Here is a 57,671-nt window from a genome sequence, read left to right as displayed (position 1 = left end):
CAGCGGTCGAACGTGCCGAGATCCTTGGCGCGAATCAGCTCGCTCTCGGGCTCCTTGGCAGCCATGGCTTAAACCATCTCCTCGCCACCCTTGCCGCCGAGCACGATCTCTCCGGCTTCGGCCATGCGCCGGGCGATGGTGAGAATTTCCTTCTGCGCCCCTTCGACGTCGCTGACGCGCACCGGCCCCTTGGCCTCCAGGTCGTCGCGCAGCAGCTCGGCTGCACGTTTGGACATGTTCTTGAAAACCTTGTCCTTGATTGCCTCGTCGGCGCCCTTGAGCGCCAGCACCAGGACCTCGGAGGAGACTTCGCGCATCAGTGCCTGGATGCCACGGTCGTCGACATCGGCCAGGTTGTCGAAGACGAACATGAGGTCTTCGATCTGCGTCGACAGGTCTTCGTCCACCTCGCGGATGGAGTCCATCAGCTGACCTTCCACCGAGCTGTCGAGGAAGTTCATGATGTCCGCCGCACGCTTGACGCCGCCCATGGTGGCGCGTGTGGTGTTGGCACTGCCGGAGAACTGCTTCTCGAGGATCTGATTGAGTTCCTTGAGCGCGGACGGCTGCACGGTATTGAGCGAGGACACGCGCAGGATGATGTCCAGGCGTACCTTGTGGTCGAAATGGCTGAGCACTTCGCCGGCCTGGTCCGGGTCGAGATAGGCGACGACGATGGCCTGGATCTGCGGGTGCTCGTAGCGGATCACGTCGGCGACGGCGCGCGGCTCCATCCACTTCAGGCTGTCCAGGCCACTGGTACTGCCGCCGAGCAGGATGCGGTCGATCAGATTGCCGGCCTTGTCCTCACCCAGCGCCGAGGTGAGCATCTTGCGGATGTAGGCGTCGGAGCCCACACCGAGGCTGGTCTGGTCGCCGACTATGTCGACGAACTCGGCCATCACCTGCTCGACCTGCTCGCGATGGATATTGCGCATGCCGGCCATGGCCACACCGACGCGCTGCACTTCCTTCGGCCCGAGGTGACGCAACACCTGTGCGGCATCGGTCTCACCCAGCGAAAGCAGCAGAATCGCAGCCTTGTCGACCTTGTTCAGCTTGGTAGCGGTACGATTCTCACTCATCGGCGTTGATCCACTCTTTCACGACCTGGGCGACGCGGCCAGGATCTTCCGCCACCAGACTCTTGATAGCGTTCAGCTGTGCATCATACCCCTCGCTGGGGCTCGGCAACATGATGCTCTGCGGCCCACCGAGGCTGACGCGGTCGTCGGACAGCTCGCCGTCCAGGCCCGCCATTTCGCCAAGCTCCACATCGCCGGAACCGGCCAGATCCTTGCCCCTGCCGCCGCCGGTAATGTTGTTGAGCACCGGGCGCAGCACACCGAACACCAGCACCAGGATGAACAGCACGCCGAGCACCTGCTTGACGATGTCCCAGAACCAGGGCTGGGTGTAGAACGGAATATCGGGGATTTCCTCGCCCAGCGAGGCAGTGAAGGCCGTGTTGATGACACTGACGCTGTCGCCGCGGCTGGCATCGAAGCCCACCGAATCCTGGACCAGACGGGTGAAGCGCGCCAGATCATCGGCCGTCCACGGCACTCGGCTGCTCTCGCCAGTGGCCGGATCGACACGTACCTGGTCATCCACCACCACCGCTACCGACAGGCGACGCAGGCGCCCCTGCTGCTGACGGGTGTAGCTGATGGAGCGGTCCAGTTCGAAGTTGCGGGTGGACTGCTCACGCTTGTCTGCCGGGTACGGTGCCAGCATCGGCTGGCCGGTTACCGGGTCCATGATCTGCTGGCCATTGGCATCGACCAGCGGCTGACCCGCGGCGACCGGGCCGGCCGGGGCAGCAGCGCCAGCAGCCTGCTCCGGAGCGGCAGCCGGCCCCGGTGGCTGATTGGACAACGCACCCGGCACGCCCTGCGGCGGCAGGCTGCTCTGGCGTTGTTCGTTGACCTGTTGCTCGCTGCGCAGCGCGGGTTGGTCTGGATTGAACATTTCGGAGGTGGATTCAACCGAGCTGAAATCCACGTCAGCCGATACTTCCGCCTTGTAGCGACCCGTGCCCAGCACCGGCTGCAGAATGTTGTGCACGCGTTGAGTGAACAGCGTTTCCATGCGGCGGGTGTAGTCGAACTGCTTGCCAGCCATGCTCAGTTCGGACAGTTCCTGCTGATCGGAGAGCAGATTGCCCTTCTGGTCGACCACCGTGACCTGGCCCTTGTCCAGCTCGGGCACGCTGGTTGCCACCAGGTTGACGATCGCCATGACCTGGCTGGGCTCCAGCCCACGTCCCGGGTACAGCTCGACCAACACAGAGGCGGACGGTTTGCGCTCATCGCGCACGAAAACGGACGCCTTGGGCATGGCCAGGTGCACCCGCGCCGCCTTGACGTTGTTGAGGCTGGCAACCGTACGCGCCAGCTCGCCTTCGAGGCCACGGCGATAACGGGTCGCCTCCATGAACTGGCTGGTACCCAGACCCTGCTCACGGTCAAGGATTTCGAAGCCGACGCTGTTATCGGTCGGCGCCACGCCAGCGGCAGCGAGGCGCATGCGCGCACGCGCCAGATCGTCAGCCTTGACCAGCAGCGCGCCGGAGTTGGGTTCGATGGTGTAATCGATGCCGGAGGTGGTCAGGGTATCGACCACCTGGGACGCATCCATACCATTGAGGCTGCCGTACAGCGGACGATAGTCCGGTTGCTGCGACCAGAGCACCACGGCAAAACCGATCGCCACGCTGGCAGCCAGACCGACCAACAGGCCGAGCTGACGCAGCACCGACATCTCCGCGAGGTTTTCCAGGAAGCTGAGGCCGAACAACGGCTTCTTGGGCTCACCGGCGTCGGCCTTGGCCGGTACGTTTGCTACTGCTGCTTCAGCCATGAATCAATCCTCAGACCGGCATCTGCATGATGTCTTGATACGCCTGGACCAGCTTGTTACGCACCTGGGTCATGGCCTGGAAGGATACGCTGGCTTTCTGCGAGGCGATCATCACGTCGGTCAGGTCGACCCCGCTCTGCCCCATCTCGAAAGCGGTCGCCAGTTTGTTGGAAGCCTGCTGGGTCTCGTTGACCTTGTTAACCGCCTGGCCGAGCATCTCCGAGAAACTCGGCGCCCCTTGCACTGGCTCGCTCGCAGCAGGTTTCTGACGCGCCATGGCCTCAGCCTGCATGGAACGCATTTCCAGCATCAAGCGATTGAATTCGACACCTTGGCTCATGACTTCCTCCACTGCCCGCTTTTTGACACTAGCGGCGCTATGCAGGGGTATTTGCAACAAGGGTGCCAAAATGAACGGAAATTCGGAGAGCGGTACGACCGAGAAGCCGGTCGCGATGATCAGTGCGCACAGTGTTCAGCCGGCGCCTAATGTAGGGTGCGCCGTGCGCACCGCGAAGCTGACGACACACATGAACCGCCATGGAGCGCTGCACCTGACCGGCTACGATGCTACCGACGATAAGTCTCAGCTGGCGTACAGATACGCCTCGACATCCATCCCGGCATCACGCATCTGCGCCAGCTTGTAGCGCAGCGTACGCGGGCTGATGCCCAGGCGCTCGGCGGCCTCCTTGCGACGACCACGCTCGGCACGCAGGGTATCGATGATGACCTGGAACTCGCGACGGCGAAGATCCTCGCCCAGCGCGCCGGCATCGACCGCACCCGGCGACTCGACCGGTTGCGCCATTGGCGGCGCAACGCTCGGCACCACGGCCAGGCGCGGCGCCGCAGCCTGCACCGATTGGCCGATGGGCGCATGCAGGCACAGGTCCTGCGCCTGAATCACCCCGCCCTGCTGCAGGATCAATGCGCGCTGAATGGCGTTGTCCAACTCGCGCACATTGCCCGGCCACTGATGCTGCACCAGGCTTCGCGCAGCCGACTCGGACAGCCTCACGTGCGACTGATTCATTTTTTTGACGTGCTTGGCCAGCAGTCGTTCGGCCAGCGGCAGAATATCGGCAGGCCGCTCACGCAGCGGTCGCCAGGCCAGGGGGAAGACCGACAGACGATAATAGAGATCCTCACGGAAGCGCCCCGCCGCCACCTCACTGGCCAGATCACGGTTACTGGTGGCCAGCACACGAATATCCAGGTTGATCGGTTTGCGCGCCCCGACCCGCTCCACCTCACGCTCCTGCAGCACACGCAGCAACTTGGCCTGTAGCCCCAGCGGCATTTCGGAAATTTCGTCGAGCAAGATGGTGCCGCCGTCGGCCAGCTCGAACTTGCCCGGCTGAGCGTTGACCGCACCGGTGAATGCGCCCTTCTCATGCCCGAACAAGGTGGCCTCGAGCATGTTGTCGGGAATCGCCGCACAGTTGATGGCGATGAAAGGCCCGGATGCGCGCGGCGACTGCTGATGGATATAACGCGCCAGCACCTCCTTGCCGGTACCGGACTCGCCGGTGATCATCACCGTCGAATCACTCTGCGCCACGCGCGACGCCAGCTCCAGCAGCTGCACGCTGGCCGGCTCGAGCGCCACCGGACCGTCACGATCTCCCGCCGTCAATTTTCCGAGTGCATGCCTGGCCACCAGCTCCAGCAACGTGCGCGGCTCGAACGGTTTGACCAGATAATCAGCGGCGCCCTGGCGAATGGCATCCACCGCCCGCTCCACCGCGCCGAAGGCGGTCATCAGCAATACCGGCAGTTGCGGATAGCGGCCACGAATCTGCGCCAGCAGTTGATGGCCATCCATGCCCGGCATGTTGACGTCACTGACCACCAGCCCGAACGGTTCTTCGGTCAACGCGACCAACGCCGCCTCGGCACAATCGACCGCCCGATAATCATGCCCGCCCAGGCACAGGGTATCGGCCAGGGCTTCGCGCAGCGCGCGGTCGTCTTCAACCAGCAGGACTTTGGTAGCCATGGGTTACTCCTGATTCGAGTGAGGCGCTGCACCTTGCAGCGGTAAGGAAACGATGGCGCAGGTACCACGACCCGCACGCGATTGCAGCAGCAGCTGGCCCTGATGAGCACGCGCCACCGCCTTGACCACCGCCAGCCCGAGGCCGGTCCCGGTGGTCTTGGTGGTAAAGAAGGGTTCGCCAAGGCGCGCCAGGGTTTCCCGGCTCATCCCTGGCCCGTTGTCACTGACACAGAGGCGCAACTGATCACCACGGCGATAGAGATGAATCTTCAGGCGCGCATCGCGCCCGGCAGCCTGAATGGCGTTGTCGATCAGGTTGAGCACGGTACCGACCAGCGTGTCGCGATTGCACAACAGCTCGCCCTCGCGCACATCGCACTGCCAGCGCACGGCCATATCGCCCACATGCGCATCGGCAGCCGCACGCAGCGCATCGAACAGGACCGGCGGCGACAGGCGATCGGGCAGCGGCAGCTCGCCACGGGCGAAGATCAGCATGTCGCGCACCTGGTTTTCCAACTCGTGCAGCCGCTCCTTCAAGCGCCCGGCGAAGCGCTGCTGCTGTTCGGCCGGCAGTACCTGCTCGTTCAGGTGGCTTGCATAAAGCAGCGCAGCGGAGAGTGGCGTACGAATCTGATGGGCGAGAGAGGCGACCATGCGCCCCAGCGCCGATAGACGCTCATGGCGAGAAAGCTGATCCTGCAGGCGACGGGTTTCAGTGAGGTCGGTCAGCAGCACAAGCTGCCCCGGCTCCCCGTGCAGAGAACGCGTGGCGATGGATAGCCGGCGGCCGTCGCGCATGGAGATTTCATGACCATCGTCTTCGCGCGGCGCGAAGTTGCGAGCGATCACCTGGCGCCAGAGCATACCCACCAGTGGCTGCCCGAGCAGTGCACGCGCGACGGGGTTGGCCTCACGCACGACACCCTGACCGTCGATGACGATCACACCGCCAGGCAGCAGATCCAGCAGGCTTTGCAGGCGATGAGCCAGACGCTCCTTCTCCGCCAGTTCCTGCATGCGCTGAGCACTGACCAGCGCCAGTTGCCCCTTCAGCTCATTGACCCGCGCCTCGAGCAGGCTGTAGGACTCGCTGAGCTGATTGGACATCTGATTGAACAGGGCAAAGGCCTGCTCCAGTCCTGCGCGGCTGGCGTGTTCGAGCGGCGCAGGTACGCCTGGCTCGGCTGACTCGGTAGGACGAAGGTTGGCTTCCATCTGCTTCTCTCGTACGACGCACCGTCAGAAGACGGTCAGATACAAGAGCTATAGCAATCCCCGTGCCTACTTTTTTATCCTTATTTATCAATCACTTGAAAAAACAAAGCCGGAGCTTGCGTCAAAGCTCCGGCTTTTGGGTCAGCAATCACTCGCAGGGTGCGCCATGCGCACCAGCTCTACAGGATCATGACCTGCAGAGCTGCGCGGCCGCTCCCAGCCAGGTCAATCCTCGTCCTGGCCGTCCTCTTCGCGACGGCTCATGCCGTACTTGCGCATCTTCTCGACCAGGGTGGTACGACGAATACGCAGGCGCTCGGCCGCACGTGCCACCACGCCACCGGCATCATCCAGCGCCTGCTGAATCAACCCCTGCTCCAGATTGCCGAGGTAGTCTTTCAGGTCCAGCCCCTCCGGCGGCAGCATGGCGGGTGTGTCGAGGCCCGGCAGACCGGCCATGATTGCGGCGCGCTCTTCCATTTCATCGCGCAAGCTGGCCGCAAGCTGCTCATCCTCGTCATCGACATGACGGAACTTCTTCGGCAACTCGCCCACCCCGATCACCCCATAGGGATGCATGATCGCCATGCGCTCTACCAGGTTGGCCAGCTCGCGCACGTTGCCTGCCCAGTCATGGCGACACAACGACATGATGGCGGCCGAATTGAAGCGAATGGAGCCACGCTTCTCGTGCTCCATGCGCGAAATCAGCTCGTTCATCAGCAGCGGGATATCTTCGATACGCTCGCGCAGCGGCGCCATCTCGATGGGGAAGACATTGAGGCGGTAATACAGGTCCTCACGGAAACTGCCGTCCTCGATCATCCTCTCCAGATTCTTGTGCGTGGCAGCAATGATGCGCACATCGGCCGTCTGCGTCTTGTTGCTGCCCACACGCTCGAAGGTGCGTTCCTGCAGGACGCGCAGCAACTTGACCTGCATCGGCAGCGGCATGTCACCGATCTCGTCGAGAAACAGCGTGCCGCCGTTGGCCAGCTCGAAGCGCCCTGCCCGACTGGTGATGGCCCCGGTGAAGGCGCCCTTCTCATGACCGAACAGCTCACTTTCCAACAATTCGGCCGGAATCGCGCCACAGTTGACCGGCACGAACGGCGCCTCGCGACGCTTGGAGTGGTAGTGCAGATTGCGCGCCACCACTTCCTTGCCGGTCCCGGACTCGCCGAGGATCAGCACGCTGGCCTCAGTGTCGGCGACCTGCTGCATCATCTGCCGCACCTGCTGAATGGCGCGGCTGGTCCCGACCAGGCTGCGGAACAGGTTGGGCTCGCGCTGCCGACCACGATCACGGGCCTGATCGTACATCTCGCGATAGACCTGGGCACGGTGCAGCGAATCGAGCAGCTTGTTGTAGCTGAGCGGAGTCTCCAGGCTGGCCAGCACACGCCTGCGCAAATCCTCCGGCCATTCGACGACGCTGGAGTCGCCAACCGTCAATAGCGGCAGGAACTCATCCCAGCCGGCAATCTGCTTGGTCAGCTCGAGTGCGCCCCCCTTGGTCTCGACATCACCCAGCAAGACGCTGAGCACTTCGCGACTGGACGCGAGCTCGGCCACGGCATTGCGCCAATCCTGACTGGTACAGGCCAGATGCTCTTCCCCGAGAAAACTCAGAATGATCGCCAACTCGTGGCGGCGCGCAGCATTGTCATCGATCAACAGGATTTTGGTTTCACGCCACATCTTGTGCTTGTCTGACCCGAGAAGTGAGGGGAGTTGCGCGCCAGATCTTCGGCACACACCGGCAATTAGCCACTAGTAAAGTCAAAAAATTGAAGCCAGTCAATTTTATGGCGTAATTTTTTCGCCCGCCAATGGAATTAGCTAAGCAGCTGTTTGCAGAGTCGGGTAGTAGCAGCCGATAAAAAAGCAGGAAAAACGAAACAGGAGGGAGGGGACAACCGAGCCGAACCTGCGGGTTAAACTCGGTAAACACCGGGTTATCAGCCGAAAAGCTGATAAACCTTGGCCCCCTGGTGGGATTGATTGAGCTGCACCAATTCGCCAGCCAGACGCTGCTGCTCGGTCTGACAAACGGTCACCAGCTCACGATACAGCGACAGCAGATTTTCCAGGCCACTGCGCAGCTCTTCTTCGTCATCACTGTCGACCATGGCCGCATCGACTACCATGCGGCATTGCAGATCGAGCTCGCCAATCGCGGCCCAGTCCTGTTTGGCCAGAGCATCGCGCAGGGCCGAACCGGTCGCTTGCAAACGCTGGACGGATGAACTCATTCGCTTCTCCTCCGATGCTCGCTCACTACTGAGCGATGGCATCCCAACCCTGTTTGACGTTACGCAGCAGCACTGAAACCTCTTCGAGAAGCTCCGGCTCGTTGCTCACATTGGCCTCGGTCAAACGGGCGATCATGTATTCGTACAGGCTATCGAGGTTACCGGCCAGCTCGCCACCTTGCTGGTGGTCGAGACTCTCGCGCAGTCCCGCGACGATGGCAATACTCTTGCCGATCAATTCACCTTTCAGCGCTGTCTGACCACGCTCCATGGCACCACGTGCCTGAGCGATGCGAGACAGACCACCTTCCATCAACATCTGGATCAGTCGATGAGGGCTGGCCTCTGCGGCCTGCGCTTGGTTGTTGACGGTCTGATACTGCTTGAGGGCCGCCATTGCGTTCATAATCGCTCTCGCTCTACCGATGGGCTGATACCTCAGGTATCGGCCCTGCGACTCAAAGCTTTAACGCTTTTGTCGCTGAAACGGCCCAGCCAAAACGAAAAAGAAACGATCGGTCAGCCAGCAGGCGCCGGCTCGACCTCCGGACCAATGGCATCCCAGGCACTTTTGATATCACCCAGCAGCACCTGAACCTCTTCCAGGGTGCGCGGCGTATCGTCCAGCGCGACACCCGCCAGGCGACGCGTCATATAGTCGTACAGTGCATCCAAGTTCTCGGCGATTTCACCCCCCAGTTCCTTGTCCAGCGCTGCCTGCAGCACGCCCAGAATGGTGATGGTGCTGCCTACTGCCATCCCGCGAATTTCGGTATCGCCCTCGGCCTGGGCCTGCTTGGCGAGCATCACGCGCTGCAATGCGCCTTCGAGCAACAGCTGTACCGTGCGATAGGGCGAGACCTCCTGGCTGGTCTTGACCTGTTTGTAGGCGTCTATCGGGTTCTTGCTCATTGCTTAATCCTTTTTCACGAAACCAGGGAGGTTGGCGAGCATGCCGCTCAGACTCTCACTGGTACGGGTGAGCTGCCCGACCAAGGAGTCCATGGCGTTGTACTGGGCATAGAGACGGGTTTGCAGGCTTTCGACACGCTTGTTCAGGCTTTCGCGCTGAGAGTCAACGCTCTTCAGGGTATCGCGCAAGGCACTGTCACGCTGCTTCAATACACCATCGGTCGCCACATAGTTGGATACGAAACCAGACAGACGCCCCATCAGGCCGTCACTGCCAGTGAGGTAAGCCCCCACCTGATCGAAATTGGTGTCGAGCGCCTTGGTCAGCGTGTCGTCATCGAGAGACAACTTGCCGTCCTTGTCGGTAGTGATACCCAAGTCGGCCAGGGCACGCACACCGGCGTCCCCGCCACCGGTCATGCTGACGATCTCATTGCGCAGGCCCGCCAAGATGCTGCGCACCGTGGAATCGCCAACCAGAGGGCCAGCCACAGGCTTGGAGCCTTCCACTTCGACGACCGCCGTGAGCTGCGCCGAGGACGTGATCAAGGCGTTGTAGGCATCGACGAACTTCTGCAGATTACTCTTGACGCTCGACTTGTCGACACCAACGGTGAGGTTGATGGTCTTGCCATCCGTCAGGTCGGTAGCGCTCTGCGCTGCCACGAGATCAAGCGTAACGCCTTCGAGCGCGTCCTCGATCTTGTTGCTGTCACGCACCAGTTGCAGCCCGTCGATGGTGAGCTTGGCCGATTTGGCCTGGCTGATCACACCGCCCGCCCCACTGTCCGAGCTGGGCTTCAGGAAAGCACCCTCATTGTCGGGATCTGCGACAGGCGCGAACGCCTGAGTCGTCAGGGCGTTATTACCCGTAGTTTCGCCGTCTTCGGTAACTGCCACCTGGATGTCGTTACCTTCACCCGTCTTGGTGGAGTTCAGCACCAAGCGGGAACCGGAATCATCGGTAATGATGGTGGCGCTTATGCCGCTGTCTTTCCCGGCTTCGTTTATCGCGTCACGCATACCGGCAAGTGTGTTGTTGGCCGCGGTGACATCGACACTGATGTTGGTGCTTCCGACAGAAATCTCGAGCGTGCCGCTGTTGAACGTTGCCCCCGTACCACCTGATACGGACTGCAGGGCAACCTTGCTGCTAGCAGCCAGTTGCTGAACCTGAACACTGTAGGTGCCGGCAGGCGCCGTGGCCGTTGCCGCAGCCTTGAGTACGCTGCTGTTGGACGTGCTTGCTGTACGCGACTCGAACAAGGCAGGCTTGTTGAGCGCGTCGAGGGCTGTCTTGAAGGAGTTCATCGCCCCCGTGAGTGTGCCGATCGCAGAGATACGGGTAGTGGTCTGCTTCTCGAGATTGTCGAGCTGGTTGGTCTTCGGCGCTTTCTCGGCATTGACCAACGCAGTGACAATCTCGTTGATGTTGAGACCTGAACCGATTCCCGTGATACCTGCCATGATCCTGCACCTCGTCAAAAATCCGACTGCACCCTGTCAATTGAAGGGTATCAATCAAAACTCATGCCAAGACGTATCTTATGCCTCGGCCTGAAACAAAAGGCTGCGTACCTCTGACAGGTTCTCTGCCAACTTCAACGCTTCCTCTGACGGAATCTGTCGGATCACATCACCCGAGCCAGCATCCGTTACCTTGACAACCACACGCCCAGAGCCGTCATCGACTGCAAAGTTGATGCTGCGACGAACCGACTGCACGAATTCCTGAATGGTCGCTACCGCATCCTCGACCTGCTCACGACTCACTTCCTGAGCGGGTGTGAGCGCGCGCGCAACAGACTGCTTATCAGCAGACGAACCCGCTGCGACATTGGAAGGGTCTTGATTCTGCCGTGATTCAGCAACATTGGAGACGCCACCATCACGGACAACCGTGGAGTTGACCTGGGGCTTTATTGAGCTGACGTCCATAACTTACTCCTCAGAATGAGGTAACGGGGAGAAGAGCCAGGCCCTTCCCCCCGTAGTCTAGCGCCTTTGACCTTAGCCCAGCAGGCTGAGTACGGCCTGCGGCAACTGGTTGGCCTGAGCCAGGATCGCGGTGCCGGCCTGCTGCAGGATCTGGTTCTTGGTCAGCTGCGAGGTTTCGGCAGCGAAGTCAGTATCCTGAATCCGGCTACGAGCGGCCGAGGAGTTCTCACCGATGTTCTGCAGGTTCGAGATGGTGTTCTCGAAGCGGTTCTGCACGGCACCGAGCTGAGCACGCTGGCTGTCGATGTTGGAGATCGCACCGTTGATGATACCCAGAGCGTCCTGAGCGCCGGTAGCGGTGCTGATGTCGATTTCCTTGACCGAGTTCAGCGCACTGAAGGTGTCTGCACCAAGGCCGCCAGTCATACCCGTTACCTGGAAGGCATCAGCCGCTTCGAGCTGCACCTGGCCATCGACTCGGGCACCACCGCCTGCAGCGATAGTAGCCGCTGTACCGACATCGTTCTCGCCCTTGAAGTCACGTGCGGTCAGCTCGGCAGCCTGAGAGGACTCGGTGATCATGATCGCATCGCCACGATCGTTGACCAGTTCGATGGTCGAGCCCTTGGATACTGCCGAGATGCCCGTCTTGCCGGTTTCCTTGTTGATCGCGTCAGCCAGAGCCTGCAGGTCTGTCACGTCGTTCACTACCGCAGAAACGGTGGACTTGTCGGTTTCAACGGTCTTGCTGTTGGCACCGTAGAGCGAGAACGAGATGGTACCGCTGGTGGCGAAGCCACCCAGAGTTGCAACGGTACGGGCATTGGCAGTAACGCCAGTGGTATCGCTCTTGGCATTGATGGCACTGGCGACTTCACTGGCCGAGCCGCTGGCGGTCAGGGCAATAGCCTCTGCGCCGTCGGACAGCTTGGAAGTGATGCTGAAGCCAGTGGAGGTGTACGCACTACCGGAGGTGGCGCTGAACGCTGCACCACTGGCAATCGCAGAACCGGCGGCACCCGAAGTGGTGACACGGTTGATGCCGATACGGTCAGTGGCTGCCGAGCCGATGGAAACGCTGATGGTCTCGTAAGCGTTGGCGCCGACCTGGAAGCTTTGCGAACCAAAGCTGCCATCGAGGATTTTACGACCACCGAAGCTGGTGGTATCGGAAATACGGTTCAGCTCCTGTTGCAGCTGAGACACTTCGCCTTGCAGGGCGGCACGCTCGGTGGCGCCGTTGGAGCCGTTGGCAGCCTGCAGGGACAGGTCACGCATACGCTGCAGAATGCCGGTGGACTGCTGCAAGGCACCTTCAGCGGTCTGCGCCAGGGAGATACCGTCGTTGGCGTTACGGGTAGCCACACCCAGGCCATTGATCTGGCTGGTCAGGCGGTTGGAGATTTGCAGACCAGCAGCGTCGTCTTTGGCGCTGTTGATGCGGAAGCCGGTGGACAGGCGCTGGAGGGAAGTATCCAGACCTTTGGACGAGCTGTTCAGGTTACGTTGAGTGTTGAGGGACGCAACGTTGGTGTTGACTGTAAGGGCCATGGTATTGCCTCCAGATGACCTTAGAACCGTTTGTCTGAGCTTGCGAGCTCGGGCCTGCATGCTCAGACGCCCATAGAGTTCGCATTCGATCCTTGTATCGGCCCTCGAGCCTGGAGCTTTAGTGGCAATTTAAGCTTTTTTGCGGATTTTTTTTCTGCTTTACCGTCAATTGGTTAGCGTAATGCAACCGCCTGAGGCAGAGGTTTTGGCGGGATTCCGACGGGCAATTGGCCATTGCCCGTCGGCATTTCACTTCAATCCGGCAACCAGGCACGCCGCCAGAGCTCGAGATTCGCGCTCTCAAGCATCCAGTCGCGCATGACTGCAGCCTTCAACGCATCGCCCTGGCGAGCGGACGCATCAAGGTCGTTGACATGCATGCGGATGGCATCGACCCAATCCTTGAAGCGGTTTTTCACTCGCGTCACAGGCAGCTCGCCCTCGTAGCAACGCAGATCGCTACACACCACAGGGAAACCACAGGCGCCATATTCCAGAAGGCGCAGGTTACTCTTGCACTCGTTGAACAGGTTCTGCTCCACAGGCGCCAGAGCCAGGTCCAGGTCCAGGCTTGCCAAGGCTGCCGGGTAGGCGTTGATATCTACGCCGGCATGCACTTCCTGCACGTAGGGGCGGATGCGATCCGGGCACATCCCCATGAATACCCACTCGACCTCACCGGCCAACTCCTTGACCACATCGGCGATCAGCTCCAGATCCCCCGTATGACTGACCCCCCCTGCCCAACCGACGCGAGGCTTGCGCCCACGTCGACGCTGAGTGGTCAGGTTCTGCCACCACTCGCGCGGCAATCGGTTTTCGATCACCCGGATATCGGCGTGCAAGCCCGAGAAGGCATCAGCCAATGCCTCGGTGGACACCACGAAACGGTCAACGAACCCCAGACCCTTACGCAGCGATTTCAGCACATCTCTGGGCATATGCTCGCGGTGCAGGCTCTTCATCGGCAGATTCGGCAGGTAATCATCCAGCTCGTAGACCTTGAACGCTCGCGACAGCGTCTTGATCCTGCGCATGGCTTCCAGACGCTCGTCTCCCAGCTGGCGCTGAAGCACCAGTACATCAGGGTCGTAACGCGCAAGATCAGCCACCTGCAGGAGCCCATCGGAAAGCATGCCGTCGATCAGACCCGCATCGCGCATCGCCTCGAATGGCTTGATGACCCTGTAGTTGCCGCACCCCCAGGGGTCAGCCGGGTGAGCAAGCACGACGGGCAGTGGACGCCAGCTATCCAGCGGACGCCAGGTCAGCTGCGCGTCGGCTTCCAGAGCAAATCCGGCTCCGCTCAATGAAAGGTTGCGGTTGTAGGCAGGATCGGCGGCGATCAACGGCAACCATTTGGCATACATGGCATCCTGCTCGGCAACGAAGCGCTTGCGCTTGGCCTCCTGAGCGGCCGGATCGACCCTGGTCTGGCTGACGCTGCCCTCGTGCATCACGACGGCGTGCGGCGTCCATACCGTGAGGTAGCCGGCCTCACGCGTCTTCAGGCAAAGATCGACGTCGTTGTAGGACACCTTGAAGGCTTGCTCATCGAGCCCGCCCACTTCTTCGTAGAGGGACTTGCGGATCATCAGGCAGGCTGCCGTCACTGCGCTGTAGTTCTGATCAACCTGCAGCCGTTGCATATATCCCGGCGCATCCATGGCCTCGCCAATGAAGGGGTGATCTGCAGGTCCACGCAGGCCGAGAACAACCCCGGCATGCTGGATGCGGCCATCCGGATAGAGCAGCTTGGCACCGACCACACCGACTTCCGGACGCTGCGCGTGATTGAGCATGGCATCGAGCCAATCCTCACGCAGGATGGCCGTATCGTTGTTGAGCAGCACCAGGTACTCGCCGCGTGCGGCCTGGGCCGCCATATTGTTGATGGCCGAATAATTGAACGGATACGGGTAGCGCAAGACCCGCACCAACGACTCGCCCCAGCTTTCCACACCAGCCAGCCAGGCCTGCGCCTCGGACGTCTGGCTGTCGTTGTCGACTATCAGAACCTCATAGTTCGGGTAGCGCGTTTTCTCCAACAGGCTTTCCACGCAGCGCTGCAGAATCGGCAACTGATCCTTGGTGGGGATGATGATCGACACCAAGGGCTGCGCCGAGTGACCGTAATCGATGCGGTAGCGCCCCGGCATATGGGGTTTCAGCGAAGCCTGGTAGCCACGCAATGCCAAGTGACGCAACAGGGTGGCGCGTTCGCACTCATTGTCCTGCAGCCTGGGCGCCTCGGCCACGACCAGGGCCTCATCGATATGACCAAGACCGGCCATGCCGCCCTGCTCGATCAACCTCAGCAGCAAGTCGAACTCCACGGCCTGATCGAACATCGGATCAAAACCACCCGCAGCAATCAGAGCGTCGCGCCGAAAGAACCAGTGACGCGCCATTAGCGCTGGAAAACTGAGCAGCATGTCCAGATTGAAGTCTGGCCTGAAGCAGGCACCCAGCGTGCCATCCGACAATCGCTGGATCTCATCGCCGTACACCGCAAGGCAATCTGCGGGCGCGACACTCAACTCCAGTGCAGCCATGGGCAGGCCGCTGTCGGTAAGGGTTTCTCCAGCGCGGAGCAACATCAGCCAATCACAGGTATCGGCCTGGACCAGTTCGTTGAGAAGCCCGATGGCATTGCGGCCGGCTGTGTCGAAGAACTGCACCCCGAGCACATCATGCTGGACAGGCGCTCCTGCAGCGCTCAGAACGACAATCCTGGGCACCAACTGGGTAAAGACTGCACGGCTCAAACTGCCGAGGGTATTCGCCAGGCCATCGGCATCTTCGCTCGGATCAAGTACGTAGAACGTGAATGCTGGGGTTCTGTACTTGTTAAAACGCTCATTTATCAACTGCACCTGACTCGGCGTGAAAGCCCGCTGAGCCAGCCATTGCTCGATGACTTCCGTTCCTTTTCCTCGAGCAGGCCCCGGCCCCATGCCGGAGCTGGATCGCCTCGATCCGGGCAGGTCTACCCTCCCCGCAGCCGTCAACTGCTCGCTCCATCGTGTCAGTTCATCAGAGTCGGTCTGCTGGGCGAGCAGTCGAGTCAGTTCGCGATGGAAAGGGTACTGTTCGAATGCCGTACGTAGACTTGCTCGGAAGCCATCATCAAGAACCTCAAGCGAGCATGCTTTCGCCACAAGGCCGTCTTGCACGGCCAGCACATGCTTTAACTGACTGACCTGCAGCTTCCCCACCGGCTCAACGCGAATCAAAAGATCCACCGCCTCCAGCACATCAAAGAACGGCCGGTTGTAGAAAGGCAACTCCACAAACTGCTGGGGCTCGAATCGCCACAACGGGTGCTCGGAGAATGCAGGCCATTCGGAGTGGAATATTTCCTGAACGGTCAGGGAGTGCTGAGTAGAGAGACATGTGGCCAAGCGCTCGCACGCTGTCATGAAAAGCTCACTGGCCTGGCTATGAGAGAAGCCCATCTCCCCGAGCAATGTACATATGAAGCTGTGGAATTTTTGACGTTCCAAGCTCAGTACTGGTGACTCATGAGATAACGCCACCAACAAATCGGTGCCATGGTCCGAGACAGGATAATTTACTTCTCGAATAACGTAGGGTCTTTCCAATATCCGCGCCTTGGCGCGAGCCAGAAAGTAGAACGCGTGACCAAACTCCTGAAACTCCATCCCCGTATCACGGGGCATCTTCGAGTACCAATCCTTGACGATGTCTGTACGCAGAACGGCATACCAGGGCGGAATGTAGTTCGACATGAAGGTAGCAATTCGCTCGTCAAGGGATTCACTTGAGAAATCCTCGACAACCTTCTTGTCGCGCAGAAAATAATGAACCTTATCCTTCTCAGGTAGGTACATGAGGCAGTAGCCGTGGCAGATCCCATAGTCCGAGTTGGCCTGGAGGAATTCAATCGAGTCAGCGAGGGCATCGTGCAATACGAAATCATCGTCAGCCACAAAAACCATATAGGGCGTATCGACGAGTGAAACGCCTCGCTCGAGCTTCTCACGAAATCCCTGATATCCGTATTCGGGGCAATGGATGTAGAGAATATCCGGATTGGCGGAGCAACCTCCATCTATCGCATCGCTCGATGAATCCAAAACAATGACATTCGCCCCCAGTGCCTCGTAGTACCTGAGTGAGCGCCGGACAAAATCCGGACGGCCATGGGTGCACAGCAACAACGTCAAATCATTCTTCATCGATGTAAATCTCTTTTGCCCTTCGACCTGCAAGCAGTGGGCACGACAGCGCCTTCATGCGCAGAACCTGGAGGCTCGTTTATTCGTGTGCACATCGCTCACTGCAGTACGTGAAGACGTTCTTGCACCAGCATGCACGTCATAGCCGGAAGAAGTCCGCGAGGATGTCATGCTTGGGCGGCTTGGTTACCACAGTCCCGCCTGGTCCCTGATAAACACAGCAGGCGCCTGGCGTATCGGTGTTGAGGACAGTGACTCCTTGCGAAACGAAGCTGCGGTCACCCAGGCGAGAACGCCCGATCACCGCACTGTTTGGATACAGGATTACACCTTCGCCCAGTACAGGGGCCACCCCATGGTTTTTACCGACGGTCGAGTTCTGATACAGCACCAGGAACTCGCCATAGATCGCTTTGGCCAGAACGATGCCTACCGAGTGACCAATGAAGAACACCTTGGGCATCTCGATTTCATAGAACAGATCAATACCATTCAATGTCTTGTTGAGATAGAAGAGCTTGGCACAGACGCGCGGATCGCCGCCTGCCCGCCAGAGTGTATTGGCCAGGTAGTATAGAAAGAGGGTGTATTGTGTGGAGTGCAGATAATCGAAGCGACCTTTTTCCCACATCTTCACGCCATCGATACAGTGGCCGACGCGCGCCAGGCCTTCATCCAGGCAGCGCTCTATTTCGCCTCTGCAACTCACACCATCCGGGAAAAACGTATCCAGTTGCCGGCACAGGTAGTCCAGCAGCGCCTCGCGACTCGTCCCCTTAAGCTCCATGATTCGACCCTTTCAGTCGTTCCAGCATTGCTGGCAAGTGGTCGAGTAGCTGTCGCGGCCGGAAGCCGAATGCCTGGCTAGCTTTTCCATTGGAAACCCGGGGCATGTGCTGAGTGTCCGTGCGACTGCATGTCACTCGTGCACCCGTAATTCTCCTCAGCTCCATCATCAATTGCTCATTGCTGGTATTACCACCGGCGCATACGTTGTAAATACCATTGCCTGCGCCGACCAGCATGTCCTGCAACAATGCTGTCACATCGTCGATATGCACGTAGTCGCGGGCGTAAGCGGCAGAGCTGTCGAGCGTAAATGTTTCGCCACTCAATGCCCGCGGCAAAACCTGCGCGAGAAACCCTCCCTCCCTGAGTGTGTCGCTGTAGACACAGGAAAGCCTGGCAACACATGCCCGGTCACCGGAGTGATTCAGGCAGAGGTTCTCACCCAGCGATTTCGACAGGTCATAGAGGCTTCTCGGGTTTGCTGTATCAAGCTGCAACACGGTGGACTCGTTTACACAGTCGTCGGGTAACGCATCGTACAGCCGCGTGGAAGACAAATAGACCAGACGCTCGAAGCGACCGGCGCGCAAAACCCTGGCCAGCAACGCACTGTGTGCCTCCACGGTATCGAAGGGGCGATCATAAAAATCGTTGGTCAGACCTACGCAGTAGAAAACATGCCCCAGGTTCTCATCCAACCAGCTCTGATCTTCACGAGCAGGCGCATGAACCCTGTGGCCTTGGTCGCTCAGCCTGGCCAGAAGATGCGAACCGACGAAACCATGTGCCCCCAGAACAGTGAAAAGCATGCGCTGTCCCCATCAATTCAGCGGATGGTGCAAAGCCGGATCTCGGTGCCATAACAGCTTCGGGCTGACCCCTTCGCAATACGCGACATCCAGCCCCTCGAGGGTTCTGGGGTCCTTGATAGCCAGCATGTTGAAACCGTGCGGCGGTCCCTCCAGATAAACCTTGTCGACGGCAATCAGCTCAATCGGCCTTCCGGACATATCCACGTTGGAGTTGAAATCACGCACCGCAAACAGGCGATATCCGTGTCCGGCAAGCAAGCGTGAAATTGGCGCATTCTCGAGCCCGGCGGACCAATCGACATAGTGCCTGTGTACTTCGAAAACGATGTCAGGCGCTTCACCGGCGGGACGAGCAAGCTGCTCAACCGCGCCCTCCAGCACTCTGCTCTCCGCCCCTTCGATATCCAGCATGATCAGACCGAGCCGCTTGATGTTCTGTCGAGTGCAGTATTCGTCCACGGTAATGGTGGCGAAGCTATCCTCACTGTCGCTGCCAGCAGGCTCGGCGTGGGCAAAAGAATCGTTACCGACCAGGCGCAGCTGCTCGCTGCTGTCGGACCACAAGCCCAGCTCCCATGCATGAATGTTCTGCAAGCCATTGAGTCGAGCATTGTGGCGCAGCATCTCTAGTTGCGCCTTGTTTGGCTCAAAAGCATGGCAGTGTCCGCCGCTGTCGCGCATGGCTCGAGCCATGAGCACAGCCTGATCCCCGAAATAAGCACCGCCCACCAGTACATCCTGGCAGCGTGAAGCAAAATGAACCAACAGTCTGGTGGTTTGTGGCTCCCAGACGTGGTCTGGGTTGACCGGCGAACTGAGGACAAAATCACGAGCGATCTTGGTTCGGTAGAGAAAATCAAAGACCGCACCATCTGCCAGCACCTTGCGCACGACCTGACTTTCATCATGCAAGGCATCTACGAGGGGTCCCGTGATGTCATCACGAACGCTACCCGGATAGTCCGTTATGTCTTTTTCAATCGCCTTGCACAGCACCAGGAATTTCTCGCGCGCCGCATCGTTGCTGCCAATGGCTCGCAGCGCTGGCGCAACCTGCTCGATCTCGAATTTTTCATTGCTCATTGAGTTCTCCCACTGGCACTAGCGCTTGGCAAAAAACGAATAACCGGTACGGCAACCAGGAGACGCCCACCCCAACTTTGGACATAAGCCAATTCAGTGGCCAGTTCATCACTCAGGTTCCAGGGTAACAGCAGCACATAATCCGGCTTCTGCTCGGCGATTTGCGCAGGAGCAAGGATGGGTATGCGACTGCCAGGTAGAAACTTGCCCTGTTTGTGCGGATTTGCATCAGCCACCCACGCCAGTAGATCACTGCGTACACCCGCGTAATTGAGCAGCGTGTTCCCCTTGGCCGCAGCCCCGTAACCTACGACTTTTTTGCCGTCGGCCTTGGCCTGGAGCAGAAAGCGCAGCAGCTCATGCTTGATGCGCTCGGCAGCAGGTGAAAGAGTTGCGTAGTAATCGGCGGTTCTCAAACCAGATCGTTCTTCTCGCGCCAGCATCGCATCGACGGCAGGATCAACCGGGTGTCCTCCCTTGGCACGCTGCACAAACACTCGCAGCGAGCCTCCGTGGGTCGACAACTCCTCGACGCAGAAAACAGTCAGACCGTTACGCGCACAGAGCGCCTGCACTGCTATCAGTGACAGGTAGGAGTAATGCTCGTGATAGAGCGTGTCGAACTGATGCTCGGTCATCAATCGCAGTAGATGGGGAAACTCGAAAGTAGCGACGCCATTGGGCTTGAGCAGCGCAGCGAACCCCCTGAGAAAGTCGTTTATATCGGGCACATGAGCCAGCACATTGTTGGCCACCATCAGGTCGGCACTCCAGCCCTCATCCGCCAGTTGGCCTGCGACCATCTGACCGAAGAAAAGCTCGCGAATCTCGAGCCCTTTCTTGCGAGCGGCACATGCTGTACTTGCCGTGGGCTCTATACCCAGGCAGGGAATCCCGTGGCCGGCGAAATACTGCAGCAGGTAGCCGTCGTTCGCCGCCACTTCCACTACCTTGCTCCCGGCAGTCAGGCCGAAGCGCTCGATCATGCTGACTACATAGCGTTCGGCGTGGGCGAGCCAACTGCTGGAAAAGGAGCTGAAGTAGGCGTAGTCCGCATCGAATAGGCTATCGGCCGCACGGTAGTCCTCAACCTGCACCAGCCAGCAGGATTCGCATACCCGGACTCGCAGAGGGACCCACTGCTCCGATTGATCGAGCTGTGCAGCACTGATGTAAGCGTTCGAAGGCGGTGCCGTCCCCAGATCGATCATCGTCAGGTGTACCGGCATACCGCAACCACGGCAATTCACAGGCGCACTCCCTGAAAATGCTCATCCAGAACGGGGTGGGAGGCATCACGGACCGATACGTTTCTCAACGGCAACGGCCATTCCACACGCAGACGCGGGTCGCTGACGGATAGCCCACCTTCATGGCCAGGTTCGTAGTCGGCACTATGCAGATAAAGTAGCTCGACATCATCTGTGAGTGCCTGGAAACCATGAGCGAACCCCGGCGGCAGCAAAAGGCTGCGGCCATCACCGGCCTCCAGTCGCTCGGCATGCCATTGCAGGAAGGTCGGCGAGCCCTGACGAACGTCCACCGCCACGTCCCACACCTGGCCACGCAGACAGCTGATCAGCTTGCACTCGGCATGTGGTGGGTACTGGAAGTGCAGGCCGCGCACCGTACCGCGCTCGCGGGTCAGAGACCGATTGATCTGACGCACATGGAAGGGCTGACCGAACGCCTGCAGACTCCCTTCGCAATACAAGCGGGCGAAACGTCCGCGCTCGTCCTGATGCTCGCGGTGCTGCAGGGCAAACAGGCCGGGCAACGGCAGCTCGATCAACTGCAGCTCGCTCATGCCTGCTCCCAATAGTTGGCCAACTGCGCCAGGGTCACCGCGCGCATGTCTTCACCACGTTGCCAGGCCAGATGCCAATCGAGAGTCCGCTGCAGGCAATCGTTCAGGGACCAACGCGACTGCCAGCCGAGCAACTGCCGCGCACGACTGCTGTCCAGACGCAACAGCCCCGCCTCGTGCAGTTCGCCGAGTTCGACCCTGACACCGGGAGCCTGCGGCCAGCGCGCCGCCAGGCGTTGCACCACATCGCCAACGTTACAGGCGTCACTATCGGCGGGACCGAAGTTCCAGGGGCCGGACAAGGACGCACCCTGTTCATGAAGACCTTGTGCCAGCAGCAGATATCCGGCAAGCGGCTCCAGGGCATGCTGCCAGGGACGCACGGCCTGCGGATGACGCAGGGTCACGGGCTCACTGCGGGTCCAGGCGGCCAGCACGTCCGGCACCAAGCGGCCGGCAGAAAAATCACCGCCACCCAGCACATTGCCAGCTCGCGCGGTCGCCAGCGCGAAGCCGTGCTCGGCATACCGGGAGGCCGGAAAATATGACGCTGTAAAAGACTGCGCCAGCAATTCGCAGCACGCCTTGCTACTGCTGTAAGGATCGTGGCCACCAAGCGCCTCATTTTCGCGGTAGGGCCAGGCCCATTCTTTGTTGGCATAGACTTTGTCGGTAGTGACCGCCACGCAAGCTTTTACCCCGCCCGTCTGGCGAATGGCCTCCAGCAGGTGCAGAGTGCCCATCACGTTGCTGGAGTATGTGCCCAACGGGTCGTCGTACCCCTCACGCACCAGTGGTTGCGCCGCTAGATGCAAGACGATTTCCGGCCGCACCTCGGCCACCACCGCCGACAGGCTCGGCAGATCGCGCAGATCGCCGATGCGGCTATCAATGCCCTCACTCACTCGCGCCAGTTCGAACAGGCTTGGATCAGTCGAAGGGTCGAGGGCGAAGCCGGTAACCCGGGAGCCCCAGCGATGCAGCCACAGCGCCAACCAGCCGCCCTTGAAGCCGGTATGGCCAGTAATCAGGACGCGCTTGCCGCGCCAAAACTCTGGATTCAGCTCCACTGCTTCCAAGGTGCTTCTCCGCTCTGCCACAGCTGTTCCAGATAATTCTTGTCGCGCAGGGTATCCATAGGGTGCCAGAAGCCCCTATGTTCGAATGCCATGAGCTGGCCCTCGGCAGCAAGGCTGCTCAGCGGTTCAGCTTCCCAAGCCGTGTCGTCCGCAGCGATATAAGGCAGTACCTTGGGCGACAAGACGAAGAAACCGCCGTTGATCCAGCCACCATCACCCCGCGGCTTCTCGACGAAACCAGTTACCAGCCCCTCCTTCCGGTCCAGAGCGCCATAACGACCAGGCGGCTGTACGGCAGTGACAGTGGCCAGCTTGCCGTGCTCTTTGTGAAAGGAAACCAGAGCAGCAATATCAAGGTCGGAAACGCCATCGCCATAAGTGAAACAGAAAGCTTCGTCCTCCTTGAGGAACCGTTCGACCCTGCGCAAACGCCCGCCGGTCATCGTGTCTTCGCCAGTATCAACCAGTGTCACACGCCACGGCTCGCTGAAGTTCTGATGCACATCCATCTGGTTGTTGCGCATATCAAAGGTGACATCAGAGGTATGCAGAAAGTAGTTGGCGAAGAAATCCTTGATCGCATAGCCCTTGTAGCCCAGACAGATCACGAAGTCCTGGATACCGTGAGCCGAATACTGCTTCATGATATGCCAGAGTATTGGCTTGCCGCCGACTTCGATCATCGGCTTGGGTCTGAGATGTGACTCTTCACTGATGCGTGTGCCCAACCCACCGGCAAGAATGACCGCCTTCATAGCTACTCCCGTGCGCGGAACCCGATCAATTCGTCAATTGGTCGACATTTTGTTGTCCGATATACAGGTTTAGCAACAACCGGGCCAGTCCAATCGGGGGCGTCATATATCCAAGCGACAAGAGCTAGCGTGCCGGACCACGAGCGGTGACTACCGCGACTGAGACACACTGCAGCGCCCCCGTAAGCACCACGCTCATGAATGGCGACCCTGGAAGAAAAGAGAGGAAGCAAATTCAACGCAACTGGTTGAACAGATTCAACCCCGAGATCTTCACATAGCTCTGCTGCGCCGCCTCGAGAATGATGGTCTGGAACGACAGGCGCGACAACGCCTCGGCGTAATCGAGTTCACGCAGCTCGGCCTGTACCGACTTGTTCACCAGCGTCACGTCCTCATTGTCGATACCGGTGGTCTCGATCAGGTTGAGACGCGCGCCGATTTCGGTCTGTACTTCCAGCACGTTGCCCATACCGTTGTCGAGATTCTTCAGGGCGATGGCCACTTCATCGCGCACGCCCAGGTTGCCCGCCGGCGAGGTCGGCGATGACTCCAGTGCCTGGCGCAGGCGCGAGATGGTGTTGAGGATGCTGCGCTGTTCCTGAAACTGCGGCTTCACGCCAAATTCGTCGCCACCCGCGACAGCAGCAGGGCCGGAAAGGGTGAACTCGGCGCCATAGACGTTGAAGGTCGCGGGATACGGAGCGGTAACCGTTCCAGTAGTGAGCACCGGGCTGTTAGGCCCCACTGGCTGGGCATACACCTCATAGTTGGTGTCATCGGTAAAGCGCAGTACCACGCCAGAGGTCGGGAACTGGCTATCGAACACAGCCTGGTTGACGATGTTGCCCCCGGCCACCACGGCGGCAGAGCCATTGGTGGAGGCACGGGTCACGGCGAACTCGGTGGACGCGGACTGCAGGGTGAAACTGTGGGTGCCGATGCCTGGCGAGCCAGCAGTCGCGGGCGGCTGGATATCGGCCAGCAGGTTGTCCAGATCCAGGGCGTTGTCGCCCTCTTTCAGCACCACGTCGAGCTGAAAACGCATGCCACGGAAGTTGATGACGTTGCCGCCATTGACCAGCGGATCGACCTTGCCGCCTCCGGGGATCTCGGAAGTGACATCGGCACCGCTGGCGTCGTAGATGCGGAATTCAGTACCGCTGACGAAGGCCAGCGAATAGGGTTCGCCGCCGCGGAAATCGGAGTTGAACGCGCGGTTGTCCTCGACCAGCCCCGGCGAAATGAATACCCGCTGCTCATCGGTGGGCACGGCGGGAATGGTGGTTGCCGGCAAGGGCGGCGACGGCAGCGCCGGGTTATTGACTCCATTGCCATTGGCGACGCGGTTGGCGTTGGTGACGGCTTCGAACAAGCGCTTGCCGTTGTCGTTGATCGCCACATTGGTGGAACTGGCGACCTGCAGCGTCCGCTGCCCTTCGTCACCGAAGTAGGAATAGGTGCCGTCCGGGTTGCGCACGAAGGGTTCGGTCTTGCCCAGATTCCCCGCAAACAGGTACTCCCCCCGGGCGTTGCGGCTGTTCATCAGGTTGAGCAGCTCGGCCTCACGCTCGGAGAGTTCCTTGGCGATGGAGTTGCGGTCCTCCGCCGACAGCGAACCGCCACCGGCCCGCACCGCCAGCTCGCGCACACGCTGCAGCACGGTATTGACCGAGTTCAGTGTGGTCTCTTCCTGGGTCAGGCTGTTGTTCGCGGCAGTCAGGTTGTCGCTGTACTGCTTGAGCACTGCCTGTTGCTGCTCGAGTTGCAACAGGCGCACCGAGGCCACCGGATCATCCGCCGGGGTGAGGATGCGGTTGCCACTGCTGATCTGCTCCTGAGTGCGAATCAGATTCGAATAGTTGCGCCCCAGGCCGGAAACGCCGTTATTGAACGCCTGAATGGATGAGATGCGCATGACCATGGGGCTTGCCTCTTGCAACGCCTGTCATCAGTACAGGCCGCGCTTTCCCGAACTCGGGAAAGCGATTATCAGAATGAAGTGATCAGAGTATCGAACAGGTTACGCGCAACTTGAATGATCTGCGCGGATGCCTGGTAGTACTGCTCGAACTGGATCAATTTGGCCGCTTCCTCATCCAAGTTGACCCCGGAAACCGAGTCGCGATTATCGGAGGCTTGCTTGAGGATCGCCCCGGTCGCCTCGCCGTCCACACGCGCCTGGCTGGTCAGCGTACCGACCCGCTCTACCAGGTCACCATAGGAGTCGGAAAAGCTCGAGCCCGTGGTGTCAGGCGCAGCCGGGTTGACTCCGATCACGGCTTTTTTCTGCAAATCGACCAGGTTCAACGCATTACGGTTGTCCGACACGCCATTGGTGTTGAACGACACCGAGAAGTTGTCGCCAGCAGAGGGTCGCCCGCTGATGCTCACCTGATAGTCGAAAGCAGCCGGTACATCTGGCGGGTTGGCCGGCACGCTGATGGTCAGTGCGTTGTCCTGCCCTGGAACGATGCTACCCGTGTCGATCACGTTGCCGTTGATATCGACGACATCATAGCTCTGTGTCGCGCCCCCTGCGGCCCCCATCACGATCCGCAGCGGCGGCGCATTGCGCAGGCTGGTTTCCAGATCGGCCTGTGCGACCGGGTCATAGATGTCGATCTCGGTGAGCAGGGCCGGCTGGGTGATCTTGCCGGTGCCGATGTTGGCCGGGCTGGTTTCCGCTTTCAGCGGCGCGGCGAAGGCGAGTTCTTCGGCATTCTTCATGTCCGCGCGGATGTCACGGCCGGCGTTACGGGTCGGCATCACCTGAAAACGATCACCGGCAGCGAAGGTGCCACTGGCCACGCCAAGGGAGAAACCATCCACTTCGGGTGCCGGCACCGTGGTGATATCGAAGGTCGCAGGACTGGCCGGAAACTGCGTGCCATCGGAGAGGCGCCGAATCGTGTACTCGGTCGCGCTGGTGAACTGGACTTCGTAATCGCTGGTGGTCAGTTGCGTGGTGTCGGTGATCGTGACATTGAGGTTGGCGTTCGGGTCGCTGTTGCCGACGCGCGCCAGGCTGCGCTGGCCGAGCAACTGCGGGTCATTGATCGAGCGGAACAGGTCGTTGCCGAACTGACCATTGAGGTCCAGGCCCTGGCCCAGCTGCCGGTTGATCTGGTCGGTGATCGACAGGGCCAGACGGCCCACGGCGTTCAGCGAGGTGTCGAGCACGTCTTCGCGATAGCGCAGCAGGCCGCCCATCTCGCCACCGGTGATCAGGGAGGTGACGTTCTGCCGCGAGTTGCCGCTGACGAACTGGATTTCGCTGCGCAGCGGGTCGGACTGCCCCGGCACCACTTCGAGACGCGCCGCATCCTTGCCAACCACCAGGGGCTGGCCGGAGCCGATGAACAGGTTGTAGGTGTTGTCGTCCTGAGGAACAACCGTCACACCGACGAACTCGGAAAGTTTGCGCACGGCCTCCTCACGGGCGTCGAGCAGGTCGTTCGGCGCCTGTCCGTTGGAAGCTGCGATGGCAATCGCGTCGTTGTAGCCGGCAATCGAGGTCGCCAACTGGTTAACCTGATCGGTCACCGCCGACAGCTGTTTGTTGATGAATGCGTTCTGCTCGTTCAGACGGTCGTAGACGGTATTGAAACGCTTGGCCAGCCCCTCTGCCTCCGACAGCGCCAACTGCCGTGCAGGTACGTTGGCCGGGTCTTCGGCTGCGGTTTGCAGAGCAGAGAACAGTTTCTGCAGGGCTGGGGTGACACCGGTGGTGCTACCCGCGAGCAGGGAATCGAGCTGGTTGATCTGACTCAGGTAGGCCTTGGTATCACTGTTGAGCGCCGTACTGCTGCGTACCTGGGTAGTGAGGAACTCGTTGTAGATGCGACGAACATCAGTCAGGGTCGTACCCGAACCGATATAGCCGGCGCCACTGAACTGCGGCGTGCGCGTGGCCTGGATCGTGTCCTGCCGCGAGAAACCAGGCGTATTGACGTTCACGATGTTATGGCCGGTAACAGCCAGCGAAGTCTTGTTCGCCGCCAGCCCCGAGAGGCCTATGTTCAATAGGTCAGCCATGGTTCAACCTCAAGTCCTTGTGGTGGCGCTATCGGCAGCGGCGATTGCTTGGTAGGTCTGCATCTTGCGAGCGATCTGCGAGATCTTGCGCGCATAATTAGGATCGGTGGCGTAACCGGCCTGCTGCAGCTCCTTGACGAAACGCTCCGGGTTCTCGGTGACGTTCAGCGCTTTTTCGTAGCGACCGTTGTTCTGCAGAAAGCTGACGTAATCGTCGAAGCTCTGCGCATAGGAGTCATAGGCACGGAAGCTGGCTGCCTCCTTGACCGCCTTGCCACCCTTGTATTCCGTGGTCAGCACGCGGGCCGACTCGCCCTCCCAGCTGCCATGGGACTTGATACCGAACAGGTTGTGGCTGCTTTCGCCATCACGGGTGCGGATGATCGACTTGCCCCAACCGGTTTCCAGCGCAGCCTGGGCCACCAGGTAACGCGGGTCGACACCGATCTTCTCGGCAGCGGCCTCCGCCATCGGCAGCATGGTGGCGACGAATTCCTGGGGTGAGCTGAATGCGGCCTTGCCCGGCGCCAGCGGCGGCTGAGCAATACGACGGCCCGTCAATGCATCGCTATTGCCAAGGCTCAGGCCTCGATCCTTGGGCGCGGCGCTGGCCTGCGCCGGAATCCAGTCACTGCCGGCCAGGGTCTTGCCCTCGCCTTCTGCAGCCGATGGCACGATACCGGCCAACAGGCGATCTGCCAGTTTGCCCGGCACGGAGAGACGACGGCGATTGAGCATCGCCACATCATCACGAAAGCCTTCGCTAGTGGCGACCTGGTCAGCCTTCGACTCGCTCACGGCCGCGACCGGTTGCTCGATCTGCGCGAAGGGATTTGGCCGGCTCGATGGCTGCTTGATCTTCGACATCTGCCGCACCAGCACGTCAGCCAGGCCGATGCCACGCCCTTCCTTGGAGAGCGTCACCGCCAGTTGCTGGTCGTGCATGTCCTGATAGGTCTTGCTCTCGTTGCTGTTCATGAAGTTGCCCTCGCCGAACACGGCGTTGGCCGAACGCATGGCTTTGAGCATTTCGTTAAGGAACAGCGATTCGAACTCCTGCGCAACCTTGCGGATGTTCTGCTCGGTGTCACCGCCCACCTTGAACTGGTTGAGGCGGTTCAGGTCGGTGTAGGCACCGCTGTCGATCGGGCTTTTACCGCCTGCCAGCAGACCGGCTGAAAGTCGAGAGTCCATAGGTTGTGCCTCTTTAAATCACGATCAGGTCAGCCTGAAGGGCGCCGGCTTGCTTGAGCGCCTCCAGGATGGCCATGAGGTCGGACGGCGCTGCGCCTACCTGGTTAACTGCACGGACAATCTCGTCCAGGCTGGTACCAGGGCCGAACTTGAACATCGGTTTGGCCTCTTCCTCGGCGTCCACGCGAGAATTGGGCACCACTGCGGTCTGGCCGCCGGAGAATGCCTCGGGCTGGCTGACGATGGGGTCTTCGGTGATGGTCACGGTCAGGCTGCCGTGTGTGACTGCCGCCGGCTGTACCTTGACGTCCTGACCGATGACGATGGTGCCGGTACGCGAGTTGATGATGACCTTGGCCACCGCTTTACCTGCCTCGACCTGCAGGTTTTCGAGGATCGACAGATAGTCGACGCGCTGGTTCGGATCGAGCGGTGCGCTGACGCGAATCGAGCCGCCATCGATGGCCTGGGCGACACCAGGGCCAAGCAGGTCGTTGATCTGATCGACGATGTTCTTCGCCGTGGTGAAATCGGGGCGATTGAGGTTCAAGGTCAGGTAATTGCCCTGATCGAAACCACTCGGCACCGGACGCTCGACGGTCGCCCCACCGGGAATACGACCGGCAGACGGCACGTTGACGGTGATGCGCGAGCCATCGGCGCCGCTGGCGTCGAAACCACCGACCACCAGGTTGCCCTGGGCGATGGCGTAGACGTTACCGTCAATGCCCTTGAGCGGCGTCATCAGCAGGCTGCCACCGCGCAGACTCTTGGCGTTACCGATGGAGGAAATGGTGATATCAATGGTCTGTCCCGGCTTGGCGAACGCCGGCAGGTCGGCATGCACCGACACGGCTGCGACGTTCTTCAGCTGCACGTTGCCGCCTGGCGGCACCTTGATGCCGAACTGCGCCAACATGTTGTTGAAGGTCTGCACGGTAAAGGGGGTCTGCGTGGTCTGGTCGCCGCTGCCATTGAGGCCGACCACCAGGCCGTAGCCGATCAACTGGTTGCTGCGCACGCCCTGGATCGACGCCAGATCCTTCAAACGCTCGGCCTGGGTCGGCAAGCTCAACAACAGGCACGCCAGCATGGTTGCCAGCAGCAGCCAGTCGTTGGCACCACGGCGGCGATAGCCGCGATGAGCGACCGCGAACTGTCGACGGCACGCCCCGGCTTGTGTCGACTCACTGCCATGAGCTCGCCCCCCTCGCCGGGTAACCGAAGTCACTGCGAAAGCCTTGCGCGCCGAGCCGCCGGTCGTCACTCGCGCGTACCAATTGGACAGGTGCTCGAGTAACAGGGACGGAGAATGAGTCAGCCAGGTTTTCATCTACAGCACCCCGAGATCAGAACGGCCACAGCGGGCTCATGAAGAAACGACTCATCCAGCCGGGCTGACTGGCATCGGCGAAGGCGCCAGTCCCGGAATAGGTGATGCGCGCATCGGCAACCCGCGTGGAAGACACGGTGTTGTCAGTGGAGATGTCGTCGGCACGCACCAGGCCGGAGATACGCATGAGTTCGTCGCCGGTATTGAGCGTCATCCACTTCTCGCCACGTACGGCCAGAATGCCGTTGGGCAGCACTTCAGCGACGGTCACGGTGACCGAACCGGACAGGCTGTTGCTCTGCCCTGCCTGACCAGAGCCTGTGGCGTCACGCTGGGAATTCCAGCTCGAATCCAGGCTCAGATTGTTGTTGGTCATACCCAGGGCACTGAGGCTGCGCAGCGGGTTGTCCGGCGCAACGGTCATACCGAACAGGCTGGGCACGCCCATCGTGGCGCTGCTGTCCTTCTGGATATTGCTGTTGGCATTCTTGCTGGCCTGGGTACGCTCGTTCAGGGTGATGGTAATGATGTCACCCACGCGAAATGCCTTGCGGTCGTCATACAGGCCATTTTCGAAGCCGGCCTGATAGATCGAGCCATTGTTCTGCGCAGCCGGCAACGGCGTGCGCGGCAACACCGGCGCGTAATAGGGATCATCCGGCTTGGCTGTTGGCGCTACGCAGCCGCTGCCCAGCAGCAGGCCAGCCAACAGGGGTAAACAGAGAATTTGCCGGTTCATAACCACTACCTCGCGGCGTTCACAACAGTGTCAAGAAATCAGAGGTTCTGCGTCACGAAGGACAGCATCTGATCGGCGGTGGAAATCACCTTGGAGTTCATTTCGTAGGCGCGCTGGGTGGTGATCATGTTCACCATCTCCTCCACCACGCTGACGTTGGAGTTTTCCAGGGTGTTCTGCAGCGTGGTGCCCAGACCGTTGAGGCCGGGGTTGCCCACCTGCGGCGCGCCACTGGAACCGGTCTCCAGGAACAGGTTGTTACCGATGGCCTCCAGGCCAGCCGGGTTGACGAAGTCGGCCAGCTGGATATTGCCGATGATCTGCGGCTGCGGATTGCCGGTGGTGGTCACCGAGACAGTGCCGTCCTCGCCGACGGTGAAGGTGCGCACTTCGTTCGGCAGCACGATCGCCGGCTCCAGGGCAAACCCCTGGGACGTGACGATCTGTCCATCGGAGTTCAGGTGAAAGCTGCCATCACGGGTATAGGAAACGGTGCCGTCGGGCTGCAGGATCTGGAAGAAACCACGACCATTCACCGCCATATCCATCGGCTGCTCGGTGGTTTGCAGACTGCCGGCGGTGAAGATCTTCTGCGTACCCACCACCCGCACACCGGTGCCGAGCTGCAAACCTGAGGGCAACTCGCTGTCCTGGCTGGACTGGCCACCCGGCTGACGACGGATCTGATAGAGCAGATCCTCGAATTCCGCGCGATCACGCTTGAAACCAGTAGTCGCGACGTTGGCCAGGTTGTTGGAAATGGTGGTCAGGTTCATGTCCTGAGCGGACAAACCGGTCTTGCTGACCCACAGTGCCGGAAGCATATCGATTCTCCTCGGACGCCGGTTTTACGGCGCCGCGTGCTGGTAATTAGCTAATTTGCAAAACCCGCGCCATGGCCGACGAATTGTCCTCGGCGGTGCGCATCATCTTGACCGACAGCTCGAACTGACGGGACAGGGAGAGGATCGCGGTCATTTCTTCAACGGCATTGACGTTGCTCGCCTCGAGGAAACCCGATGTCACCTGAACGGTCGCATCGGCCTCTACCTCGGGCCGGCCCTTGACGCGGATCAGACCATCGGTGCCCTTCTCCATGCTTTTCGGATCAGGGTTGACCAGCTTGATGCGGTCGACCTCCGCCAATACGTTGGGATCTTCACCAAGCGCACGAATACTGATGGTGCCGTCCTGGCCAATCTCCACCTTCTGCTCTGGCGGCACGGCAATCGGCCCGGCATTGCCCATGACCGGCAAACCATTGCCGGTACGCAGCACGCCCAGAGCATCGATATTCAGGCTGGCAGTACGTACGTAGGCCTCGCTGCCATCGGGTGTCTGCACGGCGATCCAGCCTTTGCCACCAATGGCGACATCCAGGTCACGACCGGTTTCCTGCAGCGAGCCCGGGCGAAAATCCGTAGCCGGACGTTCGCTCATGGCAAATACACGCGCCGGGTGGGTTTCACCGAACAGCGGCATGGAGCGCGCCTGCTCGAAATCGCGACGAAACCCCGAGGTGGAAACGTTCGCCAGGTTGTTGGCGTGGGCGCGCAGGGCCAGTGTGTTGTTCTGCGCTCCGGTCATGGAGACGTACAGCATCTTGTCCATGGTAATTCTCCGAGTGGGCGACACGCCCTTGGCTCTTTGCATTGACTACAGCAAGTGCCGTGCCAGTCTCGAAAAACAAACACAAGATACTGATTTGAAAGGACTTTATAGGAAAGACAAGATCACAAGGAAATGCCGGCGGCGGGGTTTTGCCGGCTCTGCAACGGCAAAGCGGCAAGCCAGGCTTGCCGCTTTGCTTCAGCCCCGACTCATCAACGCAGGTTGATGATGGTCTGGGTGATGGCGCTTTCGGTTTCGATGGTCTTGGCGTTGGCCTGGTAGTTGCGCTGAGCCACGATCAGATTGACCAACTGATCCGACAGCTCGACGTTGGAGTCTTCCAGCGCACCCGCCTGCAGAGCACCCAGGGTACTGCTGCGCGGCGTGCCGATCACCGGCTCACCGGACTCGAACGACTGCGCCCAGGCCGTCTTGCCCACAGGGGTGAGCCCCTGGACGTTGGCGAAGTTCGCCAACAGCACCTGCCCTTGCACCTTGGACTGGCCGTTGGTGTAACGGGCGAAGATCACCCCGGTGTCATCGATCTCGATACCAGCCAATTGGCCGGTGGTGTAGCCGTCCTGACTGACGGCGTTGACGCCGAAGGAGGCGGCGTACTGGGTCGAGCCGCGCATGTCGAAGGTGAAAGCCTCACTGTCGGCACCGTTGGGCACCAGAGTTCCAGGATTACCCGGATCCTCTTCGGCAGGCACCCAATCGGTATCCGCCAGAGCGAAGATGCCATTGGGCGTCCCCCCCGGAATGGCCGGCGCATCAAGGGCCGGGTTGGCCGGCGTGCTGGCCAGCGGGGTGAATGCAGGTGTCGACAGCTGCCCGGCGGCATCGAAGTTCACCGCATAGCTGAATGGCTGGGCACTGGATGGGTCGCGCGGGTTGACCCCATCGATCAGCACGTGCATCACCCAGCCGTTGTTGGCCGGCGCTTCGTTCTTGACGAAGTACTGGCTCATCACGTGAGCATTGCCCTGCGAATCGTAGATATTGGTCGACGTGGACCAGTTGAAGGACTTCGAATCGCTCGGGTCGAAGGTCGGTGCCGCCATGGTTCCTGCGTTAGCGGGCCGCACGGCATTGGAGTTCAGGTTGAGGCGCTGGGTAACGCTGGTGGTCGCCCTGGGCTCCTGCTGACCGGCACTGATGCGCAGATCAGACTGCACCGGCAGGATATTGCCGCTGTCATCAGCCGCATAACCTTGCAGGCGGTAACCGAAGTTGTTGACCATATAACCATCGCGGTCCGTACCGAAGTAACCGGCGCGGGTATAGCCAATCTCACCGTTGTTGCTGGTCATGAAGAAGCCGTTGCCATTGATGGCCAGATCCAGAGCGTTGTTCGTGTAGTTGACGTTGCCCTGGTTGAACAGCTGCGACACGTCTGCCAGCAGTACACCACTGCCCTGCGCATTCTTGCCGGTACCCAGAACGGAAGCGGCATAGACATCGGCGAACTCGGCTCGCGACTGCTTGAAACCTGCCGTACCGGCGTTGGCGATGTTGTTGCCGGTGACGTTGAGGTCGCTGGTCGCGGCACGCAGGCCGCTGAGACCGATATTGAACGACATGGAAAACTCCTTTGCCGGAACTGCCGGCGGCAATAGTTATTGGCCGATGACCTGCACTTGAGAAAGCGGAACGCTGCCCAGGCCGGCGAGGTTGAGCATCAGCTCGCTGCCGCCCAGGGTGACGCTGTCGACGTTGGCCGGCAGCATGGTGTACAGCCCCTTGGTTTCACTGCCGTAGGTGGCCTGCGCCTCGAACTTGTACGTGCCCGGCGGCGCCACGTTGCCATCGGAATCCTTGCCGTCCCAGATGAAGCTGACGTTGCCGGCTTCCTGCTCGCCGAGATTGACGCGGGTAACCAACGCCCCGGAATTGTCATAGATGTTGACGTAGACGTTGCTGCTGCTCACCGGCAGAACCGTGCTGGCCTTGAAGCTCTCACTGGTATCGACCACGGCCTTCTCGCTCGGCACGATCACTTTGCGGCCGACCAGAGAAGACGCCTGCAACGCCTGCGAAGACTGAAAGCTGGAGAGCATCGAGCCCATGCTGGTGTTGAGCTTCTCGATGCCTTCGACCTGGCTGAATTGCGCCAACTGGGCGATGAACTCACCGTTACCCTGAGGCTCCAGCGGGTTCTGGTTGTTGAGTTGCGCCACCAGCAAGTTGAGGAACTCGTTCTTGCCCAGGTCATTGCTTTTCGGTGCATCCTGTTTGAGCTGGTACTGATCCAGTACCGAGCTCGTGCCGTTTACGGTGCTCATACCCTGATTTCCTCGTCTCGTCTTACTGACCCAGGGTCAGCACGCGCTGCAGCATCTGTTTGGCGGTATTCATCATTTCAACGTTGGTCTGGAAGGCACGACTGGCGGAAATCATGTCGGCCATTTCCTCGACCACGTTGACGTTCGGGTAGTAGACGTAACCATCGGCGTTGGCCATCGGATGATCAGGCTCATAGCGCGGCATCAGGCTGCCCTGATCCTCGATCACGCCCAGCACCTGCACACCGCGCCCGGCTTCATCCTGCTCGGCGAACAGCGAGCCACGGCCTCCGTCTTGCGCCTGCTGAAAGACGGTGGCGAACACCGGGTGGCGAGCGCGGTAGGTCTGATCCAGGCTCGAGGAAACGGTCTCGGCGTTGGCGATGTTGCTGGAAATGGTGTTCAGGCGAGTGCTCTGGGCGCTCATGCCGGTTCCGGCGATGTTGAAGACACTGGCAAGGGACATGGTCGCGCTCCTTATTCGCCGCGCAGGGCATTGGTCAGCCCTTTGAATTTGCTATTGAGAAAGGTGAAGCTGGCCTGGAATTGCACCGAGTTTTCGGCGTAGTTCGATTGCTCGATCTGCAGGTCGACGGTGTTCTGATCCAGCGACGCGTGGAACGGCGTGCGATAAGGCAACTCAGCCTCGCCACTTTTCACGCCATCGGCCGGGATGTGGCGACTGTCGGTGCGATTCAGGGACACGCCGCCACGCTGCATGCGGCTGTTCTGCTCGGCCAGCACACTGGCGAAGTCCAGATCACGGGCCTTGTAATTCGGCGTATCGGCGTTGGCGATGTTGTTCGCCAGCACCTCGGCACGCTGGGCGCGAAAGCCGAGTGCCTGCTCATGGATGCCGAGTGCTCTGCCGAAGTTGATGCTCATGCTCTGAACCTTTGCCGCAAGGGCCGTCTGATCACTGTTGCCAGAGATACAGCAAAGGCTGTGCCATATATTTAATTACTTATAAATCAATGATTTGAGATGAAATCGACTGGTCGAATGCGGCAAAGCGGCAAAGCATTACCGCCTCCAGGCAAGGAAGCGGCAAAGCTGACCGGGCAGATTGCCGCCGCCCCTCTTCACCATCACACCAAACCACTGGTGCGCACGGCGCACCCGACCGGGCCCAGGGTTTTCAGAGCCCGGAAACGCAAACGGGAGGCCAAAGGCCTCCCGCTGCTGATACCAAACATGCCTTGCGCCTATTTGGCCTTGTAGATGATCCCCGGACTGCACTGCACCATCTGGTACTTGTCCGGCAGGCCATTGAGTGCCTCGGAGGCGCCGAGAAACAGATAACCGCCCGGTTTCAAGGTGGCGTGGATGCGCGTGAGGATGTCCTTCTTCACGTCTGCCGAGAAGTAGATCAGCACGTTGCGGCAGAAGACGATGTCGAATTTGCCCAATGCCGCGTAGCTGTCCAGCAAATTCAATGGGCGGAACTCGACACGGCTCTTGATGGGAGCCTTGACCTGCCAACGCCCCGGTCCCTTGGGATCGAAATAGCGCTGCAAACGCTCCTGTGCAAGGCCTCGCCCCATGGCAAGGCTGTCGTACTCGCCGGATTTGCAATTGGCCAGCATCGACGGCGAAAGGTCGGTGGCAACGATCTGCACACCGGCCTTGAGCTGACCGAGGTTGGTGCGTTCGAACTCATCGATGGACATCGACAGCGAGTAAGGCTCCTGACCGGACGAGCAGGCCGCCGACCAGATGCGCAGGCGCTGGGCCGGATAAGCCTTGATCAACTCCGGCAGCACGCGGTTCTTGAGCACCTCGAAGGGATACGTGTCACGAAACCACAGGGTCTCGTTGGTGGTCATGGCATCTACGACCTGCTCGCGCAGCCCTCCGCGCGGCTGGCTTTGCATGCGCTGCACCAGTTCGCCCAGAGTCTTGATGCCGTTCTGTTCCATCAGCTTGTTCAGACGGCTGGAGACCAGGTACTGCTTGTTGCTGCCAAGCAGAATACCGCAGGCCTTTTCCAGGAAAGTCCGGAACTGCTCGAAATCCAAATTACCTGAAGACACTAGTGCCGCCTCTGCAACCATAACGTTCGCCGAAGGTCACCCTTCAGCCCCCATCCGATACACGAATGCGATCGACCACCCGCGCCGCCAGATCATCTGGCTTGAACTTGGCGAGGAAGTCGTCAGCGCCGACCTTCTTCACCATCGCCTGGTTGAACACACCGGAAAGCGAAGTATGCAGGAGGATATGCAGCTTCTGCATGCGCGGATCGCTGCGAATCTCCGTGGTCAGCGTATATCCGTCCATCTCGGGCATCTCGATGTCGGAAATCAGCATCAGCAGTTCCTTGTCGGGATTATGCCCCTCGTCCGCCATTTTCTTGAGGTAATTGAGCGCCTCACGACCATCGTTCAGAGCCGTAACCTCGACGCCAACGGTCTGCAGACAGCGCGAAACCTGTTTGCGTGCCACCGAGGAGTCATCGACGATCAGCACATGCTTGGTCACCGCCTGACTCTGCACCTGATCATCGATCACGCCAGCGGAGATCACCTCCGAGGTCGGCGCGACTTCGGCAAGAATCTTCTCGACATCGATGATCTCGACCAACTGCTTGTCGAGCCGGGTGACCGCTGTCAGGTAGTGATCGCGCCCGGTGCCCTTGGGTGGCGGATGGATCTCCTCCCAGTTCATGTTGACGATACGTTCGACCGAGCGCACCAGAAAACCCTGCACCTTGGTGTTGTACTCGGTGATGATCACGAAGCTGGTCTTCAGATCTTCCAGCGCGGCACTGCCGGTAGCGATGGAAAGGTCGAGAATCGGAATGGTGCCCCCACGAATGTTGGCCACCCCCCGCACCACCGGACTGGACTTGGGCATGATGGTGAGATTCGGGCACTGCAGCACCTCTTTCACCTTGAATACGTTGATACCGTAAAGCTGCGGGCCTTCCAGGCGAAACAGCAACAACTCCAAGCGGTTCTGCCCCACCAGCTGAGTACGCTGGTTAACCGAATCCATCAACCCGGCCATGCCCGGACTCCTTCTTGTCTAGTAACGCCGACCCCGTTGAGCCTAGCAGGCGGCACGGGGCTTGCTTTGCATTGCTTATGAAGCAGAGAACGTCATCATTCCGTCAGCTACTGGCAAAGTGCCTTTCCCCTTTGCCCGTTTTACTCGCTTTGCCGACACTCGGCTACAGCGCTACGGCGGCTGCCACCTTTACCAGCACTGAGCAACTTATCGGCGCCACCGAGGCCTTTCTTGAGCAGGCGACCACTGAATATCTACAGCGTAGCGAAATTCAGGGCCGCCATGAGATTCGCGTCAACCGTCTCGACCCGCGGCTACGTCTGCCGCTGTGCGATCAGCCGCTGAGCACCACGCTGGAGAGCCCGGCACAGCCCTTGGGCCGCGTCACCACGCGGGTGCGCTGCGACGGCAGCGCCCCGTGGACCGTATTCGTGCCGGCTGAAGTGCGTTTGTATCGCCCAATCGTCGTACTGACTCGCCCCCTCAAGCGCATGAGCGTGGTCAAGGCTGCGGATCTGAGCCTGGTCGAACGCGATGTCGGGCAATTGGGGCAGAACTTTCTCACCGAGCTGAACCAGGCGATCGGCAAGAAATTGACACGACAGCTCGGTAACGGCCAGGTTCTTCTTTCTACCTACCTGCAAGTCGCCGAGGTCATTCGTCGGGGCGATCAGGTGGTGATCAGCGCTCGCGGTACCACGGTCAACGTGCGCATGCCCGGCGAAGCCCTGACAGACGGTGCGCCAGGTGAGCAGATCAATGTACGCAACCTGCGCTCGCAGCGAGTCGTTCGCGCCCGCGTGGTCGGCCCTGGTCAGGTGGAAGTAGCCATGTAGGCATGTTTCTTGTAGCGCAAAAGCGTGGCGATTCCCTACACTGTTCAACGACGCGATGAAATTAATCCTAAAGTTTTCCCGGCTGCAGCCGAGAAGCATGGCAAGCGTCCACCATATCGTCCGAGGTTCTGCATCATGGTCATCGACTTCAACCGGCTGAACAATGCCAATACGCCCGCCAATGCGGGGCGTACCGGTGCGACTCAGGCTGGCAATCGCAATGAGTCGGCACAGCCGAACCAGGCGCCTGCCATCGGTAACGATGAACAAACCAACGCCAAGAGCGGCGAATCGGTGCAACTGAGCCGCGAGGCACAGCAGTTGCAAGCAATCGGCGAGAAGCTGCGTGATCAGCCCATCGTCAACAAGGAGCGTGTGGCCCAGCTGAAACAGGCCATCGCTGATGGCAGCTATCAGGTCGACAGCAAACGCGTCGCCCAGAAACTGCTCGACTTCGAATCCCAGCGCTAGTCTCAGGGCTGCGCTGGGGGTGTTGGACGCCCGACCCCCAAGAGCCCGCGATGAACGACACAGCCTTGCTTGACCTCTTCACCAACGATATCGGCACTGCAAAGCAATTGCTTGAGCTGATCGATAGCGAATTCCAGGCCCTTACCGAACGCGACCTGTCGCGCCTAGACAGCCTGCTCAGCGAAAAACAACCGCTGCTTGCCCTGCTTCAGCAGCATGGCAACGAACGCAGCCGTCTGCTGCAGAACGCCGGCCTGAGTGCTGATCGCGAGGGGCTCACCGCCCTGGCGAGCACGTCCTCCGCAGGCGATCAACTGCTGGCGCGCAGTGAAGAGTTGTCCGCTCTCCTGCAGCGCTGCCAGGAAGCCAATCTGCGCAATGGCCGTTTGATTCGCGCCAACCAGGCCTCGGTCGGCAGCATCCTCGGCATTTTGCGTGGCGCAGAGACTCCCGGCCTCTATGACAGCCGCGGCAGTGCCGCTAGAATCGCGCAGCACAGGCCGCTCAGCCAGGCCTGAGCCATCCCCCCAACAAAAAGCACAGGGACATGCAGGCACTCTGCCAGTATTCTAGTGCCGTTGTAGTCCATGACTCGGAGAGTTCCGAACTGTGTCCAGCGCGTTCAACGACGAGAGCGGTCCTCAACCGCCCAAGCTGCTCAAGACATCCGTCGAGATCATTGCCACCCTGCGTCAATTGCAACAGAACCATGATCCCCTGGTTATCCAGTTCAAGGACCGTGGCCAGCGTTTTCAAAGCTACCTCGTCGAAATCGATAAAGACCGTGCGCGTCTGGCGCTGGACGAGATCATCCCTACCGATGGCGAACGTTTTCTCAAGCAAGGCGAAACCTTCAACGTCGAGGCATTTCGCGACGGGGTGCGAGTAGCCTGGACCTGTGATCACGACGTGCAGCTTGGCGAACTCGAGGGAGCCCCCTGCTACTGGGCACCGCTGCCCAGCGAAGTGATCTATCACCAGCGCCGCAGCGCCTTCCGTGCACCACTGAAACAGAGCGATCTGGTCAAGGTCGTACTCAGCGGCGACAAGCTGCGCGAACCGCTGTCAGGTCATCTGCTGGACATCTCGGCCACCGGCTGCAAACTGCGTTTCGCCGGCAACCTCAGTCAGCAACTGAGCAATGGCCAGGTACACGAGCGACTCACTGCCTATCTGCCCTTCGGCAACATGACCTGCGCCGTGGAGTTACGTCACGTGCAATACGAGGACAAGGTCGACATGACGTTCATCGGCACGCGTTTTCATCGTTTGAACGGCCTGGAGCAACGTCAGGTCGAGCGCTTCGTCTATCAGTTGCAGCGCGAGGCGCGTCGCACCGAGAGCGACGGCCCCTTCTGACGCCCACAGCCCTTACTGGCCCGCCTGGGTTTTCTGCTGATCCTCCTCAGCCGCTGCTGCTGCAGCGGCGGCTGGTTCCTGCATCTGCTCCTGCACCGCCTGCTCATCGACCCTCGGGTCGAGCGCAGCGACCAGCGGTGAGCTGGTGACGTTACCCGGCATGGCCATATGCTGCAGCGGCGCATCGTCGACCTGATGCAGATGGGTCACCACTTCAGGACGAATGCGCCAGATCAGAATCAGCGCGCAGACGCTGACGAATACATAGAGCATGTTGGCGCCGTAGAAACGCATCAGCACACCGGCCAGCAGCGGACCGATGCAGGCACCCACGCCGAAGGTGACCAGCAGCATGGCCGTCAGTGACACACGGCGCTCAGGCTCGACGTGGTCATTGGCCAGGGCCACCGCCAGCGGGTAGAGGCTGAACTGCATCAGGCTGACCAGAAAGCCGACGCCGAACAGCAAGCCGAGGAAGACCTCCGGCAGTGCAGCCAGCGGCAGGGCAGCCAGCAGCAGCAGGACCGAGCAGCCGCGAATCAGGCGCACACGGTCATGCCGATCGGATAGCCAGCCCAGCGGCCACTGCACCAGCAGGCCGGCGAGAATGCAACTGCCCATGAACAGGCCCACCTGCTCGGTCGACAAGCCCATCCGCGTGGCATACAGCGGTGCCAGACCGTAGAACGAGCCGATCAGCAGACCGGCTACCGAGATGGTGGTCAGCGACAGCGGCACGCGAGTGAGGAAGAAACGCAGCTCCAGCGGCGCCGGATGCAAAGGTGCCGGGTGCAGGCGCCGGGTCAGTGCCACCGGCACCAGACACAGCGCAAAGCACAGGGCGACCAGCATCAGCAGCTCCAGCCCCAGCGTCGGGTGCAGGACCAGAGCCAGCTGGCCAAGGATCAGCCCCAGATAGGAGGCCGCCATGTAGCCACTGAACACCAGGCCGCGCTGCCTGGCTTCAGCCTGCTCGTTGAGCCAGCTCTCGATCACCATGTACTGGCACATCATGCCCAGGCCCACCAGCATGCGCAGGAACAGCCAGAGCGGCAGCCACTCCACCAGGCCATGGCCGAGCACCGCTGCGGTGACGACCCCGGCGCAGGCCACGTAGGCACGGATGTGCCCCACCCGACCGATCAGCCGATGCCCCAGCTTGCCACCCAGTACCAGGCCGAAATAGTTGGCCGCCATCAGCGCACCGACCCACAGACCATCCACGGTGTCGGCCAGACGCAACGCCAGATAGGTACTGAGCAGACCGGAGCCGAGCAACATCAGCAGAGTGGCAAAGTACAGCGAGCGGAATGACTTCCAGATCAGTCGCATTGGCGGGTAAAGCTCCTTGTACGGTAACCGGGAATGGCGTCACGCCTGTGCGGCGAGAACACGACGCTCCCAGGGCGTAATTTCATCGTAGAAGCTGGTCAGCTCCAGGGTCTTGCTGGCGATGTAACCTTCGATGAATTCCGCACCGAACAGTTCGATTGCCAGCTCGCTGCGTTTCAGACGCTCGATCGCGGCGTGCATGGTACAGGGTAGCGCCAATTCTTCCGGCACCTCGAACTCACCCTGGATCGGCGCACCGGGTTGCAGCTCGCGCTCCAGACCATGCAGCCCAGCTGCCAGGCTGGCAGCCAGGGCCAGATAAGGATTGGCATCGGCACCCGGCAAGCGATTCTCCACCCGCCGCGCCACCGGTGCACTGGCCGGAATCCGCAGCCCCGCAGCACGGTTGTCAGCCGACCAGCAGGCGTTGTTCGGCGACGCATAGGGATGGCACAGACGCTGATAGGAATTCACGTGCGGTGCGAACAGCAGGGTGAAATCGGCCATCGCCGCCTGCTGACCGCCGATGAAGTGATAGAAAGCCGCTGTCGCCTCGCCATTCTCCGCACTGAAGATGTTGCGAGCGCTACCCTGCTCCACCACGCTCTGATGGATATGCATGGAGCTGCCCGGCGTATGCGCCAGCGGTTTGGCCATGCAGACCACGGAAAGGCCATGCCTGAGGCCGACCTCCTTGAGCAAGTGCTTGAACAGGAAGGTCTGATCGGCCAGTTGCAGCGCGTCACCGTGCAGCAGGTTGATCTCGAACTGGCTGACGCCCATCTCGTGCATGAAGGTATCGCGCGGCAGCCCCAATGCCTCCATGCATCGATAGACCTCGGCGAAGAACGGCCGCAGACCATTGCCGGAGCTGACGCTGAACGCCGAACCGCCGTCCTCGCGGCGTCCATCCAGCCCCACTGGCGGCTGGAACGGCTGCTGTGGATCGGGATTGGCGGCGAACACGAAGAACTCCAGCTCGGTGGCTACCACAGGCTGCCAGCCATGCTCGGCATAGCGCGCCAGCACACGCTTGAGCAGACCGCGAGTGGACAGCCCGGAGCTGCGCCCGTCCAGTTCGTCCGCGTCGCAGATGGCCAGTGCACGCGGCGACTCGCTCCAGGGCAGGCGGTGTATCTGGCGAGGTTCGGCATTGAGCACCAGGTCGCCATCGTCACCACCGTAGAAACGTGCCGGCGGATAGCCGCCCATGATGCATTGCAACAGCACCCCGCGAGCGAGCTGCAGGCGCCGTCCCTCGAGAAAACCCTCGGCCGTCATCACCTTGCCGCGCGCAACGCCGTTGAGGTCCGGGGTTACGCAATCGATCTCATCGATACCCTGCAGCAGGGTTTCCAGTGCCTGGCGGCTGGCAGTGCTCATCTTTTGTTGTCCTTGAATGACGCGGATACCGCCTGACGGCGACGATTCGTACAAAATACGCACCAGTCGTTCGATATTTCAAGCAGGCAAAGCTTGCCGAGATGCGACACCGGCTTGCACCCTGTCGTCCAGATGCCTGCGGCTGGCTCGAAGCGCCGTGGGGCTGTGCTAGAGTCGCGCGCTATTTTTCGGCCGCCCTTCCACAGGCCGCGCTGAAAGCCCTCTCGACCCAGGCGCGACGGCCTTTGCCACACGCCCAGCAACCAGAGAACCACGCGATGTCCCAAGCCATCCACCCTGCCCTGCAGCTACTCAACCGCACCAGCCTGGTGACGCAGATCATCATCGGCCTGCTCGCAGGTATCGCCCTTGCCGTCATCGCCCCGCAGGCAGCGCTGTCTGTCGGTTTCATCGGCAACGTGTTCGTCTCGGCGTTGAAGGCGGTGGCCCCGGTACTGGTGTTCATCCTGGTGATGTCGTCCATCGCCAACCACCAGCAAGGCCAGCAGACCCACATTCGCCCGATCCTGCTGATGTACCTGATCGGTACCTTCAGCGCAGCCCTGGTGGCGGTGGTTGCCAGCTTCGCCTTCCCGTCGTCGCTGGTGTTGAGCAGCCAGGCCGCTGAGCTGACGCCGCCCGGCGGCATCGGCGAGGTGCTCAAGACCCTGCTGATGAACGTGGTCGACAATCCGCTCAACGCCCTGCTGCGCGGCAATTTCATCGGCATTCTGGCCTGGGCCATCGGCCTCGGCTTCGCCTTCCGTCACGCCAGCGCCAGCAGCAAGCAACTGCTGGGCGATCTGTCCAGTGGCGTTACGGCCATCGTCAAGCTGGTGATCCGCCTGGCACCGCTGGGTATCTTCGGCCTGGTCGCCGCGACTCTGGCCGAGTCCGGTTTCGACGCCCTGCTCGGCTACCTGCATCTGCTGATCGTGCTGGTCGGCTGCATGTTGCTGGTGGCCCTGGTGGTCAACCCGGCGCTGGTGTACTGGAAGATCCGTCGCAACCCTTATCCGCTGGTGTTCACCTGCCTGCGTGAAAGCGGCATCACCGCCTTCTTCACCCGCAGCTCGGCCGCCAACATCCCGGTCAACCTGCAACTGAGCCAGCGTCTGGGCCTGCACGAGGAAACCTATTCGGTCTCGATCCCCCTGGGTGCCACCATCAATATGGCCGGTGCAGCCATCACCATCACCGTGCTGACCCTGGCAGCGGTGCATACCCTGGGTATCCCCGTCGACCTGCCCACCGCCCTGCTGCTGAGCATGCTGGCCTCGATCAGTGCCTGTGGCGCATCCGGTGTCGCCGGCGGCTCGCTGCTGCTGATCCCGCTGGCCTGCAGCCTGTTCGGCATCCCCAACGAAGTGGCCATGCAGATCGTCGCCATCGGCTTCATCATCGGCATCGTTCAGGATTCGGCGGAAACCGCGCTGAACTCCTCCACCGACGTGCTGTTCACTGCCGCTGCCTGCCTGGCACAAGAGCAGCGTCAGGCCTGATCGTCCATCAGACGAGCCCACTGTCCGCCAGCGGTGCGCGCAGCGCACCCTGCGGATCAGGAATACGGCAGGCACCACAAAATTGATAACGATTAGCGTTTGAATTAGATTGACGCCCTTCGCAACCCCACAGCGGACGGCTTCATGTTCGAATTGCAAAGCGTCAGTTTCAGCATTCCTGAACGCACCCTGCTGCATCCCCTGAGCCTGCACATCGATGCCGGACGCATGGTCGGCCTGATCGGCCACAACGGCTCAGGCAAGTCCACCCTGATCAAATTGCTCGCCCGCCAGCAGTCTCCCAGCGGCGGCCACATCCTGCTCGACGGCAAACCGCTGCCGGCCTGGGGCCAGCGCGACTTCGCCCGGCAGGTGGCCTACCTGCCTCAGCAGTTACCGCAGACCGAAGGCCTGACCGTACGCGAGCTGGTGGGCTTCGGTCGTTACCCCTGGCACGGCGCCCTTGGCCGTCTGGGCAGCGAAGACCGCGCGCACATCGAGCGCGCCCTGGACCTCACCGATACCGGCGTGTTTGCCGATCGCCTGGTCGATCATCTGTCCGGAGGCGAACGCCAGCGCGTCTGGCTGGCCATGCTGCTGGCGCAGAACACCCGTTATCTGCTGCTCGACGAACCCACCTCGGCGCTGGACATCGCCCACCAGGTGGAGGTCCTGTCACGCGTTCATGACCTCAGCCGCGAGTTGGGCCTGGGTGTGCTGGTGGTGCTGCACGACATCAACATGGCCGCGCGCTATTGCGATCACCTGCTGGCCCTGCACAGCGGCCGCCTGCTGGCGCAAGGCAGCCCGGCCGAGCTGATGCACGGCGAAATCCTGGAGCGCATCTACGGCGTACCCATGGGCGTGATGGCCAATCCGGCGGACGGCTCGCCAATCAGCTACCTGTACTGACCGGGTCGCATCAAGACGCCGAACCGGCCGCCTGCGCTGGGGGCTCATCGAGCAGCGGGCAGTTCTCGCACAGTTCCAGTTCGGGCAGCAGATAGCGAATGCAGCACACCCGCCGTTGCCGCCACGGCAGGGCAGCGCCCTGCAGCTCGACATAACGCACCGGCTGATACAGCAGGTTGCGCCGTCCATCAGGCTGCAGGGTCGCCTGCAGGAGGCTGAAACCATCGGCCAGCACGGGCGCAGGCAGCACCTTGCCCAGCGCCGTCAGAATCCACTCGAAGTAATTGCCGGCGTTGCTCCAGAGCACCTTGGGCGCGATCTTCACCTGCGCGGTGAATGCCTGAATCAATGGCGCCAGATGGTCGTGCTGGAGATGGGCAAAACGCTCGAAGGGATCACCAGGGGCGAAGGGTTCACCCGCATCGCGCAGCTTGAACGCCTGTGGCAGGTACTGCGCATCGAACACCACCTCGATGTCGTCGAGGTGCAGCGGCAGGCGCCGGTTCAGCACCAGCGCGGCGGCCACCACTGGCGGGATCAGGCGTACGAAATAATGCTTCGACCACTGCGACAGCAGCGCGCGGCGGTCACCGCCGGTGTACGACTCGCCGAAACGCGCCAGCAGCACCGGTAGCCCCTCGTCGCTGAGCAGTTCGCGCAGCGGCACCGAGGGCCGTGGGTCGTCGTGCAGCACCAGGGTGTCCCGATAAGAGGAGAAATCGCCGATGAACAGCGGCGCCAGTGCCTCAATCACCCTGAGCGATTCCCGATACGTTCAACACAGTACCCCGCTATCAAAAAAACGCTCGCGACCGATCGCCATCAGCGCCGCGCGCTTGTGAGGAAAATCGAACTCCTTTTCTCGGTAGTAACCCAGCGTTTGCATATAACCGATCATCTTCGCGTTGTCCGCACGTGGCTCGGCCACCACCAGGCCTGTGCGCGGATCGTCGAGAAAGGCGTAATGGGTCAGCGCCGCCAGCCAGCTGGCCACCTTGTGCGGCCCGCGATGCGCCTGCTCACCCACCAGCATGTGAATGCCGCGATCATAGTCGTCCACGCGATAGAAAGGCGCAATGCGGTCTTCCCTGGCCCAGTAGAGCTCGAAGTAGGCGAAGGGCTGGTCATCGAAGCAACCGATCAGGCTGTAGACATGCGGATCGGCAGCGATGGTTTCGAGATAGCTGCGGTGCTGCGCCAGATCGCCGCCCTCCTGCCAGAAATGCAGGACGCGCGGCGTATTCTGCCAGCGATTGAAGCGCTCCAGGTCCTGGTCGATGTCCAGCGTCCGCAGGGATATCAAGGCACCCAACCGTGCATCGAAGCGCCGGTAGACCTCGCCCTGGGGCTTGGCCCGGCGCCGGGGATGGCGCTTGCCGTCGCTCATCACCATCTGCTGCGGATAAGGCGGCAGCGCCTGGCGCAACCAGGGCTGCGGCAACTGCCAGAACACGCCGCGCTCGACCTGCGCAAGCGGCGTACCGGCATCACCACGCAGCCAGTCACCACAGGCCTGCAGTGCCTGCTGATCCAGCCCCTGCCAGAGCAGTCGAGGCGCCTGCGGATGAGTGGCGAACCACCAGTAGCTGGCGCACCACAGCGCATCGGCCAGATCGGCCGTAGCCACTTCCAGCACCTGCAGGGCGTTTGCCTCGCCCATGCGCAACTGCATCAGCGGCCGGCCGTCGCAACTCAGCCAGATCGCCGACTCGCGCGACTCACCTTGCAGCACGCGCCCGTTAGGCAAAGGTAGTGCATTCATTGGAAACCCTCCCGGCCATAGGCCTCGGCCATCGCCACCACCACCTTGCGCGGCCCCTTGAAGGGATCGCGGGCATGGGCCGTGAGCATGTTGTCGAGCATCAGGATGTCGCCGTCACGCCAGGGGAAACGAATGGTGCAGGCGTCCAGCACACCGCGCACCTCGTCCAGCAGGCTGGCCTCGATGGGCGTGCCGTCGCCGAAATAGACGTTGCGCGGCAGGCCCTCGAGACCGACCGCGTCGATCAGCACGTCCTGGGTATCGGCGTCCAAGGCCGACAGGTGGAACAGGTGCGCCTGGTTGAACCAGACCCGGTCACCGGTACGCGGATGCTGGGCAACGCCCTGGCAAAGCTGACGCGTGCGCAGCTCGTCATCGCCGAGCCATTCGAAGTCGATACGGCGGGCACTGCAGTAACGCTCGACCGCCTGGCGATCTTCGGTATTGAAGACCTGCTGCCAGGGCAGATCCAGACCATTGCCGTAATTGCGCACATAGAGCAGGCCGCGCTCGGCGAAGCGCTGGCGGATGGCCGGATCGATGCGCCGAAAGACTTTACGGCTATCGGCAATCGGTGTCTCGCCGCCCTGCTCGGCCGCCTGGGCGCAATAGAACCAGATGCGCAGCGGCCATTCGGTGGTGTAGGCCTGCTCGTTATGCAGCGGAATCGGCCGATGGGCTGGAAACTCGGTGGAGGTATACACGCCACCGGCGCTCACCCGGCTACGCGGTGTGGAGCCGAACTCGTAGCTCAGCAATGGATGGCCAAAGGCGCCGGCAAACTGCTGGAAGCTGGCCACATCGACATCGGCGAAGCCACTGAACAGCAGGCCACCGCTCACTTCAAGATGCTCGGCCACCAACTGCTGCAGAGCTGGCAGATGTTCGTGCAGGCCCTGCCCGGCCTGCAGCGGACTGACGCGCATGGGCAGGCCGGCCTCGATGCTCAGGGCGGCCTGCGCCAGATCGATCACTTGATTCATCGTCGCGCTCCCCGCAGGTCGCTGTTCACGCCATGGCCTGACGCAGGCTCAGCGGGCGCATGTCGGTCCACACCTCTTCGATATGGGCCAGGCAGGTCGCCTTGTCGCCGGACACGCCCACGGCGGACCAGCCTTCGGGAATGGCCTTGTACTCGGGCCAGATGGAATACTGCTGCTCATGATTGATCACGACCAGAAAGCGCGCGTTCTCGTTGTCGAAGCTCATGCGATGACCTCTGTGAAAATGACTTGCCCCTGGCCAATAGCGATAGCCATCAGGATTCTCTTAAAGGACGAATGGCCGGGGACAAAATTCAACGATTCATCGCCTCGATCGCCTCGCGCACCTGCGTCGCGATGGCGGCCGTCGAGCGCGGGCCACCAAAGGTCCAGTACGGCGTGGGGAGAAAGGCATAACGCTGCTGCTGGGCGACCGGCAGGGCCTTCCACAGAGGGCTGGCAAAGAACGGCGCCTGCGCCTGTCCACCGATGAACAGTACGCGCAGCCCCGGCTCACTGGCGAAGCGGCGCATGTCGATGCGCCGGTGCAGGCTGTGCGCGGAACGCAAGGTCCAGGGCGAGCGCACCTCTAGGCGGTTCATCAGACTGCCGATCAGTGTCTGCTGGTTGAGGGCGATGAAACTGCCCTGCTGCACCAGCGGATAGAGCACGGCCACCGGCTCGCCCTGCAGGCCTCGCGCGCGAACGGACTGACGCGCGGCAGCCAACGCCTGCCGGCCTTCGCGGATCACGGCAGCGGCCTGCGCCTGCCGCCCGGTCAAGCGACCGAGATGCTCCAGCATGGCCTCGCCGATGGCCACGCCGTCGTAGCCAGTGGATGCCAGCGACACCTGATAGATGAGGGTCGGCGCCAGGCCATCGAGACGCTCGAACAACGGCAGGTGCAGGTAGGCCGCGCCGACGATCAGGTCCGGCTGGAGCCGGGCGATGGCCTCCAGATTGGGCTGCTGCGCGCTGCCCAACGCCACGCTGCTTTCGAGCAGGTCGTTGCCGATGCCGATGTAACGGCGATAGCTGGCCAGGTTGGCCACCCCGACCGGCTCGATCTCCAGCGACACCAGCAACTCGGTACTCAACTCATCGAGGCTGACGATCCGCTGCGGCACATCGCCGATGCCGCTCGACTGTCGGGCCACCAGTTGTGCATCGGCCGCCCAGGCGCCATGCGCCAGACAGAGCAGCAACACCCCATAGACAAGACGCAGCATCGCCACCGCACTAACTCCTTTTGTCACTGAAATAGACGCGGCTGAGCAGCAGCAGGAAGCACGGCGCACCGATGGCGGCCGTGGCGATCCCCAGCGGAATGTCCAGCGGCGCGAGCAGCACGCGCCCGAGCAGATCGGCCGAGGCCAGCAGCGTCGCGCCCAGCAGCGGCGCCGCCAGCAGGCGTTGACGGGCACGATGAAAGCCCAGCAGCCGCACACCATGCGGTACCAGCAAACCGATGAACGCCACCGGCCCGACCACCGCCACGGCCGCGGCGATCAGCGCACTGGCCAGCACGATCAGCAGCACCCGCCGGCTCGGCACTGACAGCCCGAGGCTGCCGGCCACGCCATCGCCCAACTGCAGCAGATCCATCCAGCGCGTGGTCGCCGCGCACAGCGCCAGGCCAATCACCAGCCAGGGCAGCATGACCTGCAGATCACCCCAGGTGCGCCCGTAGCTGCTGCCCACCATCCAGATCAGCGCCTGGGCGATATTGCTGGTGAACTGCGCCATCAGCAGGCTCACCAGGGCCAGCACCACACCGCTGATGGCAAAGCCGGTGAGCGTCACGCGCAACGGCTCCAGGCCATGGCGCAGGTTGAGGCCGATGACGATCACAAGCGCCAGGCCGGCACCCAGCCAGGCCAGCGGGAAGCGCCAGGCCACTGCCAGCTCGGGCATGAAGATCAGCGCCAGCAAGACCACCAGCGCTGCCATCTGGCTCACCCCGAGAATTTCCGGGCCGGCCAGCGGGTTGCGCGTGACCGCCTGCAACAGCATGCCGGCGGTCGCCAGCAATGCCCCGGCAGCCATGTCCACCAGCAGGCGCGGCAAGCGCAGATCGAGCAGGGTCATGGCCAAGGGCTCGCCCATCCATGCCCGCTGCCAGAATACCCAGACGCCCGACTCGCCCTGCGCGGTACCGCCCACCAGCAGCGCCAGGCAGATCAGCACGGCAAGCACGACGAACGACCACAGCGGCAGGCGCATGGCCCGGTTCTCACCCGGCATGCTCGCCGTGACCGCCGCCACCGGCGCGCTGCGCCCGTAGCGCAGCAGCAAGAGAATCGCCAGCGAACCGAGAATGGCCGACAGCACCCCCAGCGGCAGCTGGAACCAGGGCTCCACCGCCGCCACCAGCGCATCGGCGAGCACCGTCAGCAGCGCGCCCCAGATCGCGCACAAGGGGATCAACCGCGAAGGTCGCACCACGGCGAAGGCAAAGCGCAGCAGGTTCGGCGTGATCAGCCCGATGAAGCCCAAGGGGCCTGCCAGATGAATGGCCAGCGCGGCCAGCAGGCTGCCCAGGACGATGCTCAGCCCTTTCAGCCAGGCCGGCGAAAGCCCCAGCGCGCGCATCTGCCCATCGCCCAGCACGGCCAGGTTCATCGGCCGCATCAGCACCAGCAGGGCCAGGGCAATCAGCGGCAACAGATACAGGGCCGGGTGCATCGCGCCCCAACCCAACTGCTGCAGCGAACCGGTATTCCACAGCGATACCACCATCGCCGCCTGGTCGTTGAGGCTGAGAAACAGCGCGATCAGTGCGGCGAAGGTCTGCGCCACCGCCACCCCGGCCAGGGTCAGGCGCAGCGGCGAGGTGTTCCAACCGCCAGCCATGAGGAAAGTAAACAGCGCCGCCAACAGACCACCGACGAAGACCAGCGGCAGGCCCAGGGCGCCGGGTAGAAGCATGCCAAGGATCACGCCCAGTTGCGCTCCGGCGGTGATGCCGAGCAGATCCGGCGACACCAGCGGGTTGCGCGTGATCAGTTGCATGATCGCCCCGGAAACGCCCAGGCAGGCGCCCACCAGCACTCCGGCGAAGGCACGTGGCAGTTGGCTCCACCACAGCAGCAGCCCCTCCAGCGATGGCGTCGACGACAGCGGCGCCAGCCAGGCCTCGGCCGTTGGCCAGGGGTGGCGCAACACGCCCTGCCACAGCAGCATGGCCAGCAGCAGCGCGAGCCCCAGCAGCGCCAGGCCAGCGTGACCGAGCCCGCGTGCAGCGGCTGGCTGCCCGGGGCGACTCAAACTCGTCATCCGTTGTCCTTAGTTACGCAAAAAGGCGAAGGGTGTCCCCCTCGCCTTGGTCTGCTCACTCGGTTGCCGCTTACCAGCGCAGCGATACGCTACCGAGGAAGGTGCGCTCGTCGCCCCAGTAGCAACGCCCGGCATTGTTGCAGCCTGCCACGTACTCCTGATCGAAGAGGTTCTTGGCATTCAGATCGACCGACCAGTTCTCGTCGATGTCGTAGCCGATGGCGGCATCGACCAGGGTCACATCGCCGGTGTCCAGCTTGCCGTAGAGACTCTCGGCGGTGTAGGCAAAGGTGCTGTCGAAGTGGCGCACGCCGCCGCCCAGACGCAGGCCACGCAACGCGCCATCGAGGAAGCGGTAGTTGGCCCAGATCGATGCCTGGTTACGCGGTACACCGGTCATCTGGTGATCTTCGAGCAACGAGCCCGGCGCATCCTTGGTAATCCGTGCATCGGTGTAGGTGTAGGCGGCGGTGATATTCAGGTTGGCGCTGATATCACTGCTGACTTCCAGTTCGACGCCCTTGGAACGGCTTTCGCCGACCTGGCGGTAATCACCACTGTCAAAAATGACGTCATTCTCTTTACGCAGATCGAATACGGCAGCAGTGAACATGGTGTTCCAGCCCTTGGGCTCGTACTTCAGACCCACCTCGTACTGCTCGGCGGTAATGGGATCCAGAGGCCCGTTGGCGCTGGTGGTCTGCTGCACCGGAACGAACGAGGTGGAGTAGCTGACGTAGGGCGACAGGCCGTTCTCGAACTGATACATCACACCGGTCTGCCAGGTGAAGTCGCGGTCGGTGTAATCCAGATCGGACTCGGCGTTGCTGACCGGGCTACTGGCGTCACGCTTGTTGCGATACTGGCTATCCACCGTATCGAAACGACCGCCAAGCAGGAAGATCCAGTTCTCGTACTTGCTCTGCAGCTGGCTGTAGAGACCGGTCATCTGCTGATCGAGTTGCGAGTTCTGGATGGTGAACGGCGTGGTCGGCTCACTGGTCCAGACCGGATTGAATACGTTGATCGACGGGCCGAACCCTGCACTCCAGTCCTGGTTGAAGGAAGTACGGTCGAAACTGGCGCCGACCAGCAGCGTGTGCTGCAAAGCACCGGTATCGAACTTGCCTTCGAGCTGGTTATCCAGCGAATAGGTGATGGACTTGTTGTAGCGGTCGTAAGCCTGCGAACTGACGTTGGTACCGAAGCCCGCGTTGTTCAGTGCGCCCGGCCAGATCTCGTTACGCTGGATGCGCGACTGCATGTAGCGCGAGTTCTGGCGGAACTGCCAGTCGTCATTGAAGCGATGGGTGAACTCGTAACCCAGGGTCCACACCTCGCGCTCGAAGGTGTTCCAGTCCTCGTTACCGAGGAAGGTGTCCTTGTCGAGCTTGCCATTCGGATTATTCAGCAGCGTACCGGCCGCCGGCAGGCCCAGCTCCAGCTTGGTGCGGTCCTTCTGGTAGGTAGACAGCAGGGTCAGGCTGTTGAAATCGTCGAAGTTCAGCGTCAGCGACGGGGCGATATAGATGCGGTTGTCCTGCACGTGATCGACCTGGGTATCGGCCTCGCGACCGACCATCACCACGCGCCCCAGCACATTGCCGCTGTCATTCAGCGGGCCCGAAACATCCACGTTAAGCTGGCGGCGGTTGTTGGAGCCGTAGTTGAGCTGCACTTCACCCTGCGGGGCAGCGGTCGGGCGCTTGCTCACCAGGTTGACCAGGCCACCCGGCGCGTTCTCGCCATAGAGAATCGAGGTCGGCCCACGGAACACTTCCACCCGCTCCAGGCCATAGGGCTCGCTGGTGGTGTCGTAGCGGTTGCCCTGCACGCGCAAACCGTCACGCAGCAGGCCGTAGCCGTAGTCGGTGGCGTTGAAACCACGAATGAAGAACAGATCACCCGCCAGGCCATCACCGGCAGCGAATGGCGGCGCGAAGATACCCGGTACGTAGCCCAACACATCGGTGAGGCTCTGCGATTTCTGGTCTTCGATGCGCTTGCGCGTCACCACCGACACCGAACGCGGCGTCTCCGACAGCGGCGTGCTGGTCTTGCTGGCGGTCAGGCTTTTCTCGGCCTTGTAGCCGTAATCCGGGCCTTGTGGGCGGTCCAGTTCACCTGTGACCGTTTGCGCAGGCAATGTCACCTGATTGGCCTCATCGCTCTCCTGCGCCTGAACCACGCCATGGCATGTGGCTGCAATCACCACGGCCAGGCACTTCAGTTGAAAACGTCCAGCACCTTGCACTGCTTTCGACATCATCTTCTCCCCGATACCGCCAGCCAATCCGCTGGCCTGTCAAAAAAACGCTGGCTAGCCTAACCAATATCAATGCAAAACTAAATAGTAATTTTTATCATTTAGATGGCAATTTGATACAACCTTGCCGTCACCCGTTAAAGGGGCACGTTCTGCTATCGATTGATTAGGTAGTCGATTAAATGGCTGTGATTCCCCGCTCAGGCGGGGAGCCCACATCGAATAGGCTCCCGCCTTCGCGGGAGTGACGGTGAAGCGTTCTTAATGGTTGACCGCAGCGTCGAGGGCGCTGGCGAAGATCTCTGCCACCTGATCCACCTGCGCCGCCGTGATGATCAATGGCGGCAGCAGGCGCAGAACGCTGGAATGGCGCCCGCCCACCTCCAGAATCAGGCCCCGACGCAGGCACTGTTGCTGCACGGCCGAGGCCAGCGCGCGGTTGTGCGGCGCATGCCCCATGGTGTCCGCCCTGCCCTGTGGATCGACCATTTCCACCCCGAGCATCAGCCCCCTGCCGCGCACCTCGCCAATCTGCGGGTAACGCCCCTGCAGTGCCTGCAGGTGAGCACAGAGGCGTTCACCCATGGCGGCGGCGTGCTGGTCCAGGCGCTCCTCGCGGATCAGGCGCAAGGTGGCTGCGCCTGCCGCCATGGCCATCTGGTTGCCACGGAAGGTGCCGGCGTGCGCGCCTGGCTGCCAGCGGTCGAGATCCTTGTGGTAGACCACCACCGCCAGCGGCAGGCTGCCGCCGATGGCCTTGGACAGCACCAGCACGTCCGGTGTGATGCCGGCATGCTCGAAGGCGAACAGCTTGCCGGTACGCCCGATACCGCACTGCACCTCATCGAGAATCAGCGGCACGCCGGCCTCACGGGTGATGCGCCGAATGCCGCGCAACCAGTCGGCGGACGGGGCGATCACCCCGCCCTCGCCCTGCACCGTCTCGAGAATCATGCCGGCGGCCGGCAGCACACCGCTTTCCGGATCGCACAGCTGATTCTCGATGTAATGCAGGCCGACCCCTTCGCCCTCGGCACCGCCCAGGCCGAACGGGCAGCGATAGCCGTAGGGGTACGGCAGCATCTGCACGCCGCTGATCATGCCGTCCAGATACTGCTTGGGCCCCAGGCTGCCCATCAGGCTCAGGGCGCCCTGGGTCATGCCATGGTAGGCGCCGTGGAAAGCCAGCATCTGGCTGCGCCCGGTGGCCGTGCGCACCAGCTTCAATGCCGCCTCCACCGCATCGGTGCCGGCCGGCCCACAGAACTGGATGCGCGCATCGCGGGCGAACTCGGCCGGCAGGCAGGCGAACAGCTCGTTGATGAACTCGTCCTTGGCTTCGGTCATCAGGTCCAGGGTGTGCAGCGGCCGCCTGCCATCGAGCAGGCCACGAATGGCCTGCAACACGACGGGATGGTTGTGCCCCAGGGCCAGGGTGCCGGCACCGGCCAGGCAATCGATGAACCAGCGGCCCTCGCTGTCCTGCACGTGGATGCCCTCGGCGCGGCGCAGCTCCAGCGGGATGCGCCTGGGATAGCTGCGCGCGTTGGACTCCACCTCGCTCTGGTGCTGCAGCCTGGCCGTGCTGGCGAAGCGATAGTCGGCGCCGCGCAGCGTGGCCTCCGGGCCGAGATCGAGCGCGACAGGCATCGGCAGCGGATCGTAATGCGGTTCAATTTGCATGATCGTGACTCTCCAGGCCCAGTGGCCGTGACGATGGATCGAGCGCGGCCAGTTGCCGGCCCAGGTGTTCGATGAAGGACGGATCGCGGACGATGCCCAGGTGGTCGGCCTCGACCCAGCTCGACAGGTGCAACTCGCGGCCCAGGGCGCTCTGCAGCAGCGCCTCGCCGTTGCGGTTGTTCTCCGGCGAGTGCGCGGCCCACCAGGCCTGCACCGGGCTGCGCAGCGGCTGGATGTGCCGGTGTTGCGCGGCCAGCGCGTGCATGTGCCGCTCCAGGGCGAGCAACTGTTGCCAGTCGTCGTCGCCCGAGGTCGACTCATCTGCCACGGCAGCGCGTGGTGCGCGGGCCAGACCGGCGCCGGGTACATAGCCGTCCACCAGGCCGACGAAGGCCACCGTCTTGCCCAGGCGCTCCAACAGCCGGGCCATGGCCAGCACCAGGGCGCCACCCATCGACCAGCCGAGCAGGTGGTAAGGCCCCTGCGCCTGGGTTTCCAGCATCACCCTGACGTAATCGCGGGCCATCTGTTCGAGGCTCTGGTCACGCCAGGACGGCTGTAGCAATTGCCGGTTCTGCAGGCCGAACACCTGCCAGTGCGGCGTCAGAGCGCGGGCCAAGGGGTAGTAGCCGACCAGCGTGCCGCTGACCGGGTGAACGCAGAACAGCGTGGGCCGTTCGGCAGCCGCCTGGTTCAGGCGCAGCAAGGGGCTGGGCGCGTTAGCCGTCGGGGCTTCCTGGCGTGGTGCAGACGCGGCCGGCGTGCCGTCGATCAGGGCTTGCAGCGCATCGCCCACCGCCGCCAGCAACGCCTCGATGCGCTGCACGCGATGGCGCTGGGCGCTGAAACGACAACTGAGACTCAGACGGCCGGCGAACACCTGGCCGTTGATTTCCAGCTCGCGGGTCAGCGCCGTGGCCGGATCGACCAGAGTGCCCGGCGACTCGCTGGCGGGTGCGAAGTGACCATCGCCGAGCTGCGCGTCGAACTGCCCCAGGTAGTTGAAGGCAATCTCGGGCTCGCCCAGCTCGGCCAGGCTGCGGCGTTGTTCCGCGTTACCCAGATGGCGCAGCAGGCCATGCCCCAGGCCCTTGTTGGGCACGCCGCGCAGGCGCTGGCGAACGTCGGCCAGGGTCTGCGGCAGCGTTTCCTGCGCCTGCAGACGCAGCGGGTAGAGACTGGTGAACCAGCCCAGCGTACGGCCGATATCCTGCTCGGCGTGCTCGTCGAGCCATTCGCGCCCATGTCCTTCCAGGGCGATCAGGCTGTCGTCGAGGCCGGCCCAGCGGCGCAACCCTTCGGCCAACGCGGCGAGCAGCACTTCGTCCATGCGCGCATCCTGCTGCTGCAGGGTCTCGCGCAGCAGGCGCTGGGTCTGCGCTTCGCTCAGCTGCCAGGTACAGGTCTGCACCTGGGCATGGCTGGCCTCGCCGGCCGGGTCATCCACGGGCAGGCGTTGGCTGACACGCTGCGCCTGCCAATAGTCCATCTCGCTGGCCAGCGATGCACTCTGCGCGTGGCGCCACAGGTGCTCGGCCCAGGCCTGATAGCTGCCTGGCCGCTCACCGAGATCGACCGGCTGGCCAGCCACAGCCTGCTGGTAGGCGCGGGCCAGATCATCGAGCAGGATGCGCCAGGAAACGCCATCGATGATCAGGTGATGAGCAGCGAGCAACAGGCGCTGGCCGCCATCGGGCATGTCCGCAAGCAGCACCCGCAGCAGTGGGCCGTGCTGCAGGTCCAGGCTGCGCTGGGCAGCCTCGCATTGCGCCTGCAGGGCCGCGTCCGAGTCGATGCGGCGCTGCCACAACAGACGCTCGGCCTGCTCCTCGTCCCGATAGAAGGCCTGCCAGTTGCCCGCTTCATCCTGGCGGAAGGCCAGGCGCAGCGCATCGTGATGCGCGATCAGCCCCTGCAGCGCACGCTGCAGATGCGCGGCCTGCAAGGGTCGACGCACGTCGAGCAGCAATGCCTGGTTCCAGTGCGCACGGTTGGCCATGGGCAGCGAGAAGAAATGCGCCTGGATCGGCGTCAGCGGCAGCTCGCCACTGGCGCGCGGTACCACCAGGTTTTCACTGCCGAGCGGTGTCAGCACCGCCGCCAGATCGGCCAGGCGCGGATGCTGGAATACCGCCTTGGGCGTCAGCTCCCAACCGGCCTTGCGCAGCCGCGTTACCAGGCTCAGGGACTGGATCGAGTCGCCGCCCAGGGCAAAGAACTGGGCATCGCGGCTGATCTGACCAATACCGAGCAACTCGCTCCACAGCCCGGCCAGCAACTGTTCCTGCTCGGTACGCGGTGTCTGGTACGCACCTGCCTCCACCTGCGGTTCGGGCAGGCTCTGCCGGTCCAGCTTGCCGTTGGGCAGCAGCGGCAGACGATCCAGCGCCAGGATATGGCTCGGCACCATATGCGCCGGCAGACGCTGCTTG

General features: G+C 61.6%; 51 protein-coding genes (1 of these 51 running past the window's edge). 6 read left to right on the top strand and 45 right to left on the bottom strand.

Annotated elements, in window-relative coordinates:
* The 34 genes from fliH to ACN0X6_RS20180 form a co-directional block, all read right to left on the bottom strand.
* On the bottom strand, positions 1-65 hold the beginning of the coding sequence (gene fliH, locus ACN0X6_RS20345; RefSeq protein ID WP_417706762.1) for a flagellar assembly protein FliH. The gene continues 736 nt to the left of window position 1, outside the view; the window shows 65 of its 801 coding nt (coding positions 1-65); its start codon is at positions 63-65; its stop codon lies beyond the left edge, outside the window.
* Between the two features lie 3 nt (positions 66-68).
* Positions 69-1,085: a flagellar motor switch protein FliG gene (fliG, locus tag ACN0X6_RS20340; protein ID WP_160017619.1), complete on the bottom strand. Its 1,017-nt coding sequence runs from the start codon at positions 1,083-1,085 to the stop codon at positions 69-71.
* Complete coding sequence (gene fliF / locus ACN0X6_RS20335) at positions 1,078-2,862, bottom strand: flagellar basal-body MS-ring/collar protein FliF (protein ID WP_417706760.1); 1,785 nt, start codon at positions 2,860-2,862, stop codon at positions 1,078-1,080. The genes fliG and fliF overlap by 8 nt, the downstream gene beginning before the upstream one ends.
* A 10-nt stretch (positions 2,863-2,872) precedes the next feature.
* Positions 2,873-3,202: a flagellar hook-basal body complex protein FliE gene (gene fliE / locus ACN0X6_RS20330; protein WP_013714978.1), complete on the bottom strand. Its 330-nt coding sequence runs from the start codon at positions 3,200-3,202 to the stop codon at positions 2,873-2,875.
* Between the two features lie 246 nt (positions 3,203-3,448).
* Positions 3,449-4,864, bottom strand: a complete 1,416-nt coding sequence (gene fleR / locus ACN0X6_RS20325) for a sigma-54-dependent response regulator transcription factor FleR (RefSeq protein WP_417706757.1) — start codon at positions 4,862-4,864, stop codon at positions 3,449-3,451.
* A 3-nt stretch (positions 4,865-4,867) separates the two neighbouring features.
* A complete protein-coding gene (locus ACN0X6_RS20320; protein ID WP_417706755.1) occupies positions 4,868-6,082 on the bottom strand; it encodes a sensor histidine kinase in 1,215 nt (404 codons plus the stop codon).
* Positions 6,083-6,307: 225 nt separating this feature from the next.
* Complete coding sequence (locus tag ACN0X6_RS20315; RefSeq protein WP_417706754.1) at positions 6,308-7,783, bottom strand: sigma-54 dependent transcriptional regulator; 1,476 nt, start codon at positions 7,781-7,783, stop codon at positions 6,308-6,310.
* A gap of 260 nt (positions 7,784-8,043) precedes the next feature.
* A complete protein-coding gene (gene fliT, locus ACN0X6_RS20310) occupies positions 8,044-8,337 on the bottom strand; it encodes a flagellar protein FliT (protein ID WP_417706752.1) in 294 nt (97 codons plus the stop codon).
* Between the two features lie 25 nt (positions 8,338-8,362).
* Positions 8,363-8,743: a flagellar export chaperone FliS gene (gene fliS / locus ACN0X6_RS20305; RefSeq protein ID WP_017361938.1), complete on the bottom strand. Its 381-nt coding sequence runs from the start codon at positions 8,741-8,743 to the stop codon at positions 8,363-8,365.
* A 113-nt stretch (positions 8,744-8,856) separates the two neighbouring features.
* Positions 8,857-9,249, bottom strand: coding sequence for a flagellar export chaperone FliS (fliS, locus tag ACN0X6_RS20300; RefSeq protein WP_307322359.1), 393 nt, complete (start codon positions 9,247-9,249; stop codon positions 8,857-8,859).
* Between the two features lie 3 nt (positions 9,250-9,252).
* Positions 9,253-10,716: a flagellar filament capping protein FliD gene (gene fliD, locus ACN0X6_RS20295; protein ID WP_417706750.1), complete on the bottom strand. Its 1,464-nt coding sequence runs from the start codon at positions 10,714-10,716 to the stop codon at positions 9,253-9,255.
* A 78-nt stretch (positions 10,717-10,794) separates the two neighbouring features.
* Positions 10,795-11,187 carry a flagellar protein FlaG gene (locus tag ACN0X6_RS20290; protein ID WP_417706748.1) on the bottom strand — a complete coding sequence of 131 codons (393 nt, stop codon included), beginning with the start codon at positions 11,185-11,187 and terminating at the stop codon, positions 10,795-10,797.
* Positions 11,188-11,259: 72 nt separating this feature from the next.
* Complete coding sequence (locus tag ACN0X6_RS20285; RefSeq protein ID WP_417706746.1) at positions 11,260-12,738, bottom strand: flagellin; 1,479 nt, start codon at positions 12,736-12,738, stop codon at positions 11,260-11,262.
* 254 nt (positions 12,739-12,992) lie between these two features.
* A complete protein-coding gene (locus ACN0X6_RS20280; protein ID WP_417706745.1) occupies positions 12,993-16,940 on the bottom strand; it encodes a TIGR00180 family glycosyltransferase in 3,948 nt (1,315 codons plus the stop codon).
* Positions 16,941-17,079: 139 nt separating this feature from the next.
* Positions 17,080-17,727: a hypothetical protein gene (locus ACN0X6_RS20275; protein WP_417706743.1), complete on the bottom strand. Its 648-nt coding sequence runs from the start codon at positions 17,725-17,727 to the stop codon at positions 17,080-17,082.
* On the bottom strand, positions 17,717-18,538 hold the full coding sequence (locus ACN0X6_RS20270; protein ID WP_417706741.1) for an NAD-dependent epimerase/dehydratase family protein: 822 nt from the start codon (positions 18,536-18,538) through the stop codon (positions 17,717-17,719). Before ACN0X6_RS20270 ends, ACN0X6_RS20275 begins: the two co-directional genes overlap by 11 nt.
* A 12-nt stretch (positions 18,539-18,550) precedes the next feature.
* Positions 18,551-19,624 (bottom strand): FkbM family methyltransferase, encoded by a 1,074-nt coding sequence (locus ACN0X6_RS20265; protein WP_196476410.1) that lies wholly within the window; start codon positions 19,622-19,624, stop codon positions 18,551-18,553.
* The gene (locus ACN0X6_RS20260; RefSeq protein ID WP_417706739.1) at positions 19,621-20,874 is read right to left on the bottom strand and encodes a methyltransferase domain-containing protein; all 1,254 of its coding nucleotides are present in this window, start codon (positions 20,872-20,874) and stop codon (positions 19,621-19,623) included. The genes ACN0X6_RS20265 and ACN0X6_RS20260 overlap by 4 nt, the downstream gene beginning before the upstream one ends.
* Entirely contained in the window at positions 20,871-21,431 is a 561-nt protein-coding gene (locus ACN0X6_RS20255) for a dTDP-4-dehydrorhamnose 3,5-epimerase family protein (protein WP_417706737.1), read from the bottom strand. Before ACN0X6_RS20255 ends, ACN0X6_RS20260 begins: the two co-directional genes overlap by 4 nt.
* A complete protein-coding gene (gene rfbG / locus ACN0X6_RS20250; protein ID WP_417706832.1) occupies positions 21,428-22,501 on the bottom strand; it encodes a CDP-glucose 4,6-dehydratase in 1,074 nt (357 codons plus the stop codon). Before rfbG ends, ACN0X6_RS20255 begins: the two co-directional genes overlap by 4 nt.
* Complete coding sequence (gene rfbF, locus ACN0X6_RS20245; protein WP_196476414.1) at positions 22,492-23,265, bottom strand: glucose-1-phosphate cytidylyltransferase; 774 nt, start codon at positions 23,263-23,265, stop codon at positions 22,492-22,494. Before rfbF ends, rfbG begins: the two co-directional genes overlap by 10 nt.
* Positions 23,266-23,500: 235 nt before the next feature.
* Positions 23,501-25,189 (bottom strand): flagellar hook-associated protein 3, encoded by a 1,689-nt coding sequence (locus ACN0X6_RS20240; RefSeq protein WP_417706735.1) that lies wholly within the window; start codon positions 25,187-25,189, stop codon positions 23,501-23,503.
* Between the two features lie 68 nt (positions 25,190-25,257).
* A complete protein-coding gene (gene flgK, locus ACN0X6_RS20235; protein WP_417706733.1) occupies positions 25,258-27,303 on the bottom strand; it encodes a flagellar hook-associated protein FlgK in 2,046 nt (681 codons plus the stop codon).
* Positions 27,304-27,312: 9 nt separating this feature from the next.
* Positions 27,313-28,497: a flagellar assembly peptidoglycan hydrolase FlgJ gene (gene flgJ / locus ACN0X6_RS20230; RefSeq protein ID WP_417706731.1), complete on the bottom strand. Its 1,185-nt coding sequence runs from the start codon at positions 28,495-28,497 to the stop codon at positions 27,313-27,315.
* Positions 28,498-28,510: 13 nt separating this feature from the next.
* The gene (locus ACN0X6_RS20225; RefSeq protein WP_196476435.1) at positions 28,511-29,590 is read right to left on the bottom strand and encodes a flagellar basal body P-ring protein FlgI; all 1,080 of its coding nucleotides are present in this window, start codon (positions 29,588-29,590) and stop codon (positions 28,511-28,513) included.
* Positions 29,591-29,846: 256 nt separating this feature from the next.
* Complete coding sequence (gene flgH / locus ACN0X6_RS20220; protein WP_417706729.1) at positions 29,847-30,569, bottom strand: flagellar basal body L-ring protein FlgH; 723 nt, start codon at positions 30,567-30,569, stop codon at positions 29,847-29,849.
* A 38-nt stretch (positions 30,570-30,607) separates the two neighbouring features.
* Positions 30,608-31,393 carry a flagellar basal-body rod protein FlgG gene (flgG, locus tag ACN0X6_RS20215; protein WP_160017592.1) on the bottom strand — a complete coding sequence of 262 codons (786 nt, stop codon included), beginning with the start codon at positions 31,391-31,393 and terminating at the stop codon, positions 30,608-30,610.
* A 46-nt stretch (positions 31,394-31,439) separates the two neighbouring features.
* Complete coding sequence (locus ACN0X6_RS20210; protein WP_160017591.1) at positions 31,440-32,180, bottom strand: flagellar basal body rod protein FlgF; 741 nt, start codon at positions 32,178-32,180, stop codon at positions 31,440-31,442.
* A 212-nt stretch (positions 32,181-32,392) separates the two neighbouring features.
* Positions 32,393-33,763, bottom strand: a complete 1,371-nt coding sequence (gene flgE, locus ACN0X6_RS20205; protein WP_417706728.1) for a flagellar hook protein FlgE — start codon at positions 33,761-33,763, stop codon at positions 32,393-32,395.
* Positions 33,764-33,799: 36 nt separating this feature from the next.
* Positions 33,800-34,465, bottom strand: coding sequence for a flagellar hook assembly protein FlgD (gene flgD, locus ACN0X6_RS20200; RefSeq protein WP_417706727.1), 666 nt, complete (start codon positions 34,463-34,465; stop codon positions 33,800-33,802).
* A 22-nt stretch (positions 34,466-34,487) separates the two neighbouring features.
* Positions 34,488-34,931: a flagellar basal body rod protein FlgC gene (flgC, locus tag ACN0X6_RS20195; protein ID WP_196476422.1), complete on the bottom strand. Its 444-nt coding sequence runs from the start codon at positions 34,929-34,931 to the stop codon at positions 34,488-34,490.
* Between the two features lie 11 nt (positions 34,932-34,942).
* Complete coding sequence (gene flgB, locus ACN0X6_RS20190; protein ID WP_417706725.1) at positions 34,943-35,350, bottom strand: flagellar basal body rod protein FlgB; 408 nt, start codon at positions 35,348-35,350, stop codon at positions 34,943-34,945.
* Between the two features lie 320 nt (positions 35,351-35,670).
* The gene (gene cheR, locus ACN0X6_RS20185) at positions 35,671-36,498 is read right to left on the bottom strand and encodes a protein-glutamate O-methyltransferase CheR (protein WP_160017586.1); all 828 of its coding nucleotides are present in this window, start codon (positions 36,496-36,498) and stop codon (positions 35,671-35,673) included.
* A gap of 43 nt (positions 36,499-36,541) precedes the next feature.
* Entirely contained in the window at positions 36,542-37,474 is a 933-nt protein-coding gene (locus ACN0X6_RS20180; protein WP_417706723.1) for a chemotaxis protein CheV, read from the bottom strand.
* A 77-nt stretch (positions 37,475-37,551) separates the two neighbouring features.
* Between ACN0X6_RS20180 and flgA the strand changes: the two genes are divergently transcribed.
* The 4 genes from flgA (at position 37,552) to ACN0X6_RS20160 (ending at position 40,140) form a co-directional block, all read left to right on the top strand.
* Entirely contained in the window at positions 37,552-38,310 is a 759-nt protein-coding gene (gene flgA, locus ACN0X6_RS20175) for a flagellar basal body P-ring formation chaperone FlgA (protein WP_417706721.1), read from the top strand.
* Positions 38,311-38,445: 135 nt separating this feature from the next.
* Complete coding sequence (gene flgM / locus ACN0X6_RS20170; RefSeq protein WP_417706719.1) at positions 38,446-38,781, top strand: flagellar biosynthesis anti-sigma factor FlgM; 336 nt, start codon at positions 38,446-38,448, stop codon at positions 38,779-38,781.
* Between the two features lie 50 nt (positions 38,782-38,831).
* Positions 38,832-39,299 carry a flagella synthesis protein FlgN gene (locus ACN0X6_RS20165; RefSeq protein ID WP_417706717.1) on the top strand — a complete coding sequence of 156 codons (468 nt, stop codon included), beginning with the start codon at positions 38,832-38,834 and terminating at the stop codon, positions 39,297-39,299.
* 91 nt (positions 39,300-39,390) lie between these two features.
* Positions 39,391-40,140: a flagellar brake protein gene (locus tag ACN0X6_RS20160; RefSeq protein ID WP_417706711.1), complete on the top strand. Its 750-nt coding sequence runs from the start codon at positions 39,391-39,393 to the stop codon at positions 40,138-40,140.
* A 12-nt stretch (positions 40,141-40,152) separates the two neighbouring features.
* Here ACN0X6_RS20160 and ACN0X6_RS20155 read toward each other — a convergent pair whose 3' ends face one another.
* Complete coding sequence (locus tag ACN0X6_RS20155; protein ID WP_417706709.1) at positions 40,153-41,472, bottom strand: MFS transporter; 1,320 nt, start codon at positions 41,470-41,472, stop codon at positions 40,153-40,155.
* Positions 41,473-41,511: 39 nt separating this feature from the next.
* Complete coding sequence (locus ACN0X6_RS20150; protein WP_417706830.1) at positions 41,512-42,753, bottom strand: glutamine synthetase family protein; 1,242 nt, start codon at positions 42,751-42,753, stop codon at positions 41,512-41,514.
* Between the two features lie 380 nt (positions 42,754-43,133).
* On the opposite strand from ACN0X6_RS20150, the gene sstT reads away from it, so the two are divergent.
* Together sstT and ACN0X6_RS20140 are read left to right on the top strand one after the other, a co-directional pair.
* Positions 43,134-44,357, top strand: coding sequence for a serine/threonine transporter SstT (gene sstT / locus ACN0X6_RS20145; protein WP_417706707.1), 1,224 nt, complete (start codon positions 43,134-43,136; stop codon positions 44,355-44,357).
* A gap of 144 nt (positions 44,358-44,501) precedes the next feature.
* Positions 44,502-45,269 (top strand): ATP-binding cassette domain-containing protein, encoded by a 768-nt coding sequence (locus ACN0X6_RS20140; RefSeq protein WP_417706705.1) that lies wholly within the window; start codon positions 44,502-44,504, stop codon positions 45,267-45,269.
* 10 nt (positions 45,270-45,279) lie between these two features.
* Here the strand turns inward: ACN0X6_RS20140 and fhuF are convergent, their stop codons facing one another.
* The 9 genes from fhuF to ACN0X6_RS20095 all read right to left on the bottom strand — a co-directional run.
* On the bottom strand, positions 45,280-46,023 hold the full coding sequence (gene fhuF, locus ACN0X6_RS20135) for a siderophore-iron reductase FhuF (RefSeq protein WP_417706703.1): 744 nt from the start codon (positions 46,021-46,023) through the stop codon (positions 45,280-45,282).
* A gap of 21 nt (positions 46,024-46,044) precedes the next feature.
* Complete coding sequence (locus ACN0X6_RS20130; protein WP_417706702.1) at positions 46,045-47,031, bottom strand: GNAT family N-acetyltransferase; 987 nt, start codon at positions 47,029-47,031, stop codon at positions 46,045-46,047.
* Complete coding sequence (locus ACN0X6_RS20125; RefSeq protein ID WP_417706700.1) at positions 47,028-48,014, bottom strand: TauD/TfdA family dioxygenase; 987 nt, start codon at positions 48,012-48,014, stop codon at positions 47,028-47,030. The genes ACN0X6_RS20130 and ACN0X6_RS20125 overlap by 4 nt, the downstream gene beginning before the upstream one ends.
* Positions 48,015-48,039: 25 nt before the next feature.
* On the bottom strand, positions 48,040-48,240 hold the full coding sequence (locus ACN0X6_RS20120) for an MbtH family protein (protein WP_003247048.1): 201 nt from the start codon (positions 48,238-48,240) through the stop codon (positions 48,040-48,042).
* 88 nt (positions 48,241-48,328) lie between these two features.
* Positions 48,329-49,243, bottom strand: a complete 915-nt coding sequence (locus tag ACN0X6_RS20115; protein WP_417706697.1) for an iron-siderophore ABC transporter substrate-binding protein — start codon at positions 49,241-49,243, stop codon at positions 48,329-48,331.
* A 10-nt stretch (positions 49,244-49,253) separates the two neighbouring features.
* Positions 49,254-51,290, bottom strand: coding sequence for a Fe(3+)-hydroxamate ABC transporter permease FhuB (gene fhuB, locus ACN0X6_RS20110; RefSeq protein WP_417706696.1), 2,037 nt, complete (start codon positions 51,288-51,290; stop codon positions 49,254-49,256).
* A gap of 70 nt (positions 51,291-51,360) precedes the next feature.
* On the bottom strand, positions 51,361-53,556 hold the full coding sequence (locus ACN0X6_RS20105; protein WP_417706694.1) for a TonB-dependent siderophore receptor: 2,196 nt from the start codon (positions 53,554-53,556) through the stop codon (positions 51,361-51,363).
* A 261-nt stretch (positions 53,557-53,817) separates the two neighbouring features.
* Positions 53,818-55,239: an aspartate aminotransferase family protein gene (locus ACN0X6_RS20100; protein ID WP_417706693.1), complete on the bottom strand. Its 1,422-nt coding sequence runs from the start codon at positions 55,237-55,239 to the stop codon at positions 53,818-53,820.
* The coding region (locus tag ACN0X6_RS20095; protein ID WP_417706691.1) for a condensation domain-containing protein at positions 55,229-57,671 on the bottom strand (2,443 nt) is incomplete at its 5' end. The genes ACN0X6_RS20095 and ACN0X6_RS20100, both read right to left, overlap by 11 nt.

The organism is Pseudomonas sp., assembly GCF_048269965.1.
Classification (GTDB): Bacteria; Pseudomonadota; Gammaproteobacteria; order Pseudomonadales; family Pseudomonadaceae; genus Aquipseudomonas.
This window is presented reverse-complemented; position numbering and strand designations above follow the sequence as displayed.

Excerpts from the sequence above, each read along its gene's own strand:
- ACN0X6_RS20155 (WP_417706709.1), bottom strand. The coding sequence starts at position 41,472 with ATGCGACTGATCTGGAAGTCATTCCGCTCGCTGTACTTTGCCACTCTG.
- ACN0X6_RS20125 (WP_417706700.1), bottom strand. The coding sequence starts at position 48,014 with ATGAATCAAGTGATCGATCTGGCGCAGGCCGCCCTGAGCATCGAGGCC.
- ACN0X6_RS20320 (WP_417706755.1), bottom strand. The coding sequence starts at position 6,082 with ATGGAAGCCAACCTTCGTCCTACCGAGTCAGCCGAGCCAGGCGTACCT.
- ACN0X6_RS20140 (WP_417706705.1), top strand. The coding sequence starts at position 44,502 with ATGTTCGAATTGCAAAGCGTCAGTTTCAGCATTCCTGAACGCACCCTG.
- fliE (WP_013714978.1), bottom strand. The coding sequence starts at position 3,202 with ATGAGCCAAGGTGTCGAATTCAATCGCTTGATGCTGGAAATGCGTTCC.
- rfbF (WP_196476414.1), bottom strand. The coding sequence starts at position 23,265 with ATGAAGGCGGTCATTCTTGCCGGTGGGTTGGGCACACGCATCAGTGAA.
- flgG (WP_160017592.1), bottom strand. The coding sequence starts at position 31,393 with ATGCTTCCGGCACTGTGGGTCAGCAAGACCGGTTTGTCCGCTCAGGAC.
- fhuB (WP_417706696.1), bottom strand. The coding sequence starts at position 51,290 with ATGACGAGTTTGAGTCGCCCCGGGCAGCCAGCCGCTGCACGCGGGCTC.
- flgB (WP_417706725.1), bottom strand. The coding sequence starts at position 35,350 with ATGAGCATCAACTTCGGCAGAGCACTCGGCATCCATGAGCAGGCACTC.
- flgE (WP_417706728.1), bottom strand. The coding sequence starts at position 33,763 with ATGTCGTTCAATATCGGTCTCAGCGGCCTGCGTGCCGCGACCAGCGAC.
- fliF (WP_417706760.1), bottom strand. The coding sequence starts at position 2,862 with ATGGCTGAAGCAGCAGTAGCAAACGTACCGGCCAAGGCCGACGCCGGT.
- ACN0X6_RS20120 (WP_003247048.1), bottom strand. The coding sequence starts at position 48,240 with ATGAGCTTCGACAACGAGAACGCGCGCTTTCTGGTCGTGATCAATCAT.
- ACN0X6_RS20255 (WP_417706737.1), bottom strand. The coding sequence starts at position 21,431 with ATGAGCGAGCTGCAGTTGATCGAGCTGCCGTTGCCCGGCCTGTTTGCC.
- ACN0X6_RS20150 (WP_417706830.1), bottom strand. The coding sequence starts at position 42,753 with ATGACGGCCGAGGGTTTTCTCGAGGGACGGCGCCTGCAGCTCGCTCGC.
- fleR (WP_417706757.1), bottom strand. The coding sequence starts at position 4,864 with ATGGCTACCAAAGTCCTGCTGGTTGAAGACGACCGCGCGCTGCGCGAA.
- ACN0X6_RS20210 (WP_160017591.1), bottom strand. The coding sequence starts at position 32,180 with ATGGACAAGATGCTGTACGTCTCCATGACCGGAGCGCAGAACAACACA.
- ACN0X6_RS20180 (WP_417706723.1), bottom strand. The coding sequence starts at position 37,474 with ATGGCCGGGTTGATGGATTCGGTTAACCAGCGTACTCAGCTGGTGGGG.
- flgM (WP_417706719.1), top strand. The coding sequence starts at position 38,446 with ATGGTCATCGACTTCAACCGGCTGAACAATGCCAATACGCCCGCCAAT.
- ACN0X6_RS20100 (WP_417706693.1), bottom strand. The coding sequence starts at position 55,239 with ATGCAAATTGAACCGCATTACGATCCGCTGCCGATGCCTGTCGCGCTC.
- flgH (WP_417706729.1), bottom strand. The coding sequence starts at position 30,569 with ATGAACCGGCAAATTCTCTGTTTACCCCTGTTGGCTGGCCTGCTGCTG.
- ACN0X6_RS20315 (WP_417706754.1), bottom strand. The coding sequence starts at position 7,783 with ATGTGGCGTGAAACCAAAATCCTGTTGATCGATGACAATGCTGCGCGC.
- ACN0X6_RS20165 (WP_417706717.1), top strand. The coding sequence starts at position 38,832 with ATGAACGACACAGCCTTGCTTGACCTCTTCACCAACGATATCGGCACT.
- ACN0X6_RS20280 (WP_417706745.1), bottom strand. The coding sequence starts at position 16,940 with ATGAAGAATGATTTGACGTTGTTGCTGTGCACCCATGGCCGTCCGGAT.
- fliS (WP_307322359.1), bottom strand. The coding sequence starts at position 9,249 with ATGAGCAAGAACCCGATAGACGCCTACAAACAGGTCAAGACCAGCCAG.
- ACN0X6_RS20285 (WP_417706746.1), bottom strand. The coding sequence starts at position 12,738 with ATGGCCCTTACAGTCAACACCAACGTTGCGTCCCTCAACACTCAACGT.
- ACN0X6_RS20115 (WP_417706697.1), bottom strand. The coding sequence starts at position 49,243 with ATGCTGCGTCTTGTCTATGGGGTGTTGCTGCTCTGTCTGGCGCATGGC.
- flgK (WP_417706733.1), bottom strand. The coding sequence starts at position 27,303 with ATGGCTGACCTATTGAACATAGGCCTCTCGGGGCTGGCGGCGAACAAG.
- fliG (WP_160017619.1), bottom strand. The coding sequence starts at position 1,085 with ATGAGTGAGAATCGTACCGCTACCAAGCTGAACAAGGTCGACAAGGCT.
- ACN0X6_RS20265 (WP_196476410.1), bottom strand. The coding sequence starts at position 19,624 with ATGAGCAATGAAAAATTCGAGATCGAGCAGGTTGCGCCAGCGCTGCGA.
- flgA (WP_417706721.1), top strand. The coding sequence starts at position 37,552 with ATGAAGCAGAGAACGTCATCATTCCGTCAGCTACTGGCAAAGTGCCTT.
- ACN0X6_RS20270 (WP_417706741.1), bottom strand. The coding sequence starts at position 18,538 with ATGCTTTTCACTGTTCTGGGGGCACATGGTTTCGTCGGTTCGCATCTT.
- ACN0X6_RS20275 (WP_417706743.1), bottom strand. The coding sequence starts at position 17,727 with ATGGAGCTTAAGGGGACGAGTCGCGAGGCGCTGCTGGACTACCTGTGC.
- flgD (WP_417706727.1), bottom strand. The coding sequence starts at position 34,465 with ATGAGCACCGTAAACGGCACGAGCTCGGTACTGGATCAGTACCAGCTC.
- sstT (WP_417706707.1), top strand. The coding sequence starts at position 43,134 with ATGTCCCAAGCCATCCACCCTGCCCTGCAGCTACTCAACCGCACCAGC.
- flgC (WP_196476422.1), bottom strand. The coding sequence starts at position 34,931 with ATGTCCCTTGCCAGTGTCTTCAACATCGCCGGAACCGGCATGAGCGCC.
- ACN0X6_RS20225 (WP_196476435.1), bottom strand. The coding sequence starts at position 29,590 with ATGCTGGCGTGCCTGTTGTTGAGCTTGCCGACCCAGGCCGAGCGTTTG.
- ACN0X6_RS20290 (WP_417706748.1), bottom strand. The coding sequence starts at position 11,187 with ATGGACGTCAGCTCAATAAAGCCCCAGGTCAACTCCACGGTTGTCCGT.
- ACN0X6_RS20105 (WP_417706694.1), bottom strand. The coding sequence starts at position 53,556 with ATGTCGAAAGCAGTGCAAGGTGCTGGACGTTTTCAACTGAAGTGCCTG.
- fliD (WP_417706750.1), bottom strand. The coding sequence starts at position 10,716 with ATGGCAGGTATCACGGGAATCGGTTCAGGTCTCAACATCAACGAGATT.
- ACN0X6_RS20130 (WP_417706702.1), bottom strand. The coding sequence starts at position 47,031 with ATGAATGCACTACCTTTGCCTAACGGGCGCGTGCTGCAAGGTGAGTCG.
- fliT (WP_417706752.1), bottom strand. The coding sequence starts at position 8,337 with ATGAGTTCATCCGTCCAGCGTTTGCAAGCGACCGGTTCGGCCCTGCGC.
- fliS (WP_017361938.1), bottom strand. The coding sequence starts at position 8,743 with ATGAACGCAATGGCGGCCCTCAAGCAGTATCAGACCGTCAACAACCAA.
- ACN0X6_RS20240 (WP_417706735.1), bottom strand. The coding sequence starts at position 25,189 with ATGGTCATGCGCATCTCATCCATTCAGGCGTTCAATAACGGCGTTTCC.
- flgJ (WP_417706731.1), bottom strand. The coding sequence starts at position 28,497 with ATGGACTCTCGACTTTCAGCCGGTCTGCTGGCAGGCGGTAAAAGCCCG.